The 57,671-nt window shown below is 69.9% G+C and carries 45 protein-coding genes and 5 pseudogenes (2 of these 50 cut by a window edge); 23 read left to right on the plus strand and 27 right to left on the minus strand.

Features of this window, described 5'->3' with window-relative positions:
• The 4 genes and pseudogenes from WJ438_RS11785 to WJ438_RS11800 form a co-directional block, all read right to left on the minus strand.
• Positions 1-1,120 carry the 5' portion of a ribonuclease J gene (locus tag WJ438_RS11785; RefSeq protein WP_406725195.1) on the minus strand. The gene continues 566 nt to the left of window position 1, outside the view, so the window shows 1,120 of its 1,686 coding nt (coding positions 1-1,120); the start codon lies at positions 1,118-1,120; its stop codon lies beyond the left edge, outside the window.
• Positions 1,121-1,277: 157 nt separating this feature from the next.
• Entirely contained in the window at positions 1,278-2,177 is a 900-nt protein-coding gene (gene dapA / locus WJ438_RS11790; RefSeq protein WP_406725196.1) for a 4-hydroxy-tetrahydrodipicolinate synthase, read from the minus strand.
• 260 nt (positions 2,178-2,437) lie between these two features.
• A complete protein-coding gene (thyX, locus tag WJ438_RS11795; RefSeq protein WP_406729656.1) occupies positions 2,438-3,667 on the minus strand; it encodes an FAD-dependent thymidylate synthase in 1,230 nt (409 codons plus the stop codon).
• Positions 3,665-3,967, minus strand: a pseudogene (locus tag WJ438_RS11800) (FAD-dependent thymidylate synthase); the annotation flags it as partial. The gene thyX and the pseudogene WJ438_RS11800, both read right to left, overlap by 3 nt.
• A 161-nt stretch (positions 3,968-4,128) precedes the next feature.
• Between WJ438_RS11800 and WJ438_RS11805 the strand changes: the two are divergent.
• Both WJ438_RS11805 and WJ438_RS11810 read left to right on the plus strand, forming a co-directional pair.
• Entirely contained in the window at positions 4,129-4,368 is a 240-nt protein-coding gene (locus WJ438_RS11805; RefSeq protein ID WP_406725197.1) for a hypothetical protein, read from the plus strand.
• Between the two features lie 187 nt (positions 4,369-4,555).
• A complete protein-coding gene (locus tag WJ438_RS11810) occupies positions 4,556-5,110 on the plus strand; it encodes a hypothetical protein (protein ID WP_406725198.1) in 555 nt (184 codons plus the stop codon).
• An 86-nt stretch (positions 5,111-5,196) separates the two neighbouring features.
• Here the strand turns inward: WJ438_RS11810 and WJ438_RS11815 are convergent, their stop codons facing one another.
• From WJ438_RS11815 to rpsO, 5 genes are all read right to left on the minus strand, one after another.
• Positions 5,197-5,640, minus strand: coding sequence for a hypothetical protein (locus tag WJ438_RS11815; protein WP_406725199.1), 444 nt, complete (start codon positions 5,638-5,640; stop codon positions 5,197-5,199).
• A gap of 16 nt (positions 5,641-5,656) precedes the next feature.
• Positions 5,657-6,409 carry a 4-hydroxy-tetrahydrodipicolinate reductase gene (gene dapB / locus WJ438_RS11820; protein WP_406725200.1) on the minus strand — a complete coding sequence of 251 codons (753 nt, stop codon included), beginning with the start codon at positions 6,407-6,409 and terminating at the stop codon, positions 5,657-5,659.
• Between the two features lie 87 nt (positions 6,410-6,496).
• A complete protein-coding gene (locus WJ438_RS11825; protein ID WP_406725201.1) occupies positions 6,497-7,876 on the minus strand; it encodes a M16 family metallopeptidase in 1,380 nt (459 codons plus the stop codon).
• Positions 7,873-10,086 (minus strand): polyribonucleotide nucleotidyltransferase, encoded by a 2,214-nt coding sequence (locus WJ438_RS11830; RefSeq protein WP_406725202.1) that lies wholly within the window; start codon positions 10,084-10,086, stop codon positions 7,873-7,875. Before WJ438_RS11830 ends, WJ438_RS11825 begins: the two co-directional genes overlap by 4 nt.
• A 364-nt stretch (positions 10,087-10,450) precedes the next feature.
• Positions 10,451-10,738 (minus strand): 30S ribosomal protein S15, encoded by a 288-nt coding sequence (rpsO, locus tag WJ438_RS11835; protein ID WP_406725203.1) that lies wholly within the window; start codon positions 10,736-10,738, stop codon positions 10,451-10,453.
• A 294-nt stretch (positions 10,739-11,032) separates the two neighbouring features.
• Here rpsO and WJ438_RS11840 point away from each other — a divergent pair, with 294 nt between their 5' ends.
• Positions 11,033-11,314 carry a DUF397 domain-containing protein gene (locus tag WJ438_RS11840; RefSeq protein WP_406725204.1) on the plus strand — a complete coding sequence of 94 codons (282 nt, stop codon included), beginning with the start codon at positions 11,033-11,035 and terminating at the stop codon, positions 11,312-11,314.
• A gap of 57 nt (positions 11,315-11,371) precedes the next feature.
• Here the strand turns inward: WJ438_RS11840 and eccD are convergent, their stop codons facing one another.
• A complete protein-coding gene (gene eccD, locus WJ438_RS11845) occupies positions 11,372-12,877 on the minus strand; it encodes a type VII secretion integral membrane protein EccD (RefSeq protein WP_406729657.1) in 1,506 nt (501 codons plus the stop codon).
• Positions 12,878-13,201: 324 nt separating this feature from the next.
• On the opposite strand from eccD, the gene eccCa reads away from it, so the two are divergent.
• From eccCa to WJ438_RS11875, 6 genes are all read left to right on the plus strand, one after another.
• Positions 13,202-17,179 (plus strand): type VII secretion protein EccCa, encoded by a 3,978-nt coding sequence (gene eccCa / locus WJ438_RS11850; protein ID WP_406725205.1) that lies wholly within the window; start codon positions 13,202-13,204, stop codon positions 17,177-17,179.
• Positions 17,180-17,329: 150 nt separating this feature from the next.
• Complete coding sequence (locus WJ438_RS11855; protein ID WP_406725206.1) at positions 17,330-17,806, plus strand: hypothetical protein; 477 nt, start codon at positions 17,330-17,332, stop codon at positions 17,804-17,806.
• Between the two features lie 18 nt (positions 17,807-17,824).
• Positions 17,825-18,163 (plus strand): hypothetical protein, encoded by a 339-nt coding sequence (locus WJ438_RS11860; RefSeq protein WP_406725207.1) that lies wholly within the window; start codon positions 17,825-17,827, stop codon positions 18,161-18,163.
• A gap of 94 nt (positions 18,164-18,257) precedes the next feature.
• Positions 18,258-19,532 (plus strand): ISL3 family transposase, encoded by a 1,275-nt coding sequence (locus tag WJ438_RS11865; RefSeq protein WP_406723578.1) that lies wholly within the window; start codon positions 18,258-18,260, stop codon positions 19,530-19,532.
• 63 nt (positions 19,533-19,595) lie between these two features.
• On the plus strand, positions 19,596-21,584 hold the full coding sequence (locus tag WJ438_RS11870; RefSeq protein WP_406725208.1) for a hypothetical protein: 1,989 nt from the start codon (positions 19,596-19,598) through the stop codon (positions 21,582-21,584).
• Positions 21,585-21,655: 71 nt separating this feature from the next.
• Positions 21,656-22,180: a hypothetical protein gene (locus WJ438_RS11875; RefSeq protein ID WP_406725209.1), complete on the plus strand. Its 525-nt coding sequence runs from the start codon at positions 21,656-21,658 to the stop codon at positions 22,178-22,180.
• On the opposite strand, the gene WJ438_RS11880 is transcribed toward WJ438_RS11875, so the two are convergent.
• Together WJ438_RS11880 and WJ438_RS11885 are read right to left on the minus strand one after the other, a co-directional pair.
• A complete protein-coding gene (locus WJ438_RS11880) occupies positions 22,136-22,651 on the minus strand; it encodes an ATP-binding protein (protein ID WP_406725210.1) in 516 nt (171 codons plus the stop codon). The genes WJ438_RS11875 and WJ438_RS11880 overlap by 45 nt on opposite strands.
• A 161-nt stretch (positions 22,652-22,812) precedes the next feature.
• Positions 22,813-23,064 carry a hypothetical protein gene (locus WJ438_RS11885; RefSeq protein ID WP_406725211.1) on the minus strand — a complete coding sequence of 84 codons (252 nt, stop codon included), beginning with the start codon at positions 23,062-23,064 and terminating at the stop codon, positions 22,813-22,815.
• A 201-nt stretch (positions 23,065-23,265) separates the two neighbouring features.
• On the opposite strand from WJ438_RS11885, the gene WJ438_RS11890 reads away from it, so the two are divergent.
• The 6 genes from WJ438_RS11890 to WJ438_RS11915 all read left to right on the plus strand — a co-directional run bounded on the left by WJ438_RS11890 (position 23,266) and on the right by WJ438_RS11915 (position 27,443).
• Complete coding sequence (locus WJ438_RS11890) at positions 23,266-23,361, plus strand: DUF397 domain-containing protein (protein ID WP_406725212.1); 96 nt, start codon at positions 23,266-23,268, stop codon at positions 23,359-23,361.
• Between the two features lie 186 nt (positions 23,362-23,547).
• Positions 23,548-24,000 carry a hypothetical protein gene (locus WJ438_RS11895; RefSeq protein WP_406725213.1) on the plus strand — a complete coding sequence of 151 codons (453 nt, stop codon included), beginning with the start codon at positions 23,548-23,550 and terminating at the stop codon, positions 23,998-24,000.
• A 51-nt stretch (positions 24,001-24,051) separates the two neighbouring features.
• Complete coding sequence (locus WJ438_RS11900) at positions 24,052-24,882, plus strand: hypothetical protein (protein WP_406725214.1); 831 nt, start codon at positions 24,052-24,054, stop codon at positions 24,880-24,882.
• 176 nt (positions 24,883-25,058) lie between these two features.
• On the plus strand, positions 25,059-25,778 hold the full coding sequence (locus tag WJ438_RS11905) for a DUF6571 family protein (protein WP_406729658.1): 720 nt from the start codon (positions 25,059-25,061) through the stop codon (positions 25,776-25,778).
• Positions 25,779-25,783: 5 nt separating this feature from the next.
• Entirely contained in the window at positions 25,784-26,323 is a 540-nt protein-coding gene (locus WJ438_RS11910; RefSeq protein ID WP_406725215.1) for a hypothetical protein, read from the plus strand.
• Between the two features lie 313 nt (positions 26,324-26,636).
• Positions 26,637-27,443 (plus strand): hypothetical protein, encoded by an 807-nt coding sequence (locus WJ438_RS11915; protein ID WP_406725216.1) that lies wholly within the window; start codon positions 26,637-26,639, stop codon positions 27,441-27,443.
• 80 nt (positions 27,444-27,523) lie between these two features.
• Here WJ438_RS11915 and WJ438_RS11920 read toward each other — a convergent pair whose 3' ends face one another.
• From WJ438_RS11920 to eccB, 7 genes are all read right to left on the minus strand, one after another.
• Positions 27,524-27,826 (minus strand): WXG100 family type VII secretion target, encoded by a 303-nt coding sequence (locus WJ438_RS11920; RefSeq protein ID WP_406725217.1) that lies wholly within the window; start codon positions 27,824-27,826, stop codon positions 27,524-27,526.
• A 49-nt stretch (positions 27,827-27,875) separates the two neighbouring features.
• Positions 27,876-28,217 (minus strand): WXG100 family type VII secretion target, encoded by a 342-nt coding sequence (locus WJ438_RS11925; protein WP_406725218.1) that lies wholly within the window; start codon positions 28,215-28,217, stop codon positions 27,876-27,878.
• A gap of 101 nt (positions 28,218-28,318) precedes the next feature.
• Positions 28,319-29,509, minus strand: a complete 1,191-nt coding sequence (locus WJ438_RS11930; protein ID WP_406725219.1) for a S8 family serine peptidase — start codon at positions 29,507-29,509, stop codon at positions 28,319-28,321.
• 122 nt (positions 29,510-29,631) lie between these two features.
• Positions 29,632-31,392: a hypothetical protein gene (locus WJ438_RS11935; protein WP_406725220.1), complete on the minus strand. Its 1,761-nt coding sequence runs from the start codon at positions 31,390-31,392 to the stop codon at positions 29,632-29,634.
• Entirely contained in the window at positions 31,389-31,826 is a 438-nt protein-coding gene (locus tag WJ438_RS11940) for a hypothetical protein (protein WP_406725221.1), read from the minus strand. Before WJ438_RS11940 ends, WJ438_RS11935 begins: the two co-directional genes overlap by 4 nt.
• Before the next feature lie 244 nt (positions 31,827-32,070).
• Positions 32,071-33,348: a type VII secretion-associated serine protease mycosin gene (gene mycP / locus WJ438_RS11945; RefSeq protein ID WP_406729659.1), complete on the minus strand. Its 1,278-nt coding sequence runs from the start codon at positions 33,346-33,348 to the stop codon at positions 32,071-32,073.
• 27 nt (positions 33,349-33,375) lie between these two features.
• A complete protein-coding gene (gene eccB / locus WJ438_RS11950; RefSeq protein WP_406725222.1) occupies positions 33,376-34,911 on the minus strand; it encodes a type VII secretion protein EccB in 1,536 nt (511 codons plus the stop codon).
• Between the two features lie 225 nt (positions 34,912-35,136).
• On the opposite strand from eccB, the gene eccE reads away from it, so the two are divergent.
• The 8 genes and pseudogenes from eccE to WJ438_RS11990 all read left to right on the plus strand — a co-directional run bounded on the left by eccE (position 35,137) and on the right by WJ438_RS11990 (position 47,113).
• A complete protein-coding gene (gene eccE, locus WJ438_RS11955) occupies positions 35,137-36,453 on the plus strand; it encodes a type VII secretion protein EccE (protein ID WP_406725223.1) in 1,317 nt (438 codons plus the stop codon).
• Positions 36,450-37,262, plus strand: coding sequence for a hypothetical protein (locus WJ438_RS11960; RefSeq protein ID WP_406725224.1), 813 nt, complete (start codon positions 36,450-36,452; stop codon positions 37,260-37,262). Before eccE ends, WJ438_RS11960 begins: the two co-directional genes overlap by 4 nt.
• A 383-nt stretch (positions 37,263-37,645) precedes the next feature.
• Positions 37,646-40,682, plus strand: a pseudogene (locus WJ438_RS11965) (SCO5717 family growth-regulating ATPase).
• Between the two features lie 294 nt (positions 40,683-40,976).
• Complete coding sequence (locus tag WJ438_RS11970; protein ID WP_406725225.1) at positions 40,977-42,890, plus strand: ABC transporter substrate-binding protein; 1,914 nt, start codon at positions 40,977-40,979, stop codon at positions 42,888-42,890.
• Between the two features lie 18 nt (positions 42,891-42,908).
• Positions 42,909-43,982, plus strand: coding sequence for an ABC transporter permease (locus WJ438_RS11975; protein ID WP_406725226.1), 1,074 nt, complete (start codon positions 42,909-42,911; stop codon positions 43,980-43,982).
• Positions 43,979-44,989: an ABC transporter permease gene (locus WJ438_RS11980; RefSeq protein WP_406725227.1), complete on the plus strand. Its 1,011-nt coding sequence runs from the start codon at positions 43,979-43,981 to the stop codon at positions 44,987-44,989. Before WJ438_RS11975 ends, WJ438_RS11980 begins: the two co-directional genes overlap by 4 nt.
• Positions 44,986-46,082, plus strand: a pseudogene (locus WJ438_RS11985) (oligopeptide/dipeptide ABC transporter ATP-binding protein). Before WJ438_RS11980 ends, WJ438_RS11985 begins: the two are co-directional and overlap by 4 nt.
• Positions 46,079-47,113 (plus strand): ABC transporter ATP-binding protein, encoded by a 1,035-nt coding sequence (locus tag WJ438_RS11990; RefSeq protein WP_406725228.1) that lies wholly within the window; start codon positions 46,079-46,081, stop codon positions 47,111-47,113. The pseudogene WJ438_RS11985 and the gene WJ438_RS11990 overlap by 4 nt, the downstream one beginning before the upstream one ends.
• A 24-nt stretch (positions 47,114-47,137) precedes the next feature.
• Here the strand turns inward: WJ438_RS11990 and WJ438_RS11995 are convergent.
• From WJ438_RS11995 to nusA, 8 genes and pseudogenes are all read right to left on the minus strand, one after another.
• Positions 47,138-48,090, minus strand: a pseudogene (locus tag WJ438_RS11995) (bifunctional riboflavin kinase/FAD synthetase).
• Positions 48,091-48,225: 135 nt separating this feature from the next.
• A complete protein-coding gene (locus tag WJ438_RS12000; protein ID WP_406725229.1) occupies positions 48,226-51,675 on the minus strand; it encodes a serine protease in 3,450 nt (1,149 codons plus the stop codon).
• 278 nt (positions 51,676-51,953) lie between these two features.
• Complete coding sequence (gene truB / locus WJ438_RS12005; protein WP_406725230.1) at positions 51,954-52,859, minus strand: tRNA pseudouridine(55) synthase TruB; 906 nt, start codon at positions 52,857-52,859, stop codon at positions 51,954-51,956.
• The gene (gene rbfA / locus WJ438_RS12010; RefSeq protein WP_406725231.1) at positions 52,856-53,314 is read right to left on the minus strand and encodes a 30S ribosome-binding factor RbfA; all 459 of its coding nucleotides are present in this window, start codon (positions 53,312-53,314) and stop codon (positions 52,856-52,858) included. Before rbfA ends, truB begins: the two co-directional genes overlap by 4 nt.
• Before the next feature lie 65 nt (positions 53,315-53,379).
• Positions 53,380-53,673: a DUF503 domain-containing protein gene (locus WJ438_RS12015; protein WP_406725232.1), complete on the minus strand. Its 294-nt coding sequence runs from the start codon at positions 53,671-53,673 to the stop codon at positions 53,380-53,382.
• A gap of 188 nt (positions 53,674-53,861) precedes the next feature.
• Positions 53,862-56,941 (minus strand): annotated as a pseudogene (gene infB / locus WJ438_RS12020) (translation initiation factor IF-2).
• Between the two features lie 150 nt (positions 56,942-57,091).
• Complete coding sequence (locus WJ438_RS12025) at positions 57,092-57,385, minus strand: YlxR family protein (protein ID WP_406725233.1); 294 nt, start codon at positions 57,383-57,385, stop codon at positions 57,092-57,094.
• A 102-nt stretch (positions 57,386-57,487) separates the two neighbouring features.
• Positions 57,488-57,671, minus strand: the final stretch of a protein-coding gene (nusA, locus tag WJ438_RS12030; protein ID WP_406725234.1) for a transcription termination factor NusA. 803 nt of this gene lie beyond the right edge of the window; 184 of the gene's 987 nt are visible here — the last part of the coding sequence; its start codon lies off the right edge, out of view — the gene reads right to left on this strand; the stop codon is at positions 57,488-57,490.

The following is a 57,671-nucleotide window of genomic DNA, read 5'->3' on the forward strand; positions in this document are numbered from 1 at the left end:
CGTGCACCTTGGCGTTGCCCTTGTGGACGACGTTTGCGCCCCAGCGGGTCAGGCCGTTGATGACGCGGTAGACCGCGTTCTCGTTGCCGGGGATGAGCGACGACGCGAGGATCACCGTGTCGCCCTGGACGATACGGATCTGGTGGTCGCGGTTGGCCATCCGGGACAGGGCGGCCATGGGTTCGCCCTGCGAGCCCGTGCACACCAGGACCACTTCGCTGTCCGGCAGGTCGTCCAGCGTCTTGACGTCGACGACCAGACCCGGCGGAACCTTCAGGTAGCCGAGGTCGCGCGCGATGCCCATGTTGCGGACCATGGAGCGGCCGACGAAGGCCACCCGGCGACCGTACTCGTGCGCCGCGTCCAGGATCTGCTGGATGCGGTGGACGTGGCTGGCGAAGCTGGCCACGATGATCCGCTTGCGGGCGCCGGCGAAGACCTGCCGAAGAACGTTGGAGATGTCGCGCTCGGGCGGGACGAAGCCCGGGACCTCGGCGTTCGTCGAGTCGGAGAGGAGGAGGTCGATGCCCTCCTCACTGAGCCGGGCGAAGGCGTGGAGGTCCGTGAGGCGGTTGTCCAGCGGAAGCTGGTCCATCTTGAAGTCGCCGGTGTGGACCACCATGCCGGCGGGGGTGCGGATGGCCACGGCGAGCGCGTCGGGGATCGAGTGGTTGACCGCGACGAACTCGCAGTCGAACGGGCCGATGCGCTCGCGGTGCCCCTCGGCGACCTCCAGGGTGTAGGGGCGGATGCGGTGCTCCTGGAGCTTCGCCTCGATGAGGGCGAGGGTCAGCTTGGAGCCGATCAGCGGGATGTCCGGCTTCTCACGGAGAAGGAACGGAACACCGCCGATGTGGTCCTCGTGCCCATGGGTGAGGACGATGCCCTCGATGTCGTCGAGGCGGTCACGGATGGACGTGAAGTCCGGCAGGATCAGGTCGATTCCGGGCTGCTCCTCCTCGGGGAAGAGCACTCCGCAGTCGACGATGAGCAGACGGCCGTCGTACTCGAAGACCGTCATGTTGCGGCCGATCTCGCCGAGACCGCCGAGCGGGGTGACGCGCAGCCCGCTCGCGGGAAGCGGCGGGGGCGAACCGAGTTCAGGATGCGGGTGACTCAAAAGACTCTCCTCACCACACGCGCCACGTACCGGGGGGCACGTGGCGCGCATGACGTTCGTGCAGAAGCAGTTGTCGTTGTGATGCGCGGGCACCGGTGGCCCGCCGCCTATTCAGTTGTGGAGTCAGGTTGCGCGAGCGGTCGCGCGAAGTCTGTTGTCAGAGCTGTACCCCGCCGGCGGCAAGATCGATCTTGAGCTGCTCGATCTCTTCCGGCGTGCACTCGGCCATGGGGGCGCGCAGGGGCCCGGCGGGCAGGCCCCGCAGGGTGAGCGCCGCCTTGGTGGTCATCACGCCCTGGGTGCGGAACATGCCGGTGTAGACGGGGAGCAGCTTCTGGTGGATCTCGGTGGCCTTCTGGACGTCTCCCGAGGTGTACGCCTCCACCAGGGCGCGCAGCTCGGGGGTGACGAGGTGGCCGACGACCGAGACGAAGCCGACCGCGCCCACGGAGAGCAGCGGCAGGTTCAGCATGTCGTCGCCGGAGTACCAGGCGAGGCGCGAGCGGGCGATGGCCCAGCTGGCGCGGCCGAGGTCCCCCTTGGCGTCCTTGTTGGCGACGATCCGCGGGTGCTCGGCCAGGCGGACGAGCGTCTCCGTGTTGATCGGGACGCCGCTGCGGCCGGGGATGTCGTAGAGCATGACCGGCAGCTCGGTGGCATCGGCGATGGCCGTGAAGTGCCGGTAGAGGCCCTCCTGCGGGGGCTTGTTGTAGTACGGGGTGACGACCAGTAGGCCGTGTGCGCCGATGTGCTCCGCGGTGCGGGCCAGTTCGATGCTGTGGCGGGTGTCGTTGGTGCCGACCCCGGCCACCACGTGGGCGCGGTCTCCTACCGCCTCCAGGACCGCCCGTACGAGATCCGCTTTCTCCGCGTCGCTGGTGGTGGGGGACTCGCCGGTGGTGCCGTTGACGATCAGGCCGTCGTTGCCTGCGTCCACCAGGTGGGTGGCGAGCCGCTGTGCGCCGTCGAGGTCGAGTGCGCCGTCCGCCGTGAAGGGCGTGACCATGGCGGTGAGGACCCGCCCGAAGGGGGTCTGCGGAGTGGAGGTCGGAGCCATGGGTTACACGCTACTCGCTGCTTGGGGCGGGGTCTGCCCTCGGGGGAGGCGACAAGGTGGGACAAAGGTGGAGCCCGGCACTGTCTGCTCGGGGGTTCAGGCAGCGCCGGGTCCGTTCGATCAGGCTAGATGAATTACCTTAAATAGCGCAATACGGGCACCTCGCAGGGCTGACAGCACATGCGTGCCCAGCCTGCGAGGAAGGCCCGCTACCGGCGGACACGAGGAGCTGCGGGAGCTACGCGGGCTGGACGGGCTACCTACGGCGCCACGCGCCCGTTGGCGTTGAAGGCGGCGTGGGTGAGCGGCATGAGCCGGGCCCACTCGGCCTCCATCTTCTCGCCGACCATCTCGATCTCCCGCTGCGGGAAGGACGGCACCTTCGCCATCTCGTGCTGGGTGCGCAGGCCGAGGAAATGCATCAGGGAGCGGGCGTTGCACGTGGCGTACATCGAGGAGAAGAGACCGACCGGGAGGGTGGCGCGGGCAACCTCGCGGGCGACGCCGGCCGCCAGCATCTCCTGGTAGGCAGCGTACGACTGCCGGTAGGACTCCTCCATGGCGTCGGTGACAGCCTTGTACTGCTCGGGGGTGCCGTCGACGAACTCGTACTTGCCGGGGCGGCCCTGCTGGACCAGCTTGCGGTCCTCGCCGGGGACGTAGAAGACCGGCTGGAGCTCGCGGTAGCGCCCGGACTCCTCGTTGTACGAATTGTGTACGACAAAGCCGTTCGCGATGAAGTTGTGGTGCGGCGGCGGCATGGAGATGTCGTAGGTCATCTCCTCCCCGTCGGGGGCGACGGAGACGACCTCCTCCCAGCGCACACCGTTCTGGAGGGCGCGGCGGCGCACTCCCATCGGCACGCCTTCGCCGTTGGTCTTCCGCTGGTGACACGACTTGCAGGCCGGTCGCAGGTTCGAGACGTCGAGCGACTTGGCCAGGTCGGCGTCCACGGGGATGACGTGGGCCAGCTCCAGGTCCTTCGCCTCGAACTTCTCCTCGCAGAGGTAGCAGAGGTCCATGGGCGCGATGAGATCGGCTCGCTGCTCGGTGGTCCAGATCTGGATCCCCTCGCGCAGGCGCTTCGGGATTCCGCCCCGCTCGCCGGCCCCCACCCGGCCGAGCCGCCCGACCCGGTCGCCGACGCGCAGGTCGCCGGCGCGGACCCAGCCTTCCGGCGTCCATACACGGTGGTCCGCGGTGCAACGCAGAACCTTGCCGTTGGTTGTCGAGACCTTGAGGATCGGCTTCACGCCGGACTCGAAGACGTCGACCATGCGCGCCTTCTCCGCCAGCCCGGTCTCCAGGTCGATGGTGTCGGCCAGGAGGTTCTGGCAGGACTTCAGTCTGCGCGTGCGCCCCATCGAGTCGGGCACACCGATCTTCCAGTCCCGATGGATGTCCGCGATGCGCTTGGTCTTGCCGTTCTTGCTGGTGCCGACGCGGATCCTCGCGTCACCCGGCAGGCACCAGCCGACCCGGTGGCGCATGAACTCGCGGAACACGAAGATCGGCGCGCTGATGAAGAACGTCAGCGAGTTGTGCTCGAACGGGCTCCCGTGCCGATCCCGCATCAGGTAGTTGATCAGACCCTTGGAGCGCTCCGGGTCCTTCTGCAGTTCCCCGATGGACTGCTCACCGAGGGTCGATACGCGGGCGGCGAACAGGACGTCCGAGTCCGAGGCACTGGACTTCACCAGTTCGACGGTGACGTCACTCCGCAAGGTGACGCCATCGGGTGTTGACGGCTGGAGGTCGTCGGCGGAGGTCAAGAGAGCACTTCCCGTCACATCGCATCTGCAGGTCAGCGCCCACTCTACGGGGCACCCGCCATGGCGGAGAGATGGAGCGTGCCGCGAGGAATTTCCTCATCTGGGCACCTTTTGACTGTGTCGCTCGTTTGTGTTGATGAGAGTGATTCGTTCGAGGTTCGATGGGAGAAGCACCACTGATGTTCGGTCGACGGGAATCCGTGCCGTTCGCCTTCATTGCCAATGCCGACAGGTTCCGCAGCAATGTCACGCCCCCGCCGCGCGAGCGGGCTTCCGCAGGCGAGCTGGCCGGGCGCTGGCTGCTGGGCCTCTGCATCGTCGCCGGGCTGGTGGGGTCCCTGGTCATCGGGATGCCCGCGCTGTCCACCGACCAGTCGGCCACGGGGACCGAACAGTCACAGGCGTCCGACGGACGCTGAACCGGACGCCGAACCGGACGCTGTACCGAGCGCCGAACCGGACAACAACCCCGCACCGAATCGGGCGCGGTGAACCACCCGGGGTGGGGGCTCCGGCTCCAACCGGACCCCCGAGGGTGGTGAGGGGTGGCACAGATCGGTAGCCTCACCGGGCACAGCCCACGTATGGATCAAGTGAGGACCAGCCGTGCCCCTGCCCTTCCTGACGGCCGACCGCGCTTTCGACACGGCGGACGATGTCGCGCTGCCGTACGACGACCGTGACCGCTGGCGGCGTCCGTACCGTCCGGGGCCGTGGCGGGTGGGGGCGGCGGCCATACTGCTGCTGCTCGCCTCGTTCGTGCTGTTCGCGGCGGTGATCATCGCCGCGACGGCCTCGGTGTCCTCGGCCGGTGTGGTCTTCGCCCTCGCACTCGTCGCCATCGCCTGGGCGCTGCGGCTGCTGCGCATGGGCGCGTGGGTGAATGCCCACGGACTGCGGCAGGTGAGTCTGTTCAGCACCCGTACAACGCCGTGGGCCCAGGTGGTCACGGTGCGCACGGTGCAGCAGCCGGTGCGCTGGCTGGGGTTGCCGCGGACGGTGCAGGGGCAGGCGCTGCTGCTGGTCCGGCGGGGGCGTGCGGCGGAGGCCCTGCCGCCGCTGCTGACCTCGCACAACGCGGACTTCCTGGGGCGGGGCCCGGCCTTCGACCGGGCGGCCGACTCGGTGGAGGTCTGGGCCGACGAGTACCGGAGGGACTGACCCTGCCCTTTGGGCCGGTCTGCATGTCGTCATGAGCCGGGGCCGGTCCGCACGCGCGGACCGGCCCCGGCTCTTTTGTCGCGGCGTCAGGGGGTGGTCTTGCGCAGGGCGATCGCCCGTTGCATCGCCTTGCGGGCGCGCGCGGTGTCGCGGGCGTCGTGGTAGGCGACGGCGAGCCGGAACCAACTGCGCCAGTCGTCGGGGGCGTCCTCCGTCTCGGCCTTGCGCCGGGCGAAGACCTCGTCGGCCGAGTCCCGGTCCACACGGCCGCTGGGCAGGCGCTTCAGCTCGTCCGCGGGCAGTCCGCCCTGGGCGTCGAGTTCGGCGGCGAGCCGGTTGGCGTTGCGGACGAACTCGGTGTTCTTCCACAGGAACCACACGCCGATGACCGGCAGGATGAGCACCGCCACGCCGAAGGTGACGGTGAGGGGCGTACCGGCCTGGATGAGCAGCACGCCGCGGCTGCCGACCAGGACGAAGTAGACGACCAGGACGGCGGCCGTGACGGCGTAGGAGATCTTCGCGCGCATGGGGTCGGGCTCGTGCTCAGTTCAGGTCGAGGAAGTGTTCCAGGCCGAAGGTCAGGCCGGGAGTGGTCACCACACGGCGGGTGCCGAGCAGGATGCCCGGCATGAAGCTGCTGTGGTGCAGGGAGTCGTGGCGGACGGTGAGGGTCTCCCCCTCACCGCCGAGCAGGACCTCCTGGTGGGCCAGCAGGCCGCGCAGCCGGACGGCATGCACCGGGACCCCGTCCACATCGGCGCCGCGGGCGCCGTCCAGGGCGGTGACCGTGGCGTCCGGGGCGGGGGCGCTGCCGGCCTTGCGGCGGGCCTCGGCGATGAGCTGGGCGGTGCGGGTGGCGGTGCCGCTGGGGGCGTCCACCTTGTTGGGATGGTGCAGTTCGACGACCTCGACGGACTCGAAGTACGGGGCGGCGATCTGCGCGAACTTCATGGTCAGCACGGCGCCGATGGAGAAGTTCGGTGCGATGAGCACGCCCGTCTCCGGGAACTGCTCGAGCCAGCCCGTCAGCTGTGCGAGGCGGTCGTCGGTCCAACCGGTGGTGCCGACGACCGCGTGAATGCCGTGGCGTACGCAGAAGTCCAGGTTGCCCATGACCGAGGCCGGGGTGGTCAGTTCGACGGCGACCTGGGCCCCGGTCTCGGCGAGGGTCTCCAGCCGGTCGCCCCGGCCGAGTGCGGCCACCAGTTCCATGTCGTCGGCGGCCTCGACGGCCCGTACCGCCTCGGACCCGATCCGGCCCTTGGCGCCGAGGACCGCCACGCGCAGCTTGCTCATTTCCTTGCTTCCTTACCGGGGAGGGTCGGGAGGACCGGGGACCGTGGAGGGTTGGGGTCGTCGGGGCCTGGAGCCTGGGCTGGGCCGCTAGGCGACGGTGTCGTGCAGCCGGGAGGCCTGCTTGTCCTTGAGTGGGCCGATGACCGACAGCGAGGGCCGCTGACCCAGGATGTCGCGGGCGACCGCGCGGACGTCGTCCGGTGTGACCGAGGCTATCCGGTCCAGCATGTCATCGACCGACATCTGCTCACCCCAGCACATTTCGCTCTTGCCGATACGGTTCATCAGCGCGCCGGTGTCCTCCAGGCCGAGGACGGTGGAGCCCTGGAGCTGGCCGACGGCGTGCCGTATCTCGTCGTCGGCCAGGCTGTGCCGGGCGACCTGGTCGAGTTCGTCGCGGCAGATCTTCAGCACGTCGTGCACCTGGGACGGCCTGCACCCGGCGTACACGCCGAACAGGCCGCAGTCGGCGAAGCCGGAGGTGTACGAGTACACGCTGTAGGCCAGGCCGCGCTTTTCCCGGACCTCCTGGAACAGGCGGGAGGACATGCTGCCGCCGAGGGCGGTGTTGAGCACGCCGAGGGCCCACCGGCGCTCGTCGGTACGGGACAAACCCGGCATGCCGAGGATGACGTGCGCCTGCTCGGTGCTGCGGTCGATCAGTTCGACACGGCCGGCGGTGCGCAGCGCGCGCCGTCCGCCGCGCGGGGCGATCGGCTGGGCGTCGAGGTCCTTGACGGCGCCGGCCTCCTCGAACGCGGTGCGGACCTGGCGTACGACCTGGTCGTGGTCGATGTTGCCGGCGCAGGCGACCACGAGGTGGGTCGGGTCGTAGTGCTTCTTGTAGAAGCGGCGGATGCGGTCGGCGGTGAGGGCGTTGACCGTGTCGACCGTGCCGAGGATCGGACGGCCCAGCGGGTTGTCGCCGAACATGGTGTGCGCGAACAGGTCGTGCACGCAGTCGGCGGGGTCGTCCTCGGTCATCGCGATCTCTTCGAGGATCGCACCGCGCTCGATGTCGACGTCCTCCTCGAGGATGCGCGAGCCGGTCAGCATGTCGCAGACCACGTCGATGGCGAGCGGCAGGTCGGTGTCGAGCACGCGCGCGTAGTAGCACGTGTACTCCTTGGCCGTGAAGGCGTTCATCTCACCGCCGACGGCGTCGATGGCGGAGGAGATGTCCAGGGCGGACCTGCGGTGCGTGCCCTTGAAGAGCAGGTGCTCCAGGTAGTGGGTGGCGCCGTTCAGGGCCGGGGTCTCGTCGCGGGAGCCGACGTGGGCCCAGATGCCGAAAGTCGCCGAGCGGACCGAGGGAAGGGTCTCGGTGACGATGCGCAGGCCCCCGGGGAGGGTGGTCCTACGGACGGTGCCGATGCCGTTCTCGCCCTGGATGAGGGTTTGGGTACGGGCGACGGCCCGCGCCTCCGGGGAGGTGCGGGCCGTCGCCTTGGAGCCGTGGGACGTCACTGGTCGGCGTCGGCCTTCTTCTCGTCGTCCTCGCCCTCGATCACGGGGATGAGGGAGAGCTTGCCGCGGGAGTCGATCTCGGCGATCTCGACCTGGACCTTGGCGCCCACGCCGAGCACGTCCTCGACGTTCTCCACGCGCTTGCCGCCGGCCAGCTTGCGGATCTGCGAGATGTGCAGCAGACCGTCCTTGCCGGGCAGCAGGGAGACGAACGCGCCGAAGGTGGTCGTCTTCACGACCGTGCCCAGGTAGCGCTCGCCGACCTCGGGCATCGTCGGGTTGGCGATGCCGTTGATCGTGGTGCGGGCGGCCTCGGCGGCCGGGCCGTCGGCGGCACCGATGTAGATGGTGCCGTCGTCCTCGATGGTGATCTCGGCGCCGGTGTCCTCCTGGATCTGGTTGATCATCTTGCCCTTGGGACCGATGACCTCACCGATCTTGTCGACCGGGATCTTCACGGTGATGATCCGCGGCGCGTTCGGGGACATCTCGTCCGGCGTGTCGATCGCTTCCATCATCACGTCGAGGATGTGGAGGCGGGCGTCACGGGCCTGCTTGAGAGCGGCGGCCAGGACGGAGGCCGGGATGCCGTCCAGCTTGGTGTCGAGCTGGAGGGCGGTCACGAACTCCTTGGTGCCGGCGACCTTGAAGTCCATGTCGCCGAAGGCGTCCTCCGCACCGAGGATGTCGGTGAGGGCGACGTAGTGCGTCTCGCCGTTGATCTCCTGGGAGATCAGGCCCATGGCGATACCGGCGACGGGGGCCTTGAGCGGCACACCGGCGTTCAGCAGCGACATGGTGGAGGCGCAGACCGAGCCCATGGACGTCGAGCCGTTGGAGCCGAGGGCCTCGGACACCTGACGGATCGCGTACGGGAACTCCTCGCGCGTCGGCAGCACCGGCACGATGGCGCGCTCGGCGAGGGCGCCGTGGCCGATCTCGCGGCGCTTGGGGGAGCCGACGCGGCCGGTCTCGCCGACGGAGTACGGCGGGAAGTTGTAGTTGTGCATGTAGCGCTTGCGGGTCACCGGGGAGAGGGTGTCCAACTGCTGCTCCATACGGAGCATGTTGAGGGTGGTGACGCCCAGGATCTGGGTCTCGCCACGCTCGAACAGCGCGGAACCGTGCACCCGCGGGATGGCCTCGACCTCGGCGGCCAGGGTGCGGATGTCGGTGACTCCGCGGCCGTCGATGCGCTTCTTCTCCTTGATGACGCGCTCACGGACCAGGGACTTGGTCAGCGAGCGGTACGCGGCGGAGATCTCCTTCTCGCGGCCCTCGAACTCCGGCAGGAGCTTCTCGGCGGCGAGCTGCTTGACGCGGTCCAGCTCGGCCTCGCGCTCCTGCTTGCCGGCGATGGTGAGCGCCTGGGCGAGCTCGGGGCGGACGGCGCCGGTCAGCGCCTCCAGGACGTCGTCCTGGTAGTCCAGGAAGATCGGGAACTCACCGGTCGGCTTGGCGGCCTTCGCGGCGAGGTCGGCCTGCGCCTTGCAGAGGACCTTGATGAAGGGCTTCGCGGCGTCCAGACCGGCGGCGACGATCTCCTCGGTGGGGGCCTCGGCACCGCCCTCGACCAGCTTGACGGTCTGCTCGGTGGCCTCGGCCTCGACCATCATGATCGCGACGTCGCCGTCCTCCAGGGCGCGGCCCGCGACGACCATGTCGAAGACGGCGTCCTCGAGCTCGGTGTGCGTCGGGAAGGCCACCCACTGGCCGCGGATCAGCGCGACGCGGACGCCGCCGATCGGGCCGGAGAAGGGCAGACCGGCCAGCTGCGTGGACGCGGAGGCGGCGTTGATCGCCACGACGTCGTACAGGTGGTCGGGGTTGAGCGCCATGACGGTGGCGACGACCTGGATCTCGTTGCGCAGGCCCTTCTTGAAGGACGGGCGCAGCGGGCGGTCGATGAGACGGCAGGTGAGGATCGCGTCCTCGGAGGGCCGGCCCTCCCGGCGGAAGAAGGAGCCGGGGATCTTGCCGGCCGCGTACATCCGCTCCTCGACGTCCACCGTCAGGGGGAAGAAGTCGAGCTGGTCCTTGGGGTTCTTGGAGGCGGTGGTGGCCGACAGCACCATGGTGTCGTCGTCCAGGTACGCCACGGCGGAACCTGCGGCCTGCCGGGCGAGGCGGCCCGTCTCGAAGCGGACGGTGCGGGTGCCGAAGGAGCCGTTGTCGATGACGGCCTCGGCGTAGTGGGTCTCGTTCTCCACCAGTGTTCTCTCCGTTACTTGTCGTCTTTCGTCCCTCCTCGCCCGTGTGGCGGGGGGACGATGGCGGAGAAGCGCGCCGTCTGGTGCGGGCCGGTCTTCGATCGAAGCCCCCGGGTTCACTCTCCCGGGGGCCACTACCGAGGACCGGCGGCGGCGAGGTGCGCTTCTCCTCGTACGTCATGACGTCTGAGGAGACGTCGGGGGTGGTGCCTGTGACGGCGGTGACCTGGTGCGGTACCGGTCGTCACAGCGATTCGGTGCTCTTGTGTTGTGCTACCACACTACAAAGAGGTGGTGACACTCCGCACGTACAGCAAAGGGAGCGGTCCCCTTTCCCCAGGGGCACCGCTCCCGTCACGGCGTCCTACTTGGCGCCCGCCGCACCACGACGGATGCCGAGGCGGTCGACCAGCGCACGGAAGCGCTGGATGTCCTTCTTGGCGAGGTACTGCAGCAGCCGGCGCCGCTGGCCGACCAGGATGAGCAGACCACGACGGGAGTGGTGGTCGTGCTTGTGGGTCTTGAGGTGCTCCGTCAGGTCGGAGATCCGACGCGACAGGAGGGCGACCTGGACCTCGGGGGAGCCGGTGTCACCTTCCTTGGTGCGGAAGTCGGAGATGATCTGGTTCTTCGTAGCGGCGTCGAGCGACACGCGTACTCCTCATGGTCTGTGAATGGCCACCGAGCGCCCCCGGTCTTCACCTCGGGGGATCTTCCATGACTCGGAAGGCGGGATCCGCTGGGCGCGGCCTTTGGAGCGGGGCTCCGAGGCGCGCACACAGCACACATACGTCCGTCACTCAGGGTACCAGCCGGTGCCGGGCCCTTTTACCACGGTCCGCGGAACCGCCCAGGTGGGACGTGGGGGGCTACTAGGGTGAGCGCTCGTACCGGTCGTCGAACCGGTCATCGGACCATCCACACGTCGGGAAGGGGTCGCTGCGACATGGCGGAGACGGCTGAGGAGATCAAGGCACGCAAGGAGCGGGAGAAGGACGAGCTCTACGCCCTCGACATCTCCGGCGTCGAATGGCACAGCGCGCCGGGTACGGAGGAGCACGAGGAGCGGGTCGAGATCGCCTACCTGCCCGACGGCGCGGTGGCCATGCGGTCCTCCCTCGACCCGGACACCGTGCTCCGGTACACGGAGGCGGAGTGGCGGGCGTTCGTGCTGGGCGCGCGGGACGGGGAGTTCGACCTGGAGCCGGCGGGTCCCGAGGCGGAGTGACCGCCGTACGCGTCCGGGAGCGCGCACGCGCGTGTGCGCCCTCCCGGACGTCGCGCGTCAGCCGGTCATCGACCGAACTGACGCGTACACGTCGAAGACGGCGAGCGTCAGCGGCACCAGTGTGAGCAGTACGAAGCCCTCGGCGATCTCCAGGAAGCGGCCCCAGAAGGGCGTGAGCCCGCTGCGTGAGGCCACCAGGCCGATCGCGGTGATCAGCGCTGATGCCGCCGCGATGGCCGCGACCAGCCAGATCGTACGGACGTCGAGGGCGGTCCGGTCCCCCGTCAACGCCTCACGGATCAGGGCGTCCGGCGGGTTGAGCGCCAGGCCGAGACCGAGCGCGACCAGGGAGCCGAGCCCCGCGGCCAGCAGGGTGGCGACCTGCGCGGTGTAGCGGAACAACTGCGCGCGCATGAGCAGCGCGATTCCGGTGGCCAGGGCCAGCAGCCGCGCCCAGAGGTCGTCGGAGAAGCTGAGCACGAGGGCGGAGCCGACCGCGAGCAGCGCGCAGCCGCCGACCAGGCCGACGAGGAGTTCGTGGCCGCGGCGGGCCTGGGCCTCGATGCGTTCGGCGTCCACCGGTCCATGGGGCTCGGGGTCGGTGCCGTAAGCGCGCGAGGTGGTGTGCGGCGCCTCGAAGCCGATGGGCAGACGCGCGAAACGCATGGACATGCCCGGCAGGAAGGCCAGGGCGCCGATGGCGACAGCGGCGCACAGAGCGGCGATCTCGGCCGGCGTCCAGTCCCTCAGGAGCGCCACGAAAGTGGTGACCAGGGCGAGACCCGAGGCGGCCACGAAGGCCACGAACGGGCCGTCACCACGCGGAGAGCACAGGACGAGGATCACCGAGGCCACCAGCACGGCCGCGCAGGCGAGCAGGAACTGGAGCTTCCCGACGCCCTGCCCCTCGGAGAGCGACAGCAGGCCGGAGCCGGCCACCCCCATGTTGGGGAGTGCGCCGAGGCCCAGCGCGACGGCGGTGGCCCGGTCGTCGTAGACGCGGGCGCGGACACAGCCGAGAACGACGAGGAGGAATCCGGCGATGCCCGCGAGGATGCCGGGCAGGCCGTGCATGTCGTGCCGCGGGTCGGCGTTCCAGGCGACGAACGCGAGCAGGGCGGGCAGCACGCCACCGCCGACCAGGCCCGCGGCACGTGTGAGGTCGCCGTGCCACAGGGAGCGGTCCCGGGTCACCGCGGAGGCGACCGCTTCGGAGACGTCGTCGACGACGGCCGGCGGGAGCGACTCGGCGAAGGGACGAAGGGTGAGGAGTTCGCCGTCGAGGACGCGTTGCGCCGCGAAGGACCGGGAACTGTCGAGGACGGTGCCGTCCCGCCGGACCAGGTGGTAGCCGACCGGGGCGCCCTCGGCGGCCGTCTGCCGGGAGAGCCTGAGGATCTCGGGGTAGACGTCGGCCACCGGTACGTCGTCGGGCAGTGCCACGTCGATCCGGCTGTCGGGCGCGACGATGGTGACCCGGCAGAAGCCGAGCCCCGGCAACGCCCCGGACGGGGCCGCCTGGCCGGGTTCGCCCGCGCCGGTGGCCGCCGTGGAGGCCGTCATGCTCACGTGCTGTTCCCCCTCAGTGCTGCTGTGTCTGCGGTGTGAAGGTCCTGCGCCTCTTTCCCGGCGTCCGCCGCAGGACGGGGCTGTACGGGCTGTACGGGGCGGACGGGAACTCCGGGCAGGACCCGGAGTCGCCGTACCGCGCACCCCGCACGGAACGCCCCGTGCATCCGGCGGGTTCGCGTGTCCTCACGGGAACATTCGGCACCCTACCGCCCGCCGGTGTGTGATGAGATCAGTAGGATCGCGCGGCGGCCCTCGTCCGCCCGACACGGGGCGGCGGACGGGAACTCGGCGGGCCGGCAAGGGGATTGGTGAGCAGTGAGCCAGATCGTCGTCAAGCGTCCGCCCAGGGCGCTGCCGCCGGAAGTTCCCACGGGCGAGGTGGTCGTGCAGCCACCGCCCGAACTGCCTCGGGGGCATCAGGAAAGCGTGCTGATGCAGCTGTTGCCGACGCTCGGCATGGGCGGCTCGGTCGTCTTCTTCTTCACGAGCGGGCAGCCGTTCATGCGCATCATGGGCATGGTGATGATCGCGTCGACGATCGCCATGTCGATCGCGATGGTGGTCCGCTTCCGTCGCGGTTCCCAGGGTCAGCTCGCCGATCTGCGCCGTGACTACCTGAGTTACCTGTCGCGGACCCGCCGGACCACCCTGGAGACGGCGAAGGCGCAGCGTGACGCCCAGTACTACCTCCACCCCTCCCCGGAGCAGCTGTGGGCTCTGGTCGCCGAGGGCAGCCGGGTGTGGGAACGGCGGCCGGGCGACGAGGACTTCGCGCAGGTCCGCATCGGCCTCGGTCCGCAGTCCCTGTCCACCCCGCTGGTCGCCCCCGAGACGGGCCCGGTCGATCAGCTGGAGCCGCTGACAGCCGGCGCGATGCAGCGATTCGTCGCGGTCCACAGCACCTTGGACGACCTGCCGATGGCGGTCTCCCTGCGCGCCTTCTACCACGTCGTGCTCGGTGGCGAACCGGATTCCGTACGGTCCTCCGCCCGTGCTCTGACCGGTTCGCTCGCCTCGCTGCACTCCCCCGAGGACCTGATCGTCGCGGTCGCGGCGGGCAGGGAGGCAATACGGCACTGGGAATGGGCCAAGTGGCTGCCGCACGCGCAGCTGGCCGGTGTCGCGGACGGCGCCGGCTCCCGCCGTCTGATCAGCGGCGATCCCCACGAGCTCGAGGTCCTCCTGGCTTCACGACTGAGCGGTCGTCCCCGCTTCCACCCGAACGGCGCACCCCTGCCGGACACCCCGCACCTCGTCGTCGTCCTCGACGGCGTGTCCCTCCCGCCGGACTCCATGCTGGCGAACCCCGAGGGTCTGCAGGGCGTGACGGTCGTCGAGCTGGTCGAGGGCGAGCCGGCCGGCACCCACGGTGACCTCTCCGTCCTCGTACGGCCGCGTTCGCTGCGCCTGGAGTCGGCGCACGGTGTCGTCTACGAGGGGACGCCCGACGACCTGTCGTACGAGTCCGCGGAGGCGCTGGCCCGGCAGTTGGCGCCGCTGCGCATGCTCTCGGGCGGGGACGACGACGAACCGTTGCTGGCGAACCTGGAGTTCACGGATCTGCTGAACCTGGGCGACGCCGCCTCCGTCGACACCCGGCGCACCTGGCGGCCGCGGTCCCAGGCGGAACGGCTGCGGGTGCCGATCGGCGTCGGCGAGGACGGCCGTCCGGTGATGCTCGACATCAAGGAGGCGGCCCAGGAGGGCATGGGCCCGCACGGCCTGTGCGTGGGCGCCACGGGTTCCGGCAAGTCGGAACTGCTGCGCACGCTGGTGCTGGGGCTCGCGGTCACCCACTCCTCCGAGACCCTGAACTTCGTCCTCGCGGACTTCAAGGGCGGCGCGACCTTCGCGGGTATGGCACAGATGCCGCACGTGGCGGCCGTGATCACCAACCTGGCGGACGACCTCACCCTCGTCGACCGCATGGGCGACTCCATCCGCGGCGAACTCAACCGCCGCCAGGAGATGCTGCGCGACGCGGGCAACTACGCCAACATCCACGACTACGAGAAGGCGCGCGCGGCGGGCGCGCCGCTCCAGCCCATCCCCTCGCTGCTGCTGGTCATCGACGAGTTCAGCGAACTGCTGACGGCGAAGCCGGACTTCATCGACATGTTCGTGCAGATCGGCCGCATCGGCCGGTCGCTGGGGGTGCATCTGCTGCTGGCCTCGCAGCGGCTGGAGGAGGGCCGGCTGCGCGGCCTGGAGACGTACCTCTCGTACCGCATCGGCCTGCGCACCTTCTCCACTGCCGAGTCGCGGGCGGCGCTGGGCGTGCCGGACGCGTACGAACTGCCGAACGTGCCCGGGTCCGGCTTCCTGAAGTTCGGCACCGACGAGATGGTCCGCTTCAAGGCGGCGTACGTCTCCGGCGTCTACCGTTCCGGCTCGCAGCGGACCGGGGCCGCGGACGGCCCGCTGCCGCTGGACCGGCGGCCGGTGCTGTTCACGGCGGCCGAGGTCCCGGTGCGGTACGCGCCGGTGCCGCGGCAGGGCGCGGACTCGGCGGACGGCGCCGACGAGGTGGACGACGCGCTGGCGGACACCGTCCTGGACGTCGTCGTACGCCGGCTGGAGGCCCAGGGTCCGGCGGCCCACCAGGTGTGGCTGCCGCCGCTGGACAGCCCGCCGTCGCTGGACGCGCTGCTGCCCGGCCTCACCACCGTGGAGGGCCGGGGTCTCACCCAACCCGGCTACGAGGGTGCCGGACGGCTGGTGGTCCCCGTCGGCCTCGTCGACAAGCCGTACGAGCAGCGTCGTGACCCGCTGTGGGTGGACTTCTCGGGCGCCGCGGGCCACATGCAGGTCCTGGGCGGTCCGCAGTCCGGCAAGTCGACGCTGCTGCGCTCGCTGATCTGCTCCTTCGCGCTCACCCACACGCCCCACGAAGTGCAGTTCTACGGGCTGGACTTCGGCGGTGGCGGCATGGCCGCGGTGGCCGGGCTGCCGCACGTCGGCGGCATCGCCTCGCGACTGGACCCGGAGAAGGTACGGCGTACGGTGGCGGAGGTCTACGGCATCCTGACCCGCCGCGAGGAGTACTTCCGGGCCTCGGGCATCTCCTCCATCGCCGAGTTCCGGACCCGGCGTGCCCGCGGCGACATCTCGGTCACCGACCAGCCGTGGGGCGACGTCTTCCTGGTCGTCGACGGCTGGGCCAACTTCCGCACCGAGTACGAGGCGCTCGACCAGGTGATCCTCGACATCGCCGCCCGCGGCCTCGGCTACGGCGTCCACCTGGTCCTGTCGGCCTCCCGCTCGATGGAGGTGCGGTCCGCGCTCAAGGACAGTCTGCTGAACCGGCTGGAGCTGCGGCTCGGCGACACGATGGACTCCGAACTGGACCGCAAGGTGGCCGCGAACGTCCCCACCGGGGTGCCCGGCCGCGGACAGGCACCGCAGAAGCTGCACTTCATGGCGGCGGTGCCGCGCATCGACGGCCTGACGTCCGACACGGACCTGGCGGACGCCACCGCCGCGCTGTCGGCCGAGGTGTCCCGGCACTGGCAGGCGCCGGGCGCGCCCGAGGTCCGTCTCCTGCCGCGCGAGTTCCCGGTGGAGCAGCTGCCTCCGGGCAACCGTTTCCCGAGGCGCGGCATCGCCTTCGCGCTCGACGAGAACAACCTGGAACCCGTCTTCGTCGACTTCGACCAGGACCCGTTCTTCCTCGTCTTCGGCGAGAGCGAATCCGGCAAGTCGAACCTGCTCCGACTGCTGATCAAGCAGCTGACGACGCGTTACTCCGGCGACGAGTGCAAGCTGTTCGTCGTGGACAACCGGCGTTCCCTGCTGGGCGTCACACCGGCCTCCCACCTCGCCGAGTACATTCCGATGTCCAACGCCATGGAGCACCACATGGCGGCTCTGGCCGATCTGATGAAGCGCCGCACTCCCACCGCCGACGTGACCGCACAGCAGCTCCGGGAGCGCAGCTGGTGGCAGGGGCCGACGGTGTACGTGGTCATCGACGACTTCGACCTCGTCGCCACGTCGAGCGGCAACCCGCTCAGCGGCCTGACGGAACTGCTGCCGTTCGCCCGGGACGTGGGCGTGCGCTTCATCATCGCGCGCTCGACGGCCGGCGCGAGTCGCGCCTCGTACGAGGCCTTCATGCAGCGCATCAAGGAGCTGGGAGCCCAGGGCGTTGTGCTGGCGGGCGACCCGGCCGAGGGCGACGTCCTGGGCGGGGTCCGGCCGCGGCCGATGCCCGCGGGGCGGGGCGTGTTCGTGTCCCGACGGCGGGGAAGGCCGTTGGTGCAGACGGGACTCGTGGCGGAGGAGGTCCTCTGACGGTCACCGGTATCGGTTCTTCCGGACCGGTGGGGTCGGGGGCGGACGCCGAGGGGTCCGTCGCGGCTCTTCTCCGAGGCGCCGCGCGGCAGAGAACCGATGCGACCAGTACGACCATGTCTGACTGACTGCGACGAGGGAGCGGAACCCATGTCATGGGACGAGTGGGAACAGTTGAAGGCTCAGGCTGCCGACCGGCAGTCGACGCGGACGCAGCTGAACCAGGTGCCCGCTCAAGGACCGGGCCCCGGCGGCAAGCCGGACCTGGTCGTACGGCAGGACGACCTCGGCGCCGTGGGGCACGACGCTTTCGTCCTGCACGGTGACCTCGTGAAGAAGGTGGACATCGCCAGCGCCGGCATGAACTCCGACCACGCCGGTTCCACCCACCAGGCGGCGTCCGCGTTGTCCCGGGCCGGCTTCGCCATGGGCGACGAACTCATGACGACGCTGACCGTCTGGGAGAGCCAGGTGAAGGCGGTCCGTCAGGCTTGTGCCCACATCTCGAACCACCTGGACTTCAGCAAGAAGCTGCACGCCAACGACGACGCCGGGATCGCCGCCGTGATCATGCGGAGAGACGGCTCCGGGATGCCCGTTTCGGAACTCGACAAATACTTCGAGTAGCACGGGGGAAGCTCAGGCATGCCCATCACCTACGAGGACCTCATGCAGGTGGAGTTCGGCAAGTTGGGCACCTCGGTGTCGGACTGGAAGAAGGTGGTCGCCCACCTGGAACAGCTCGAGACCGATGCCCGTGACGGCCTCAAGAAGAAGTCCGACCGCGCACGCTGGGAAGGCGTGAACGCCGGTGTCACACGGGAGTTCGTGGACAAGACCGCCAAGGAGTTAGCCGATCTCCACACGGAGGCCGACAGCATCTTCCAGGTCCTCGACGACGCTCACCACGAACTCGAAGCGCTGCAGAAGAGCGTCAGGACGCTCACCGGCGAGGCCGGGGAAAGGGGCTCTCCTGCCGTATGAGTGGGTGTCCTGACCTGCTCTGATACGTGAAACACGCCGTCCCCTGTGACCCTTGAGGTGTTGAGGCTCAAGTTGGATCAAGCAGGAAAACGGCGTGTCTGTCTTCAGGATATGGAAGCGGACGCTGACGGTCGACCACACGGTGATCGAAGGTGTCCGGATCGATGAGAGCGAGCGGTGCGTGATCGTGTCGGTACGGCCCGACGCGCGGCGGCGGGGGCGGTGCGGGGTGTGCCGCCGGCGGGCCCCGGGCTATGACGCGGGACGGGGCCGGCGCCGGTGGCGGGACCTCGACCACGGGGCGATGCGCGTGTTCCTGGAGGCCGCCGCACCCCGGGTGGCCTGCCGGACCCACGGGATCGTGACCGGTGCGGTGCCCTGGGCCCGCCACGACGCCGGACACACCCGTGCCTTCGACCAGCAGACCGCGTGGCTGGCCGCCGAGTGCTCCAAGTCCGCGACCGCGCAGCTGATGCGGACCTCCTGGCGCACGGTCGGCGGCATCGTGGCGCGCGTGGTCGCCGACCGCGACCGGACCGTCGACCGACTCACGGGGCTGGTCCGGATCGGGATCGACGAGATCAGCTACCGCAAGGGGCAGAAGTACATGACCGTGGTCGTGGACCACGACACCGGCCGGGTCGTCTGGATGGCCGACGGGCACGGCAAGACCGTCCTCGCCCGTTTCTTCGACAACCTCGGCGAGACGCGGGCCGCCCGCCTCACCCACATCAGCGCCGACGGCGCGCTCTGGATCGCCGAGACACTGGCCGAACGGGCCCCGGCCGCCCTGCGTGTGATGGACCCCTTTCATGTGGTGGCCTGGGCCACCGACGCCCTGGACGTCGAGCGCCGGGCCTCCTGGAACCGGGCCCGCCACCAGGCCGCCGACACCGACGGCCGCGAGCGTGCCCGGGCGCTGAAGGACTCCCGGTTCGCCCTGTGGAAGAACGAAGCCGACCTCACCGACCGCCAGGCCGCGAAGCTCGCCTGGATCGCGGCCACCGACCCCCGCCTGCACCGCGCCTGGCGCCTCAAGGAAGCTCTGCGGGCCGTGTTCTTGCTGGCCAAGACCCGTCCCACCGCCGCGTTGCAGGCCCTGGACCGGTGGATCGGCTGGGCCCGTCGCTGCCGCATCGACGCCTTCGTCGACCTCCAACGCCGCATCCGCCGCCATGACGACGCCATCCGCGCCGCCTTGACCACCGGCATGAGCAACGGGCTGATCGAGTCCACGAACACCAAGACCCGCCTCATCATCCGCCGCGGCTTCGGCTTCCACAGCGCGGACGCGATCATCGCGCTCGTGATGCTCACCCTCGCCGGCGACAAGCCCGCCCTCCCCGGCCGCCAACCCGCCACGGAGTGACCCACTCATACAGCAGGAGAGCCGGAAAAGGGCTACACCGTTCAGGACAACGGTGACGGAACGGTGAGTGTGGGGGTTCGGCCCAGGTCGGGCGCCGACCCGAAGGACAGCAAGGACGGCAAGGACGCCACGGAGGAGGAGCGGCAGCGCTACGCCGACTCCCTCACGCGGAAAGTCGCCCGTGCCAACGACATCGACCTCTCCACCAAGCTGGCCCTCAAGCGGGCGCACGGGAACGACCCGTACAACGCCGGTCACGCGAAGTACGAGTCCCTCAACGACGCACAGGTCGAACGCGCTCTGGAACTCGCCAAGAAGCGCGAGGACATGACCGACCGGGAACTGGCGGAACTGAACCGGCTGCTGCGCCACAACGGACGTGAGAAGGACGGAGAGTTCGCGACCGAGTTCTTCGAGGGCCTGGGCGGACCGAGGCAGACGCTCGAGTTCTACGCCGCCCTGTCGATCGACGGCACCGGTGAGGACGCCTCGAAGACCCGCCTGGCCGGCGTACAGGACCTGCAGAAGTACATGGGTCACGCCCTGGCCAACGCGACCGACCCCTACACCCCGCAGAGCGGTCGAGGGGACCGGCAGCACCTGCCCTCGTCGTGGGGCGCGGAGTTCCGCAAGCTGGGCACTCAGCAGATCGAGTGGGAACGCGGCATGTGGAACAAGCCCTACGGATACCAGGTCCTGGGCGGTCTGCTCCGCTACGGGAACTACGATCCGGCGTTCCTGACTCCCATCGCGGAGCACGTCACCCAACTCCACCAGGAGGATCCTCACCGCTTCCTGTCCAACAAGCCCGCCGGCAGCGACGACCGCTACGGGTTCAACCCCTCCGGGAAACTCGGCAGCGGTAACGACCCGTTGAACAGCGTCCTGGAGGCGCTGGGGCACAGTCCCGAGGCAGCCGAGCGGTTCTTCACGGAGAAGCCCACGGCGTACAACGAGGACGGCACGATCAAGTCCGGGGGCAAGACGGACTTCAAGTCCTACCTCGATCTCTTCACGGACAAGGACTTCGAGTGGACGATCGACAGGAACACCACCAACGTCCTGGCGGATGAGGAGGCGACGAGCACGGCTCTCGCCTTCGGCCCGAACGCTCTGGGCCACGCCCTCGAGGCCGCCGCGACAGGGCACCCGTACGACAGTGACACGATCGACCCGTCGGTCAAGCACAGCACGGCACAGGCGGAGCTGGTCCACGACATCGTGGAGAAGTTCGCCAAGAACCCGGACCTGCTGACGCACAACATGAACGGCGACCTGGAGGACGAGGAGACCGGCCCTCTCTACGCCCTGCGCGACAGCCTGGGCAACATCGCGGCGGATTACATCGGCGATTTCCAGCGGTCGATGTACCTGGAGGATTCCGACAGCAAAACCTTCCCGGTCAACGGCACGGCTGCCGAGCTCGGGTACGGGGACGCGCAGAGGTTCCTGGGCCTGGTGGGGCAGGACCCCGACGCGTACAGCGCCATCACCTCCGCCCAGCAGGCTTACACCGCGAACGTGGTGCAGGAGTTCTTGAAGGCGGAGGGCAAGGACCTCACTTCGGAGGACGGCGGGCGCGTCGGGGATCTGGTAGCGCCGGGGGCTGCCATTGCGGGAATCATGAGCAACTCGCGGGCGGACGCGATCTACGACTACCACACGGCCTCGAACGCGGAATACAACGAGGCGGCAGCAGACAACGCCAAGTGGGTCAACCGGATCCTGGGCCTCGGCACGGGAGCCATTCCCGCTCCCTTCTCCGTCGTGGCGGAACCGGTCAACTGGCTGGCGGAGGACGTAACCGAAAGCGTCGTGAAGAGCGTCGAGAAGGACACCACGAGTGAGGCCGAACTCAGCGCGGGTGAGGAGTATTCGAGGGGGAGGGAGGGAGCAATGGAAGCATCCGAGAAAGCTGTCACCAGTTACTTTACTTACCACGAAGGAGTCAATGAAGAAACTAGGAATGCAATCAATCGAGCGGTTCGCACTCAAGCAGGAGTGAGCCATTCCGATGGCGCTCAGTGGAATTCCTCGGGAGATGGAACGTGAGACACCCTTGAACTTCAATCCTCCGCCCATTTGACCACTCCCTGACATCCGAGAATAGACATAGAAGGCTGGTGCCACTCTTGCCAAGGAAAGCACTGCTTACTACCGTTCTCCTTTCACTGGCACTTACCGCCTGCAACTCGTCGAAGGAGGGACTCTCCTATCCCGCCCCGGACAACATTTGCGGAATCCCAGCAGAAAAGGAAGTTCTTGAATCTCTGCTCGACGACGGCGAAGAACTGAAACAAGACACCGGATACTTCAGCCTTACGGAGGGCCAGTTCTGCCACATGTACGTGGACGGAAACGAATCCGTGATCAGCGATGCCAGTTGGCGCGGAAAGGGATACTCATTGCGTGATCTTTTCCAAGACCGAAAGAAAAAAGGCATACGCTATCTCGAGGGCGGAAAATACGCTTCTTGGGAATCTGGGGTGGCCACAGTCATTTCATGTCCCGGAGTCAGCGAGGAAGGGGATGTGGTGTCCGTGGAAGTGAACGACATGAACTGGACCGAAAAGTCACAAGCCCTGCTGGAGAAGCTCGTCCCTTCATACTTCGACGCCTACAAGAGAAAGCTCGGCTGTCAACCTTGAGCGGCACTCGGGCCGGAGAGGTGTGGAGCGGTGCAGGGAATGACGGCCCACACGGTCTTGCCCGGGCCCCAACCGTTCGGTGACACCCCATTCCCCGGCCAGCGCCTCGACGAGAGTCAGCCCACGCCCACCGTCCATGTCGGGCCGTTCGCCCCGCGCCCTCACCGGCCGTCGTTCCCCACGCGCGTCGCTCACCTCGACCCGTACGAGCCTGCCGCAGGGTTCGACCGTCAGCCGCAGCTCGGCGTCCCGGCCGGGGACCCGGCCGTGGGTGACGGCGTTCCTGGCCAGCTCCGCGACGACCAGCTCGACGGAGTCGTGGGCCGGGCTGCCGTAAGACCACCCCAGGTATCCATCCGCTGGGAGGCGAGGCGTCGGGCGAGCCGGGCACCGCGTGGGGTGGCGGAGAAGCGGAGGGTGAAGACCCTCCGCTCGGCGAAGAGGAGGGCGGAAGCGGCCTTTCGCTGCCACCGGGGGAATTCGTCATGCCCCCGAAGATCCCGTGGCAGCAGCCCGTTCACCAGGTTCGACGCCCCCACGGCAGTGCTCTGTAGGGACGTCGGGCGAGGGCGCCGGACGGTGTCGGGGCGGCTGCCCGCCGCCCGCGCTCGCGCGCCCCGTACCAGGGCCGTCTAGGCCGGCAGCGGACGCACCCCGTTTTCGTCCGTCACCTCGTACACGTCGATGCGCAGCAGCGCACGGACCTGGACCGGAACGCGTTCGACGGCTTTCACGGACGAGGACGGCACGATGAGTGCGTACCGTATCCGGGAGTCCTGGCTCGTCATCCGGCGCAACAGCTGCCCGTAGGCGATGTCGGCGTCGATGCCCTTCTCGCTGGTGCGGCCCTTGGCCTCGCAGATCAGCCGCTCGGCGCCGCGCACGGCTTCGACGTCGGTCCAGCGGTCGGTGGGTTCGACCGGCGTCCAGCCCGCGGCGAGCAGCCAGGTGCGGAAGGCGTCGATGACCCGGTCCTCGTCGCTGTCCCGGGCCAGGATCGTCCGCAGCGCCGCGAGGTCGGCCTCCTGGTTGCGCCGCAGCCGGCCGCGGCCGTCCGCGTCGAGGTCGCGGACGCTGGTACGGCCGTGCTGGTCCGTGACTCCAAGCGGCCTGGCGATGCGGTCCTGACTGTCGGCGCCGACCAGTGGGCGGCGTTCGTACGGATGACAGCACACGGCTGATCCGAAGAGGGAGGGGCGGTCAGAAGCCAGGACTTGGCCTCCGACCGTCCCTGCTCTGTGCGCGAAGGCGTCAATCCTGTGTCGCACGGTCGGGATTCGGTCTGCCCCGTCCCTTGAACAACGCAAGTCGGCCTGGTTGTTAGCCTGTCGGGCGCACGCCAATCGAGTGGACGGGGGCAGGAAGGCATGACGGAGCCTGTCACGGAGCAGTACGGCAGCGTCGGTGGGACCGGGCAGCCGGTCGGTATGCGGCTGAATCAGCACCCGGCGGACCCGGGAGGCCCGCAGGGGCCTGTGAGCGGCGGCCGGAAGGACCTGGCGTCCAGCCCCGCTCGGAAGAAGGCCGCGGCCAAGGCCATCGAGGAGAACATCGAGCCCGACACCCGCAAGGCTGGCGACTGGGCGAACGAGGAGACCAACGCCGCGGTCAAGGCCTTCGCCGCGAAGGACGGCCACGGGTGGGTCACCTCAGGAGCGCTGAAGAAGGCGCACAAGACCTGGGACGAGCAGGTGCAGAACCTGATGTCCCGTCTGAGTTCTGAAAAGGAAGCCCTGCGCAGCACCAACATCCTTTTTCAGAACACCGACTTCGGCGTCGGACAGGGCGTACGCCAGTCGTCCAACCTGGACGCCTACTGAGCCGCCCGCTCCCGCCACCGACCGTTCACGCCGACGCGCACCACGGAGACCATGCCGACGTATCACGAGATCATGACGACCGACCTGGCCACGCTCACCACAGCAGCCGACGGCTGGGATGACATGGCCAAGGAGTTCAACAAGCAGGAGAAGGCCTACAAGCGGGACGTGCACGGCATATCCATGGGCCAGACCTGGCTGGGGCTGAGCGCGGACGCCGCCAACCGCCGCTTCGACACCACGCTGACGGAATACCAAAACGCCCAGACCGAGGCAAAGGCCATTGCCTCCCTCCTGCGCGACGCCCACACCCAGTTCGTCGACCTCCGCGGCAAGCTCAGGACCGCCCGCCAAGATGCCATCGACGCCGACATGAAGGTGTCCGACCAGGGCGTCGTCTCCTACGACACCCAACGGCTCAGCGAGAGCACACGTACCGCCTACCGCCACGACCCCGATTTCCAGGAAAGCGTCCGCAAGAGCGTCCGCTCCTGGCAGGACCGCATCGACCAACTCGTCAAGGATGTCACCGACGCCGACAAGGGCGTCGAGATCGCCTTCAACGCCGTCGTCTTCGACACCGACCCCCAGGACGGCACGTTCAACGGTTTCAACGGCCAGGGAAGGGCGACATCGAGAAGTACGAGGCCGAGAACGCCGAGGACATCGCCACGAGGATCGCGGGAGGCGAGAAGGTCACCGCCGCGCAACTCGCCGAATTGGACCGCGCGTTCCGAGACAACGCCAAGAGCAAAGAGTTCACACAAACTCTCCTCAGCGGTCTGGGTGCTTCGGGGACCATTGAGCTCACCAACCGGCTCAGCACGCTCAGCCACGGCGGCAAGGACCGGGGAACGTTTGCGGGTCTTCAGGAGGGCTTAGCCAACTCCCTGACGACAGCGACGAAGAACTCTGACTCCGCTTTCTACAAGAAGTTCCGCACCGACATGCAGAGGGTCGGTGTCCAGAAGTTCGACCTCGACGTCGCCACCCAGAAGATTTCGGTCGGTGTCGGACACGGTCAGCAAGTGCGTGGCTACCAGAGCCTGGTCACTCTGATGCAAGCGGGCGACGGATACTCCGGGCAGTTCCTCAAGGACCTGGCCACCGACATTCGAGCCGTCGAAGACAAGAAACAGGGCGGGGACCCGGATGTATGGGACCTCAGTGGCCGCTTCAGCGGAAAGGACGACGGCTGGTTCGCCAATGATCCGCTCGACGGTGTGCTGGGCATCATGGCCAAGGACCCGGGTACGGCCACCAGTTATCTCGACCCAGGCCCCGACGGAAAGAACGACAACCTCACGTACCTGCTCACGGAGCGGGATTGGAACCATGTCGACACCACTCGCTGGCAGGGCAAGGTCCAGGTGACGGGTGAGGACACTTTCGACCAGGATGTACGAGCAGGACTGGGGCTCGCGCTGGCCGCAGGTGCCACGGGCAACGTGGCGGGAGCCGATGGAACCGAGTTCGGTCGCCACACGGCCGCGCAAGCCCGTGTCATGCACGACACGGTCAACCTCCTGGACTACGGACACGCTGACGGCACGTTCGGTGAGGACAAGAAGGAGCCCCGCGCACCGGGAAGGCCGACGAGCTGCTGGCCGGTGACGAGTACGCCGCCTTGCGCGCGCCCCTCTCTCAGGCACTTGCCGACTACTCACCGGATGTTGTGGAGACCATCAACGGCGACGCTCCGGGCGGCCGCGCCGGCAAGGCGGACGTCTACGAGAATGGCGACGACTCCCAGGTTCAGAACAGCCGCAGCAGCTTGATACGCATGATGCGTGGCGTATCGGAAGCAGACGACATCCAGAACTTCGAGCGCATTTATCATGCGCAACAGGGTTATATGTCCGAGCAACTGATGGACAAGGATTTCCCGAACGCTACCGCCGCCCTGAACGAGGCCCGCAAGTATGGCGAAGTCACCGGTGCCCTTAACGCCGTCGGCGGTGACGTAAAGATGGACGTACACGACGACAAGATTTCCGATGCGACCGATACACGGTTCTACGGCTACCACATCGGTGGCGGCATGATCACCAACATTCCGATAGTAGGAGACATGTCCCAACGCCTGGTGGACATCTCTCTCAATAACTGGCTGGCGGGAGTACAAGCAGAAGAGGGTTCCTTGGCCAAGGAGGAGTTGAACCGGAGCAACGACGTAGCGCAAGACAGCATCGACCGCTACTTCGACAGGTGGGGCGAGGAACGAAGCCTGGCCCCAGAGATCGCTGAGGACGCCGCTGGTGAGGCCCAGCAGAGCTATATTTCCGGACGGCAGACCGCGTACGAAGCTCTGCGGTCCCACTGAGCCCACGCCCGAGACAAGGAATCGATACACACATGTCCCCCAGTCCACACAGGAAGAAGTCACTGCTCATCACTGTGGGAACGCTGGTTGCCGTCAGTGCTCTTGTCTCGGTGCACATGTGGCAGAACACGAATGTGCTGGGGTCGGCATCATTCTGCGACCAGCGGGTGGAGTCCGCGGACGCACAGGGTGCCCTAAATTCCTCGGGCCGGGTCTCGGAAGGGCGCGTGCAAAGCTCCCCGGCAAGCCGGAATTCACGTGTGTGATCGAGCGCACCAGTCGCTTCCTCGGGGACACGGACCAGCAAGTCACCTTGAAGACCGCGAACGAGCACGGGCCCTTCCCCTACACCACCCATGTGTGGAAGAATCCCGGCGCACGTTCCTACTTCAAGGGCGAGACGAACGGGGCCGTGACCCCCACCGGGGGGTATGTCGTCCTGCCGAAGTCGTGCTGGAGCAAGGTGGGCGACGTACAGGGAGCCCTCATCGTCTCGCCCGACGACGACAGCGTGTCCGCCGTCGAAGCCACCGTGACGAAGGGCCGGGCCGACCCGGAAGGGCTGGCCCACCTTCTGGCCCGCGTGGCGCGGAAAGTCGCCGCGGACGCCGGATGCGCCACCCCGGCGCTGGAGGAGTCACCGGAACTCGCCGCGCCTGACGGCGTGCGCACAACGGACGTCGGGAAGGTGTGCGGACTGCCAGGCTTCTCCTTGCCCGACGACGCCGTGATCACCGGTGTCGCCGAACCCGATCAGGAGCAGATCAGCAAGGGCGCGAAGGAGGTGTGGGCGTGCGATCTGATCCTGGACGGCAGTGCCGGGGCCGCCGTCTCCTTCGCCGCGACCTCGGACCGGGACATGGTCGACGCGGCCCTTCAGGACACTTACGGTTTCCGCGAACTGCCCGACGGTCACGGCATCGCCGCCGTCGGCCAAGCCGTTCTGCACTGCGCCGAAGGCGACGTGTACTTCGCCGCTCACTGGAACCGCGAGTACGCCGGCGCCCTTTCGGACAAGCAGGATCGGGTCTCGAAGGTCCGCGGGAACACGTTCGACGCCTTCGTCGCCTCTGCGGCCGACCTGTATTCCTGCCCTGACGTCACGCTTACGGAAAGCTGAGAAGACGGGATTGTGGATAGAGGACAGGGTGGACACCTCCCGCGCGTGTCCACCCTGTTCGCTTTCTTGGTGCCGGCCTGCTACATGAAGTAGCTGGCGCCCCTCAGGTCGCCGCCGCGGTAGTCACCGCCAGCGGTGCCGACGCGCTGGCCGATGCTGACCAGTGCCTGGTGGATGCCGGAGGCGTGGCGGTCCCACTCCTTGGTCTTCTTGGTGAATTCCTCGTAGGCCTCGCCTCCCCAGCCCGCGGCCGCGTCCAGCACGGCCTTCTTGAGGGCCTCGAGGTCCTCCTCGAGCTTCTTGGCCTGGTCGCCGAGTTCGGTGGCGAGCGCGTCCATGGTGCCGTAGGTGACGGCGAGTTCGCTGTAGTGGGGTGCGGACATGTCTTCCTCGTTTCTTCGGGAGCCGGCAGATCCTCTTCGAGGACTCGCGTCAGTACTGGCTGAGTGCCGAGGTCTTTCCACCGAGGTCGTCCACCGAGATCTTGGCGACGTCGGCCTCGATCTGGTCCTCGAGCTTGCGCTTGTCGGCCTTGTTCAGCTGGATGCCCTCGAGGAAGTCGTCGAGCATACGGCCGATCGAGGCCATGTGGCTGTTGATCTCCGTCTGCTTCTTGTCGAAGGCGATGGCGCCCTGGCCGGTCCAGTGCTTCTCGATCATGTCGATCGTTGCCTGGAGTCGGGTGAGAGACTGCCTGATCGAGTCGTATCGGTCGACGACGTTCGTCTGGAGCTTCTCTACTTGGGCCTCGTAAAGCTTGCGGCCTTCAGCCATGTCGGCAGTCCCTTTCGTGAGAGCGGTGGTGCGGTGCGGTGCGGCACCGCGTGGTGGTGGGTGGTCGATTGCGCCGGGGCCGGCTGGTGTGTGCGCCTTTCCTATGCGCCTCGTCGTGAGCGGATCACGGCGAAGGCGCCGCCCCCGATCACCAGGACCGCCGCTGCGGCTCCGAGGGTCACCCAGAGGGTGGTGTTGTCGGAAATCCCCTTGTCAGAGGCGGCTGTTGATGTCTGGTCACCGCCATCCGACGTTTCCGGTTCCTTCGAGGGCTCGGGCGACGGTGAGGCGGAGACGGCCACCGGGTTGCCCGAATCGTCCAGGAGGCCTATGGCGTTCTCCCTGGCGAGCGGGTCGGTGTCAGGCGGGCCGGGCTTGAGGTCCTCGTTCATCAGGACCCTGCGCGGACGGATCAGGCCGTAGCCGAGGTAAACGCTCGGGTCGTCCTTGGCCCAACTGCGGCCTGCGGTGTCGATGAGGCTGGCGAGGACCTGATTGGCGGTCCAGTCGGGGTGGGCGGACCAGATAAGGGCGGCAGAGGCGGAGGTGAGAGCGGTGGCGGCACTCGTTCCCCCTTGATCGCAATACGAGCGGAAGGCCGCATCGCACCAGCCAGGCATGTCCAGCCCAGGAGCTGCCAAGTCGACGTAGTTTCCGTACTCCGAGAACTTCGCGACTTTCCCGGACTCATCCGATGCGGCAACACCGACTACATAGGGATAGGCGGCCGGGTAACCAATGAGGTTCTTCTTTTTCGCGTCATTTCCCACGGAGGCGAACATCAGCTTACCCTTGGATTGAGCATACTTTACGGCAGCCTCTGTTTTGGAGTCGCCACCGCCACCAAACGACATACTGATGATTTTGGCATCGCTGTCAGCAGCGGCTCTGATCGCCTCGGCCGGGCTCGGAGTCTTGCTTATCTCCGCCTTGTTCTTCAGAACATCGGTGAAAACAATCCGGTAAGGTACGATTCTGACTCCGGGAGCAAGCCCCTTTATGCCTCCGCCCGCACCGGTACCGGCAATCAGTTCCGCCATGGTTGTGCCATGACCATCGTAATCATCAGTGGCCCCATAAGCGACAGCTTGTGGCACTTCGTTCGCGAGTACCTGCCCTTTCAGGGAAGGAGTTTCAGGGTTGACACCAGAGTCGATGACCGCAACCTTGACTCCCTTTCCGGTGCTCACTTTCCACATCTCATCGGCTTTCATCGCCGACAGGTACCACTGCTGCGACTGGACGTCTGCAGCTGCCGCACCGGACGTCAGACCTGCCGAGAGGATGACCACAGCCCCAAGTACTGAGCAGACGCCAGCACCCCATCTTCTGTGACGCCTCCAGGAGGGCGCGCTCTGCCTAACCCGTCGGCTGAACCTTGACACCATGCCTCTGTCGTCCTTCTTCAGTCCGGTCAGTCGGTCGCCGAGGTGTCGCCGCGTCGCTCATCACGACGTGAACGATCTGCACCGGAGCCGCGGTTACCTGTGGCACCACGTTGAGCCCCGGAGCCCTCAGAGGTGCGTCCGCTGTTCCTTGTGCCGGAAACCCTTCCATTGGGCATTCCGACGACACCGTCAGAGCTGCCGGCGGAACGACGGGACGCCCGTCCTGTGTTCGACGTCGTAGGAGGTGTTCCGATCACCCCGTGTTGACCGGGCCTTTGTCCGGTCACGCGCGGGCCAGATGCGCCTTCACCACCGATGACCGTGCCGCGCGGCAGCTTGGAGCCTTTTCCGCCAGGCGCAGCACCCATGACAGGCCGTCCGCCGACAACACCATCGCTACTGCGCCCGGGGCCGCTGCGGCTGGCCGGTGAGGCTCCCATGGCGCTCACAGGGCCGCGGGGGACACCGCCAACCTGTCCGGGCACCGGTCCTGCGGGCTTCGGTACCCCACCGACGACGCCACGTCCCACGGGACCAGTTCCGTGGCTCCCTGCCTGCCCCGGCATGGCGGTACGCCCCACTTGCCCCAGCGGGCCATTCCCACGGCTTCCCACCGGCCCCGGCATGGCGGCACGTGGGTTCTGGCCCACGGGACCAGGTCCCGTACGAGCTGCCGGGCCATTGCCTGCCGCGCCTCCGGCTCGGCCCTGCGCCGGAGGGGGACTCTTGGCCGCGGGCACGCCGCTGGGTCCCGTGGTGCGCCCGGCGGTCCCGTGAAAGGCTGGTGGGACCGCTCTGGTGGCGACGGGAGGAATCGATCCCTGCTGACCAACGGGACCAGCTGTTGCCAGCGGTGTGGCCGTGGCCGGTTTCATGGCTTCCTGCGGCGGCAACACACCGACGCTGTTGATCTCCGTGCCGACTCGCTGGTCTGGACGTACAACGGGATCGACGGTTTCCTTGGCGACGGGTGCTGGACCCCCTGTTGACTGGGACCGCCCGGCAGGGGAATCAACCGGCTCTCGGTCCACGGCTGCCGAGTCACCGATCCCTGGGAGCCCCGGGACCTCCCGCTCCCGAGGAGGATCTACTCGGTTACCGCCCGACGGCGGCGGGACCCCCGCATCCGGCATCTTCGGGAACACCGGTTCCTCGGCCTTCGCCATCGTCCCCGCCGACACCGTGTAGAACGACGCCAGCCGGTACATCTGGTTGATGGCTTCCTGGCGGTGGTCCTCTGCCTTCACCGCTGCCGTGTACTCGTCGTTGCTCTCGACCTGCTTGGCCTCGGGGATCTCCTCGACCGGTTTGGGGTCGGTGCGGTTGTCGCGCGGGGGCATGGACTTGCGGACGGAGGCGAGGCCGGAGCCGGCGGCCATGACCTGGGTGCCGACGACGTCGGCGTAGCCGGCGATGCCTTCGGCGGTCTTGACGAGGCTGGTGGCCCATTTGGTGAAGGCGGTCTGGGACTCGCCCTTCCAGTTGATGTCGCCAAGGAGATTGTCCTTGAGTTCGTCGGCGGCCTTCTGGATGGCGTCACGGGCGTCGACGAGGGCGGTGCCGGCGGACTCCAGGAGCTCCGGGTTGGCGGACTCGACGATGTCGATCATCTGGTTGAGGCCGTAGTTCTCGAAGCTCGTGGAACCGAAGTGGAAGCCCCGGACCGAACCCAATGGGCTGACGACGAGGCTGGTCATGTTCGTGACGGCGTCGAGCATGTCGTTCTGTGCCAGCGCCTCCTGCCGCTCCTCCTGGTGCAGGTCCGGCTTGTTCTCCTCGCCACTCATCGGTACCCCGCATCGGTCTGGTCGGCGCGGTTGTCCCGCTTGTTGTGCTGGTTGAGCATCTCTTCCCGCGCCTGGTTGACCTCGAGCCGGATGTCGTGGAACCGCCGACGCTGTTCCTCTTCGAGGTTGTCGAAGGTGACGTCCACGCCGTGTACGGCGATCCGCATGGCCTCCAGTTGGAGTCCCAGCGACTTGGAGAGGGCGGTGATGCGCTCGTGGACGCGCTCGTACTCCAGGTGGAGCATCTTGCCCTCCGGGAAGGCGCCGCTGCCGAAGGCGGTCTCCGGCAGGCTGTGGGCCCGGACCTTCGACGGTCCGCCCGGCGATTCCTCGAAGGTGGAAAGCAGGTCGTCCACCCGCTTCTTGAACGTCGACAACGCCATCACACCGCGGCGCAGATCCGCCGCGCCTCCGCCCCCGTCTGCAAAAAGCACTCCGCTTTCCTCCCCGTTCTCCCCGTGCTGTGGCCGGATCCGCGCACGTCCCCTGACGGTTCGCGCTCTTGCGGCGATCACGACCGCAACCACAACGGAACCACTCTAGTGATCCGCACCGACAGTCCCAACTGCCATATCCAGTCGTGGTACTGGCACTCGGTAGGCCCCCACCCGTCGTTCACCGGACAATACGGTTCCCACTTCGGTCGCGGGCACCCCGACCGTGATCCAGCGGTCTTTCTCACATTGCAGAGTGGTCCCTGCGAACGTCCGCCGTCCGGGGCCGTCGGCGTGCGTCCCGGATCGCCACCGCCGTTCCGCCCAGCCCCGCCACCAGGACCGCCGCGCCGACGGCGACGTAGGTCGCGAGGCGGACGTTCCGTTCGTCGGCGGTCTCGCCGAGCGGGAGCTTCGCCGCGGCAGGTGCCTCGGCCGAGGTCAAGCCTTCGTCGGGCCTGGGAGACTCGATCGGCCGGTCGTCCTCCGCCAGCGCGCGGACCGGGTCCACCACTCCCCAGCCGACCAGGCGGTCGTGACCGGCGATGGTGCGTTCCGCGGTCTGTTCGATCTGGGCGACGATCTGGCGCTGGGTCCAGGTGGGGTGCTCGGCCTTGATGAGCGCCGCGATGCCCGCGACGTACGGCGCGGAGAAGCTGGTGCCGTTGTCGGAGCAGTGGCCTCCGCGGGGAACGGTGGAGATCATGTCGACGCCCGGGGCCGCCACGTCGACGAAGTCGCCGGACTGGGAGAAGGACGCGCGTTCGTTGTTGCGGTCGGAGGCGGCGACGGCGAGGACGCCCTCGTAGGAGGCGGGGTAGGTCTTCTTGATGTTGCCGCCGAGTCCGTCGTTGCCCGCCGATGCGACGACGACGATCTCCTGGGCGAGGGCCTCCTTGACCGCCGCTTCCAGCTTCGGGTCCGGTTCGACGGCGCCCGCGGTGTCCTGGGAGATGTTGATGACGTCCGCACCGGCCTGGACGGCGTAGCTGATCGAGTCGGCGAGGGTGTCGGTGTCGCCGTGGCCCTCCGCGTCGTTCTGCTGGATCGGGATGATGGTCGCTTCGGGGGCCAGGCCCACGAAGCCGGTCCCGTCGTCGGGCCGGGCGGCGATGATGCCGGCGACCTTGGTGCCGTGGCCGACGGTGTCGGTGGTGCCGTTCTCGTTGCCCCGGTCGATGGGGTCGCCGTTCTCGTCCTTGAGGCCCTTGGGCAGGAAGTTGCGGCCGCTCTTCACGTCCACCGCGTTCTTCAGCTGTGGGTTCTTCACGTCGACGCCGGTGTCGATGACGGCGACCCGTACGCCCTTGCCCTTGGACTCGCTCCACAGCTCGTCGAGTTGGACGCGCTGGAGGGACCAAGGGCGGCCCGGGTAGGTGGCGTTGGGGTATTCGCACTGGCCGGAGAAGGAGTCCTCTGCGGCGGCCGGGGGTGCGATGGACAGGACGGACAGGCAGGCCCCCGTCAGCAGGGTCGCGGCGGCTGCCGTCGGGAGAGGGAGAGGCAGGGGGCGGAGGCGCATGCGTCGCATGAGGGGTGGCGTCCTCCGCTACGAACCCTGCGGCTGGCGTGCCGCAGCCGTGGACAGGCGGGGGCCCGTGGGGAGGAACGCGGACCAGGCGGCGGGGATCGGCGCGGGGTCCACGTCGGAGTAGCCCAGGCGTGTCTGGGCCTGCTGGGCCTCCTGTTCCAACTCCTTCTTCTCCTCCGCCGACATGCCGATCCCGGCGTCGTCGGTGGCGCTGTCCGCGTTGGACTGCAGGACGTAGCGGAGGCCGGTGTCGGTGACCAGGAAGACGGGGCCCGCCTTCGTCTCCGCGCCCTTGAACTGGCGGTAGAGCTGACCGGAGCCGGGTGTGACGTAGGCGCTGGAGGAACCGGCGGGGAGATCGGCCGGGAAGTCGATGCCCGCCCAGGTGCTGAGGGTGGTGGCACCCTTGTCGCCGACGCCGCGCAGAACGTTGCAGACCGTGTTGCGGCTGCCCTTGGTGTTCGACGCCGAGTTGACCGCCTCGGGGGTGCCGGTCGGCCAGTCGTGCTCGGTGCCGAAGGGCTCGCCCGGGACGATCGCCCCAGGGCTCATGTCCAGTGCCTGACCGGCCTGCCCGACCTGAGCCAGGTCCTTGCTGAACAGCAGGAGTTGGGCGACGAAGGCGGACACCGGCGCGACCCGACCGGGCAGTACGACGTAGTACTGCTCCTTGTTGTTGTCGAACGCCTTGAGCACCGTGCCGACCTTGTCTGCCGACTCGCCGAGCCGGCCGGGGGCGTTCGCGGGTGTGCCGGGCGTCCCCTCGATGTCCGGGAAGGTGATCGGGTCTCCCTGGTGGAGGGTCGCCAACCACTCCCGGGACACCCGCTGGGGCTCGCGCCCGGAGCCGACGACAGTGCGCAGCAGCAACTCCAGGTCGGCACCGGTGTCCACCTCGTCGACCTGGTACGCCGTGCCGCCCGGGTCCACGATGAAACGCTTGCCGTCGGGGTCCACCACGTAGAGCAGTTCGCCGCCGGTCAACTGCTGCTTTCCCTCGGTCAGTTCCTTCTCGCGGTCGGCGAGGACCAGCGCGGCCTTCTGGAGGGACCGGCCGCCCGCGCTCGGACGCTCACAGACCACCCACCGCTTGGCGGCGCCCGCCTCCTTCTCGGAGGGCAGACGGTCGGGGGCGTACGGGATGCCGATGGTGAGGCCGTGCGGGATCCTGCCGCTGTCCAGGAGCGACTCGCTCACGGTGACGACGTCGCCCTTTCCGGGGGCGAGGAGGAGCTTGGCGGACGCCATGTTGAGCACCGGGTGCAGCTGGGCCTCGTCGCCGGTCTTCAGGACGACGTACCGGGTGGTCGACTTGCTGGCGATGATCACCTTTTCGTTCGGGGTGTCCCAGCCCTTGGGCGCGGTGGGCTTGAACATGCCCCAGGCGCCGAACACGGCCATGACGATCACGCCGATGACGAGTCCGGGCACCACGCCCCGCAGGGGGCGCGGCGCACCTTCCTCGGAGCCGTGCGGGAACGACTGGACGTAGGCCGCGAGCAAGCGGCGCTTCGCGAAGGTGTAGGCGTTGAGTTGATCCCGCCGAGATGCCATTGGTGAGTGTCTCCCCCCGTGTCCCGCCCGTGTGCGCCCGTGTCCCGCCCGTGTCACTCGGGCAACGCCGGGGATCGCCGTCCCCCGCCCGCCGATGTCGGACGCGGCCCCTACTATGCCTGGTGTGAGAGGGGAGTTGGGGACCGGGTAGGGTGCCTGGGCCCTCCGGGGCCTGGTGCGGTGCCGGAAATTCAGCGAGTTGTGGGCGAATTGGGGGATGGAGTGATGGCTGCCGGAACGCGGGCCTCGAATCGTGACCGGACAGGGGCACGCGGCTCCGCCGGGCCAGGGGCACGGGCGACGCGGCAGCCGTCCGCGCGAGGCGGTCTCCCTCTCAGGCTGCGTGCGGGGCGGCCGGGGTCGTTCCGGCTGCAACGGATCGTACTGCTGGAGCTCGCGGCCGCCGTCCTCCTCACCGGGTGGGCCCTCGGCACCCTGACACTGGTGCCCGCCGCCGCTGTCGCCGTCGCGCTGGTCCTGCCGGCCTTCGTCCGTCGCCGGGGCCGCTCCCTGCCCGAATGGGTCGCCACGGCACGGGCTCTGCGCGCCCGGCAGAAGCGCGCACCGGAGCTGGTGATAGCGCCCGGCACCGAGCCGGGACTTGCCCCGGCCCTGGAGTGCGATCCGAGCCTGCGCACGTACGCGTACGGCGGCCGGGAGCGGCGGCCCGTCGGCATCATCGGGGACGGGACCTTCGTCACCGCGGTGGTGCAGGTGGAGGGGGACGCCACCGCCCTACGCGCCGAGCGGAGCCGGCGACCGCTGCCGCTGGCCTTGGTGCGGGACGCACTCGAGGTGGACGGAATCCTCTTGGAATCGGCGCAGATCGTGCTGCACACGCAGCCCGCGCCCGCGCTGCACCTGCCGCGTCAGTCCGTGGCCGTCAGCAATTACGCACCGTTGCAGGAGCAGACCGGCGCTCCCGCGGTACGGATCACCTGGATCGCGCTGAAGGTCGCCCCGGAGCTGTGTCCGGAGGCCGTGGCGGCCCGTGGCGGCGGCTTGGCCGGCGCGCAGAAGTGCGTCGTACGGGTCGCCGACCACCTCGTCAGCCGGCTGACCGGCGCCGGGTTCCGCGCCACGGTGCTCGACGAGGAGGAGCTGACGTCGGCCATCGCCACGTCGGCCTGCGCCAACCCTCTGGTGACGGCCGAAGCGGGACGGGCGAACCGGCATGAGAGACGCACCGAGGAGTCCAGCCGGAGCTGGCGCTGCGACAACCGCAGGCACACCACGTACTGGATCCGCAGGTGGCCTCAGCTGGGCGGCGACCGCGGGGTCTCCCTGCCCCAGTTCGTCGCGCGGGTCACGGCGGTTCCCGCACTCGCCACCACGGTCAGCCTCACCCTCGCGCGCGCGAACCGGCGGGAGATGTCGCTGCGGGGCCATCTGCGGATCACCGGGCGCAGCGCCGAGGAACTGACCGAAGCACGGCGTGCGTTGGAGAACGCCGCACGGGAGGCGGGCGCGGCGCTGACGCGGCTCGACCGGGAGCAACTGCCGGGTGTACTCGCCACTCTGCCCCTCGGAGGTGTTCGGTGACCGCCATGACGACACGGACCGCTGACGGGCCGGACGGGTACGGCGCGCCGGGAGCCGCGGACGTACCGGGCGGTGCACAGCCGCAGGCCGCCCGGCGGGCGCGCGGCCTGCGGCACGCCGGTTTCGGCCTGCTCGGCCCACGCCACGGCCGCCACACCCTGTCCGCGGAGGACTTGGACGCGCTGTCACTGCCCATCGGGGACGACGGCGTCGTCATCGGGGTGGACGCCGAGGGACAGTCGGCGGTGCTGGGGCTGAACCGGCCCACGCCGTACGAGGTCGTGCTCATCGGCGGTCTGTGGACGGCCCAGGTGTTCGCGCTGCGGGCCGCGGCGACCGGCGCGCGGGTGGCCGTGGAGACCGGGCGTGCGCAGGCGTGGACGCAGATGGTCCATGCCATGGGCGGCGGTCAGAACGGGCTCGCGGTCTACGACGTGGGACGGGTACCGCCGCTGGGTGCCTCGGCCGGCACGCCGGTGCTGGTGGTGCGCGACTGCGGCATGCGGCCGCCACGGGGACGCGTGGTCTCCGGGCCCTGGAAGTCGGTGCTGACGCTTCTGCCCTATCTCAGCCCCGTCGCGCCCCGGCTGATCCGGCAGGCGCGTCTCGTGGGCGTGCAGCGGATATCGCCGGACGAGGCGCGGGAGTTGGGCCGCTCTATGGCCTTGCCCAGGGGTGACGTGGACGCGTTGCCGACCCTCGCGGACGGTGTCACTCTCTGGTGCGCGGACCGCGATCGGCAGTACGTGATGACTCAACCGACGGACGCCGAGGTCGGGCTGCTGGGTACGCCGCGACGGATGGACTGAAGGCACGGCCACTCGGCGGCACGTGGGGGAAGTATTCCGATTCGTCCCTTCTTCGGCACGGAACGTGCCGTGGTGTGGTGTGCGACGCGTTGTCCGGTGCCCCCGCGGGCATGGCGGTGCCGCCGACCAGGCCGTGACGGAACGGGCGTGTACCGAGCGACGGACGGGCCTGCCGGTGTGCCGACATCGGCGATTAGGCTGGGACCGGGCGCGACGCCAGAACCCGTGGACCGGGCGTCGGCGTCCCGGGGGAGCCGGTGGGTCGGACGACCGTGAATCGGACGAACTCGCAGCGGCCCTCGAACGGCCTCGAAAAAGTCCGGATGACGAGAAATGGTCGCCTCAGCACGGCGTGAGGGTGCTCGACCACACCAGGAGGAACTGTGAGCAGCGATCGGGACGGGACGCGCGGGGGCTGGGCGACACCCGGCGATGACCAGCCCGACGCGGAGTCCGCCGTCGAGGCGACGGGCGAGTTCACCATCGACTACGCGCCGCCGGCCTGGTACACGCAGAACACTTCGGAGGGTTCGGGGTCGGGGAACTCCGGGACGGGGGCCGTCACTTCGTCGCCTTCCTCTCCGCTTTCCCCGCCCTCTCCGGTCTCCCCTGCTTCCCCGCCCTCTCCTTCGTCTGCTCCCGCTTCGGGTTCCGGCGGGCCCGTTCCGCCGTTGCCCGGGTTGACTCCCCCGCCGCACGCGGTGGGTGCCGGGGAGCCTTCGCCGACTCCGGCGCCCGCTCCGGGTGCGCCTTTCCCCCGCCCGCTCCGCCGTCCGGGGGGCCGGGCGCCGTGCCCAGGCTGCCGGTGGGGAGCGGATTCGAGCCGCAGCAGCCTCCGGAAGGTGACGAGCGGGGCGAGGCACCTGTGCCCGCGCCCCGGTCTGTGCCTGAGCCGGAACCGGACTCCGGTAACGGCGATCTCGAGAGCGGTGCCACCATCCGGTTCTCCGCCGCCTCCCTGAAGCGGGAGATCCGGGAGCGCGAGACCGAGGCGGAGACGGCGCCGAAGCCGGACACGCGGCTGGAGTCGGCCGACGATCAGGACGGGACCGACGACGTCGCGGACGTCGCGGACGTCGAGGCTGCCGACAGCGCCGAGGCCGAGGACATCGCCGTCGCCGACCCCTCCGAACCCTCCGCGGAGGACGGCCAGGACGACGGGCGCGACGCGTACGGCACGAACGACGCCGAAGACCCCGAAGACGCTGTCGACGCCCCGGTCGTCGCGGCCGAGGTCGAGGCAGACGCGCCCGAACCCGACGGCACGGCCCCCTCCGGCGTGGAGCCGACCGACGTGCCATGGGGCAGTGGGGGCGGTTCCGACGGTGCGGATGACGCCACGAGGACCCCGGACGGCGCAGACAGCGCACCTCAGGATGCCGTCCCGGCTCCCTCCGACCCCCCGGCCTCGTCCGCCTGGACTCCCCCGGCGCCCCCGGTGGCGCCGCCTCCGTCGTACCCCGCTACCCCGGCGCCCGCGAGTCAGTGGCCCGCACAGCCGCCGCAGGCCCCCGCGGCGGCACCGGCACAGCCGGCTGCTGCGCAGGTACCCGCGCAGCAGCCGGCGTTCCAGCCGCAGGCGCCGCAACCGGCACCCGCCGCCTGGAACGCGCCGGACGGGCCGCCGCCACCGCACCAGGCACCGGCTCCGCCCTCCCAGCAACCGGTACCGCAACCGGCACCACAGCCTGGACAGCCGCCCGCTCCGCAGGCCGGATACGGCTTCCCCCAGCCGGGCGTTCCCGCTCCCACTCCCACCCCCTCCCCCGGCGCCCCCGCCGGTTACGGGTTCCCGCCCGCCGGTCCCGTGCCGGCCGCCCCGACTCCCCCGGTGCAGCCGGGCGGTTACGGCTTCCCGCAGCAACCGCCGGCACAACAGGCGTCCCCCAGCAGCCCGTACCCCCGCAGGCACCGCCCCAGCAGCCCGTACCCCCGCAGCCGCAGCAACCGCAGGCCGCCCCGCAGGGATTCCCCCTCCAGCAGCCCCAGCCCCAGCCCCCGCACGCCGGTCAGCCGCCGCAGTCGCCCGTCGATCCCCGCGCCGGGGCCGCCTGGCCGCAGCCGATCCAGCACGACCAGCGGCAGCAGACCAACCCCGGTGCCGCGCCGCTCGGTTACACGGCGGCCGTGGAACTGTCGTCGGACCGGCTGCTCAACAAGAAGCAGAAAGCGAAGAGCAGCCGCCCCGCCGCGGGCGGGTCGCGTTTCAAGCTGGGCGGCAAGAAGGAGGAGGCCGAGCGGCAGCGGAAGCTGGAGCTGATCCGTACGCCGGTGCTGTCCTGCTACCGGATCGCCGTGATCAGCCTCAAGGGCGGTGTCGGCAAGACGACCACGACCACCGCGCTCGGCGCCACCCTCGCCAGTGAGCGGCAGGACAAGATCCTCGCGATCGACGCCAACCCCGACGCCGGCACGCTCGGCCGCCGGGTGCGGCGGGAGACCGGGGCCACCATCCGTGACCTGGTGCAGGCGATCCCCCACCTCAACTCGTACATGGACATCCGGCGGTTCACCTCCCAGGCCCCCTCGGGCCTGGAGATCATCGCCAACGACGTCGACCCGGCCGTCTCGACGACCTTCAACGACGAGGACTACCGGCGGGCCATCAACGTTCTGGGCAAGCAGTACCCGGTCATCCTCACCGACTCCGGTACGGGTCTGCTCTACAGCGCCATGCGCGGGGTCCTGGACCTGGCCGATCAGCTCATCATCATCTCGACGCCGTCCGTGGACGGCGCGAGCAGCGCCAGTACGACACTGGACTGGCTGTCGGCCCATGGGTACGCGGATCTCGTCTCGCGGTCGCTCACGGTCATCTCGGGTGTGCGGGAGACCGGCAAGATGATCAAGGTCGATGACATCGTGTCGCACTTCCAGACCCGTTGCCGCGGCGTGATCGTCGTACCGTTCGACGAGCATCTGGCCGCCGGTGCGGAGGTCGACCTCGACATGATGCGGCCGAAGGTGCGGGAGGCGTATTTCAACCTCGCGTCGATGGTGGCCGAGGACTTCGTCCGGCACCAGCAGTCGCACGGCCTGTGGACCTTCGACGGCAACCCGCCGCCGGTCGCCGCCCCGCCGCTGCCGGGGCAGCACATCCCGGGTCAGCCGTACCCCGGACAGCCGGGCCCGTACCCCCAGCAGCCGCAGCCCGGCCAGCCGTACGCCCCTCCCGGACAGCCGGGGCAGCCCTACCCGCAGCAAGGTCAGAGCCACCCCCAGCCCCCCACACCGCCCGGCCCGGCATACCCGCAGGCCACCCCCGGCCAGCCGTACCCCCAGCCCGGCTACGGTTATCCGTACCCGAGCCCGCCCGGCCACCCGGATCAGCACGGTGGGCACGGCGGAGGGCAGGCACCTCCCCCGCAGGCGCCGCCTCCGCAGGCACCTCCCCCGCAGGCTCCGCCTCCGCAGCAGTAGGGAATACCACCCGATCGGCCCCTTTCGAGGGGCCGGTCCCGTTTCCGGCCCGCACCGTACTCACACGGATGCGGGCCCTCCCGTTTTCGGGGTGCGGCACAGCGCCAGGCGCTGGCCAGGAGCGCTTCAGTGGTCTCGACCAATGGACACAAGATGCTCGTCAATTCGTTATTTCCGCAGGCCACATGGGGTGTGCACGCCGTTGACGCCCGCAGATACCGCTGATAGACACTCACCACTCACCTGATCAACCAGTCCTACCCGTGCGAGTGATGACGCGAGGTCAGCGACCCTATGGACACGAACGATCAGTACGGCGGTCAACACGAGAACAGGCGTCCGGGCACCGGGCCACGGTCCAGACCACGGACAGGAGGCGGCGTTGCGCGCCGCGTCCGGCTCGCCACGGCGGCCGGTGCGGCCGCGCTCGCCCTCACCGCCGGGCTCGCGACCCCGCTCGACCCGGCGCCGCGGCAGGCCCAGGCGGCCGACGACGGGAAGCAGACGCTGACCGTCGCGGTGGCGCAGAGCGTCGACTCGCTCAGCCCGTTCCTCGCGGTGCGGCTGCTCAGTACGAGCATTCACCGACTTATGTACGACTATCTGACCAACTACGACCCCGAGGACAACCACGTCATCCCGGGTCTGGCCACCGAGTGGAAGTCGTCCCCGGACAAGTTGACGTGGACGTACACCATCCGCTCCGACTCCAAGTGGTCGGACGGGCAGCAGGCCACCGCCGAGGACGCGGCGTGGACGTTCAACACGATGATGACCGACGAGGCCGCGGCCACGGCCAACGGCAGCTTCGTCGCCAACTTCGAGAAGGTCACCGCGCCGAGCCCGACCGAGCTGGTCATCCGGCTGAAGAAGCCGCAGGCCACCATGACGGCGCTGGACGTGCCGATCGTGCCCAAACACGTGTGGGAGAAGGTCGACGACTTCTCGAAGTTCAACAACGACAAGGACTTCCCGATCGTCGGCAACGGGCCGTTCGTCCTCACCGACTACAAGCCCGACAGCTATGTGCGGCTGGAGCCCAACAAGGACTTCTGGCGCGGGGCCCCGAAGTTCGACGAGTTGCTCTTCCGGTACTACAAGGACCAGGACGCGGCGGTGTCCGCGCTGCGCAAGGGTGAGGTGTCGTTCGTCGCCGGGTCGCCGTCCCTGACGCCGGCGCAGGCGGCCTCACTCCGGAACGAGAAGAACATCAAGGTCAACAACGCGCCGGGCCGCCGCTTCTACGCCCTCGCCACCAATCCGGGCGCGAAGGCCAAGAACGGCGAGAAGATGGGGGACGGGCACCCCTCGCTGCTGGACCAGCGGGTCCGCAACGCGCTGTTCAGGGCGGTGGACCGGAAGACCATCATCGACAAGGTGTTCCAGGGCCACGCGGAGATGGGCGCGGGCTACATCCCGCCGCGATACGAGCAGTACTTCTGGGAGCCGTCGGCCGACCAGGAGCTGGCGTACGACCCGGCGGAGGCGGCCCGACTGCTCGATCAGGCGGGCTACAGGAAGAACGGTGACGGCAAGCGCGTCGGCAAGGACGGCAAGCCGCTGAACTACCGGATCCTGTGCCACGCCACCGACCCGAACGACAAGGCCATCGGCAAGTACCTCGAGGAGTGGTGGGGCGACCTCGGCATCGGGATCACGCTCAGCTGCCTGGACAACGTGACCGATCCATGGCTCGCCGGCGAGTACGACCTGGCCTTCGACGGCTGGTCGGTCAACCCCGACCCCGACTTCGTTCTGTCGATCCACACCTGCGGGGCGCTTCCGGCGACCCCGAAGGACACCGGCGCGACCGACAACTTCATCTGCGACAAGAAGTACGACGAGCTGTACGCACAGCAGTTGGTCGAGTACGACCCCGCCGAACGGGCGAACATCGTCAAACAGATGGAGTCACGGCTGTACGACCTCGGGTACATGAACGTCATGGCGTATCCGAACGCGGTCGAGGCGTACCGCACCGACCAGATCGAGTCGATCACCACGATGCCGAAGAAGGCGGGCAACCTCTACGGCCAGGATGGTTACTGGAGTTGGTGGTCCGCGGTGCCGGCGAGCTCCGGTGAGGCATCCGACGACGGATCGTCGACGGGTGTGACCGTCGGGATCGCCGCGGGTGCCGTCGTTCTCGTCGGGCTGGGGGTGTTCGTGGCGATGCGGCGGCGGGCCACCGCCGAGGACCGTGAGTAGGGCGGGCGACGGGTACTCATGACCGCCGACGCGACATCCGCTCCGGTCGAGGGCACGCAGACCGCCGGTCCGGCGAAGGACGGACCGGCGGCCCGCGGGCCGCGCGCCCGCACCACCACCGCGTATCTGCGGTACGTGGCGGGCAAGGTGGCCGGCGCGGCCGTATCCCTCCTGGCCGTCCTCGTCACCAGTTTCTTCCTCTTCCGGCTGATCCCGGGCGACCCGGTGAAGTTCATGACCGGCGGCCGTCAGGTGTCGGCCGAACAACTGGCCGCCTATCGAAGGGAGTTCGGACTGGACCTGCCGTTGTGGCAGCAGTTCACCGACTACTGCGGCAAGGCGCTCACCGGCGACCTGGGAACGTCGTACCAGTTCAACTCACCGGTGATCGACAAGATCACCGAGGCGTTGCCGAACACGCTGCTGCTCACCGGTACCGCGTTCGCCCTCTACACGGTGCTCGGCATCGTGCTCGGCACCCGGTCGGCGTGGCGGCACGGACGGCTCGGGGACCGGCTCCACACGGGGCTGGCTCTGACGCTGTACTCCATCCCGTCCTTCTGGCTCGGGCTGCTGCTGATCATCACGCTGTCGGTGGGCATCGGCCCGATTCCGGGGCTGTTCCCCACCGGTGGCATGGAGTCGGGCGGCGAGGAGGGCTTCGCCCAAGTCCTGGACGTGGCACACCATCTGGTGCTGCCCGTGCTGACGCTGGTCGCGGTGGAGTACGGGCAGACGCTGCTGGTGACCCGGTCGGCGCTGCTGGACGAGATGGGCAGCGACTATCTGACCACCGCGCGTGCCAAGGGGCTGCGCGACGACCTCGTACGGCGCAGGCACGCGGTGCCCAACGCGCTGCTGCCGACGGTGACGCTGATCTTCATCAACCTCGGCCGGACGGTGGCCGGTGTGATCCTGGTGGAGACGGTGTTCTCCTGGCCGGGGCTCGGCGGGCTGTTCTACCAGGCGCTGAGCGTGCCCGATCTGCCGCTGGTGCAGGGGCTGTTCTTCGTGTTCGCCGCCGCGGTGATCGTGATGAACACGCTGGCCGATCTGATCTATCCGCTGCTCGACCCCCGGGTGGGCCGATGACGACCGACAACGGCACGACAGGGAAACCGGCCGCCAAAAGCACCACGGCCGATGACGGGACGCCCCCGGACACGCTCGCGGTCACCACGGCCGCCGCGGGGAAGGGACCGGCGGCCACGGGTCCGCGCGCGCTCGTGTGGCGGCGGCGCCGGGACTCGGCCTCGCGCTTCTGGCGGCAGTACCGCACCCACCGGGCCGGCGTCTTCGGCCTGGCGGCGCTCCTGCTCTTCGCACTGCTCGCGCTGGCCGCTCCCCTGCTGGTCGGCTCCGACGTGGACAACGTGACGGACGCTCCGGGCAGCCCGCTGGAGAGCCCGAGCACGGAGTTCCCCTTCGGCACCGACCAGTTCGGGCGGAACCTGCTCGGTCTGGTGATCTGGGGTGCGCGGGTGTCACTGCTGGTGGGGCTGCTCGCCGCCGTGCTGTCGGTGGCGATCGGCACCCTGATCGGCGTGACGGCGGGGCATTTCCGAGGCTGGTACGCGACGGTGATGATGCGCGTCACCGACTGGTTCCTGGTGATGCCCACCCTGGTGCTGGCGATCGCGCTGGCCACCGTGATGTCCCGCTCGCTCGTCACCATCGTCGTGGCGATCGGGGTGACGACCTGGCCGACGACGGCCCGGCTGGTGCGCGCGCAGACCCTGGCGGTGGAGACCCGGCCGTACATCGAACGCGCGCGGGCGCTGGGCGGTGGCCACTGGCACGTGATGTCGCGCCATGTGCTGCCCAATGTGATGCCTCTGGTGCTGGCCCAGACGACCCTGATCATCTCCGCGGCGATCCTCGCCGAGGCGACCCTGGCGTTCCTGGGGCTCGGTGATCCGACGGTGGTGTCGTGGGGCGGGCTGCTGCAGGACGCGCGGGAGGCGGGCGCGGTCAGCGCCGGCCGCTGGTGGTACCTGGTGCCGCCGGGCGTCGCCATCGCCGTGGTGGCGCTGGCGTTCACACTCTGCGGGCGAGCCGTGGAGTCCGTCCTCAACCCCAGGCTGGGGGTGTCCCGTTGAGCCTGCTCGACGTCAGGGACCTGACGGTGACGTATGCGGGCGGGGCCGCCGCGGTGCGCGGGGTGGACCTGCGCCTGGAGGCCGGCCAGAAGCTGGGCATCGCCGGGGAGTCGGGCTGCGGCAAGTCCACGCTCGCGCTCGCGCTGCTGCGACTACTGCCGGCCGGGACGCGGACAGGGGGGAGATTCTGCTGGACGGCGAGGACGTCCTGGCCATGAAGTGGGGCCGGGTACGGGCGGTCCGCTGGGCCGGGGCCTCGATCGTGTTCCAGGGCGCGATGCACTCCCTCAACCCCGTCCACCGCATCGGCGACCAGATCGCCGAGCCGATCCTGCTGCACCGGAAAGCGACCCCGGCCGGGGCGCGGAAGAAGGCCGGTGAGCTGCTGGAGCACGTCGGTCTCCCGGCCGCCCGCGCGACGGACTACCCGCACGAGCTGTCCGGCGGGCAACGCCAGCGCGTCATGATCGCGATGGCGCTGGCCTGCGATCCGCGGCTGATCGTCGCGGACGAGCCGACCACCGCGCTCGACGTGATGATCCAGGCGCAGATCCTGCGGCTCATCGAGCAGCTGGTCGCGGACCAGGACGTGGGGCTGATCATGATCAGCCATGATCTGGCGGTCCTCGCCGACACCTGCGACCGGCTCGCGGTGATGTACGCGGGCCGGGTGGTGGAAGAGGGCCCGGCCGGGCAGGTGTACGAGGCCGCCCGGCACCCCTACGCCCATGCGCTGTCGGCGGCGTTCCCCCGTATCGGCGACCCGGTGTCCCGCTTCGCGCCGCGGGGGCTGGCGGGTGACCCGCCGGACCCGTCGGCGCTGCCGACCGGCTGCACCTTCCATCCGCGCTGCCCGGTGGCCCTGGAGTCCTGCGCGGTCGAGGACCAGGCGCTGCGGCCGGCGGGGCCTCAGCGGCAGGCGGCCTGTGTGCGGGTCGCGGAGGACACACCCGAGAACCCACGGGACCACGAACCCGAACGGCACGAACCCGAACCGCAGGAGCCCGAGGCTCAAACGTCCGAACCGCAGGAATCCGGTCCGCAGGAACCCGGTCCGCGGTCCCTGGAGGAAGTGAGGCGTACCACCCCATGACGGCCTCCCCCGCTGTTGTCCCCGGCTCCTCCGGCTTCACCGGCACGCCACCCCTGCTGAGCGCCCAGGGCCTCCACGTCGTCTTCCCCGGCCGGCGCGGCGCCCCGCCCGCTCGCGCGGTGGACGGCGTCGATCTCGACATCCGGCCCGGTGAGATCGTCGCTCTGGTGGGTGAGTCGGGCTGCGGCAAGACGACCCTGGCCCGTTCCCTGCTGGGCCTGGTCGAGCCGACCGCGGGGCGCGTCGCCTTCGGCGGGCGGCCGCTGGACTACTCCGGCCGTTCCCTCAAGGCGTACCGCAAGCGGGTCCAGTTGGTTCTGCAGGACCCGAGCGGTTCGCTCAATCCCCGGCACACGGTGTACGACGCGGTGGCCGAGGGACTGCGCATCCACGGTTACGGCGGCGACGAGCGGGCGGCGGTCGCGGGGGCCCTGTCCCGAGCCGGGCTGCGGCCACCGGAGCGCTTCTTCCTGCGGTACCCGCACGAGCTGTCCGGCGGGCAGCGCCAGCGGGTGGTGATCGCGGGTGCGCTGGTCCTGGAGCCCGAACTCCTCGTCGCCGACGAACCGGTGGCCTCCCTGGACGCCTCCGTACGCGGCGAGATCCTGGCGCTGCTGCTCCGGCTGCGCACCGAACTGGGCCTGTCCGCACTGGTGGTCACGCACGACCTGGGGCTGGCCTGGAACATCGCCGACCGGGTCGCGGTGATGTATCTCGGCCAAATCGTGGAGACCGGGGCGGTGGAGCAGGTGCTGACCGCGCCCCGGCATCCCTATACCCAGGCCCTGTTGTCGGTGCTCCCGGAGGCGCCGGGCGACCCGGTTGTCCTCACGGGCGAGCCCCCGGACCCGGCCCGTGTCCCCGGGGGCTGCCGGTTCCACGCGCGCTGCCAGGTCCTGCTCGGCGGCGAGGCGGACCGGGCGGGCGTGGCGGACGCGTGCCGGACCCAGGACCTGGAGATCCTCGACGGCGGAGGCGGCGGCGCGGGCGGCCAGGTGGCATGCCACTGGGCCCGCGCGGGCGAAGCCTGACCGCGGCAGGCGCTGCTTGAGGGGCTACGCCTTGCCGGCGGCGGCCACCAGATGCGCGCAGCGTCTGACGTCCGCGGCCATCTGCTCCATCAGGGCCTCCAGGGTGTCGAACCTGGCCTGGCCGCGGACGAAGGCGAGGAAGTCGACGGCGACGTGGAGGCCGTAGAGGTCCAGGCCGACGCGGTCGATGGCGTAGGCCTCGACCGTGCGCTCGGTGCCGTCGAACTGCGGGTTGGTGCCGACGGAGATCGCGGCCGGCATGGCCTCGCCCTGGGCGTGCAGCCAGCCCGCGTAGACGCCGTCGGCGGGGATCGCGGTGTGCGGGAGCGTCTCGACGTTGGCCGTGGGGAAGCCCAGTGCGCGACCGCGCTGGGCACCGCGGACGACCACGCCCTCCACCCGGTGCGGGCGGCCCAGGATCTCGGCGGCGCCCTCGACGTTGCCCTCGGCGATCAGGCGGCGGGTGAGCGTGGAGGAGAACGGCTCGCCGCCGCCCGCCTCTCCGGTGACGTACAGGTCGACGACCTCGACCTCGAAGTCGTAGACCTTGCCCTGCTCGGCGAGGAACTCCACGGTGCCCGCGGCCCGGTGCCCGAAGCGGAAGTTGGGGCCCTCGACGACCGCTTTGGCGTGCAGCCTGTCGACCAGGACCTTCCCCACGAATTCGGCCGGCGACAGCTTCGAGAACTCCGTGGTGAACGGGAGGATCAGGACCGCGTCCACCCCCAGCTCGGTCATGAGCTCGGCACGGCGGTGGTGCGGGGAGAGCAGCGGCGGGTGGCTGCCGGGGCGGACGACCTCGCTGGGGTGCGGATCGAAGGTGACGACGACCGCGGGGACGCCCAGCTCCCGGGCGCGGTCCACGGCATGCCGGATGATCAACTGGTGTCCGCGATGGACTCCGTCATAGGAGCCGATGGTGACGACGCTGCGCCCCCAGTCCTGGGGATGTCCTCCAAGCCACGCCAGCGCTGCACTGTGCCTGCTCCTTGTCGAAACCTTGTCGAGCCGAGTCCGTGGACTTCTCCTGCGCAGGTCTAAGGGTGCCATGCCGACCGCCGTCGGCCCGCATCGGCATGGGTGCTGTGACGGGGCTCGCGGCCGACCGCGGCTCAGGCGGGGACGCCCACGTCCGCCAGGTTCTCGATCATCCGGCGGGTGCCGGGGCCCACCACGGCGGCCCACTCCTGGGGCGCGTCCGCCAGCCAGTGGGCCAGGGCGGCGGCGAAGCCCGGCACCCGCCGCCCAAGGTCGACCAGGCCGCTGTCGAAGCGGGCGGCGCCGTCGGGGGTGCGGACGAGGAGCAGACCGGTGTGGTGCACGAGCTCACGCGCGGCGGAGCCGGAGCAGCGGGCGGCGGCGGCCAGCACCGCGGCCAGGACGGCGGGGTCGTGTGCGCGAGTGAGGAGCGGATCCAGCAGTTCGCGGCGCAAGGGTCGGGAAGCGGGGGTGCCGGGTTCCGCGAGGACACCGGCGAGGGCGGCCCGCAACGGCTGCGGGCCGCCCTCCAGCAGGCCGGTGAGCAGCGGCAGGAGTACGTCGTGGTCGGCCGGCTCCTGGTCCAGGCGCCGGTCCGCGTACGCGGCCAGCTCTCTCGCGAGGTCCGGCCGCTGTTCCACCGCCGCCCGCAGGAGCGCGGCGACGCGAGGGGCCAGGGCGGGCGTGGTGGCCTCGGCGAGGGTGTGCAGGGGCTCGCGCGCGTCCGCGTGTGCGAGCCTGGCGCGGAAGGCCTCGAGGACGGGCTCCGGATGGGTGGCGAGGGCACCGGTCAGCGCGCTCGGCGGGAGGTGCGGGTCGCCGGCCGCGAAGTGTTCCAGGGCCCGCGGGAGGTGGCGGTCCCTGCTGCTCGGGTCCTGGACGAGGAGGGCGAGCGCGCCGCCGTGCAGGGTGCGGTCGGCGGTGTGCACCAGCAGGGCGAGGGCCGCGTACCGCAGCAGGGTGCGGTCGGTCGCGTCACGGACGTGCGGTGCGGCCCGCAGTCCGTACGCCACGGCTGCCGCGCGGCGTGCGGGCCGCTCGTCGCGCGCCCACCGGTCGACGGCCCGGCACACCGCCGGGGGGTCCTCCTCGGCCAGCGCGGCGAGCAATTGTCCGGCCCGCCGGTGCGCGCTGTCGGCGAGCACCTCGGTGAGTGTGTCCGGGGCGCGGTGCCGATGGGTGTGCAGCAGCGCCTGCGCCGCCGTGGCGACGGTCGCGTGCGGAGTGGCGGGCAGCGGCCGCTCGTCCTCGAACCACCGCACGAGGTGCGGGAGCACGGCGACGGGGTCGGCGGTGAACAGACGGGCGGCGGCGTCCAGGAAGCGGGGACCGGTCTCGCACGGGGGGCCGTCGGCGTGGACGAGGCGGCGCAGCAGCTCGAAGCCGGTCTCCAGGGGAAGCGGGAGAGCCGTCCAGAAGGCCGGTCCCAGCTCCCTCGGCACCCTCCGCCGCTGCTGCCGCCAGGCCACGACCCGGTCGGCCAGCAGCCGCAGTACCTCGGTGCAGGGCGTCGCGTCGGGCACGCGCGCGAGGGTCTCGGTGAGCAGCCGTGCGGCCCACCAGGAGCCGGGGTCGGCGTCGAGGGCGTGCACCAGGTCCGCCAGCCGGGAGGCGAGCGGGCCGGTGCCGTGCTGACGGGCGAGCAGCAGCATGGCCTGGACGACGGGGCCGACTCGGTGGTGCGGGACGGGGGCGCGGTCGGTGCCGGGGCGGGTGTCGTGACCGTGGTCGTGGACCAGGACGCGCAGGGCCGCGTCCAGGTCGAGGTGGGTGCCGTGGAGCCAGTCGGCGAGTTCCTCGTGGGCGAAGCGGTAGCCCGTCCCGGCCGGGACGAGGATGCCCTCGGCGAGCACGGCGGAGGCCCAGCCGGTGCCACCGCCGAGCCGGGCCGGGGCGGGCCCCCACGGGAACACCGCCTCGAACGCCTCCCGGTCCAGCTCGCCCTGCCCGGGGCCGAGACTGCGCCGGGCGGCCTCGTGCACCTGCCCGGAGACCCTGGCGGCCAGCCGGCGTACGGCGGTGCCGCGCAGCCCGCTCTCGGCGGCGAGGCGCACGGCCACGCGCAGACACATCAGGTCCAGGTGGGCGGAGAGGACGTCGTGGCGGTCGGCGCGGGCGTCCGGAGCCTGAGGGGCGTCGGCGAGGGCGGCCCGGACCTCCGAGAGCAGCCGGAGCGTCAGCGGGTGCCGGGAGTCGGCCGGGGAGCCCTCCGGAATGCCGTAGCGGGCACGCGCGTGGATGGCCTCCTCGGCGGTCAGGTCACCGAGGCGCACGCACGCGGGGAGGCCATCGGCGGCTTCGTCCTGACGTCCGCCCCCGTGCAACAGGTCCGCGGGGAGGAGTGCGCCCGCGCTCTCCCAGTACTCCGCGCGGCACCCCACCACCAGCCGCGCGCCCGTCCGCCGCAGCCATCGCGCCGTCCCGTCGGTCCACTGGGCGAGGCGGTCGGCCAGGGCGGGCGGCATCTCCTCCGGTCCGTCGAGCAGAACCAGCAGAGGGCGGCCGGCGGTGCCGGCCAGCGCGGCGAGGCGCCCCGGGCCGGTGTCGCCGAGGCCTTCGGGGCCGCCCGGGAACGGGGTGCGCGAGGCGGCCACGATGCGGGCGGCCCGGTCGAGTGCCCGGTGGGCCGCGTTCGCGACGGAGAGGTCGTCGTTCCGCAGATCGGCGCCGCGCAGCCACAGCGTGGGCAGTCCGGCGCGGTGGCGGCGGGCGGCGAGCGCCGCCAGTTCCGTCGTACGGCCGCTGCCGGGCTGTCCGACGAGGCCGAGCACCGCGGCCCGGCCGCGCTCGAACGCGGCGAACTCCGCGGTCGTGGCCGCCCGCTCCACCGGCACCACGCCTCCGGGGGCGAGGGCGCCCGACGGGCCGTCCTGCCCGACCGAGGTGGCGGTGAGTTCCAGGACGCCGGCGACATTGAGGTCGGTGCCGTACGCCGGGACCGTCGCCGCGTTCTCCGCGAGCAGTTCGGCGAGCGGGCCCCGGGCGGGGCGGAGCGGCACGGCGAAGCCGACGTCGCGGCTGCCGGAACGGAGGGCCGTGCCGAGGACGCCGAGCACGGCGCCGGTGGCGGCGTCGAGCACGGGGCCGCCGGCCGCTCCGCCGCCGAGGCGCAGGGCGTCGCGGCCGGTGGTGCCGATGGCGAGTTCCAGCGCGTCATCGAGGATGTGGCAACGGTCGGTGGCCGTGTACGTCACGGTGGCCGCGCCCAGTACGCGTGCCTCGCGCCAGCATCCGGCGGCGATCCGCACATAGGTGCCGTTCTCGACGCGGTTCCGCACGGTGACGGGCAGGGGAGCGGCGCCGAGCCCCTCACCGCGGACGAGGGCGAGGCCCAGTTCGGGCAGCGGGGTGACGGCGTCGGCGCTCACCACGCGGTGGCGGTCGCCGGGGGCGTGCAGGACGAGGCGGGGCAGACCGTCGACGACCTCGTGACTGGTGATCAGGGTGCCGCGGTGGTCGGCGGGGAAACCGAGACCGCGCGGGCGGCCGGCGAGGTCGTGGATGCGGATGAGGACGTCGCCGGGTGAGTGCTCCCCCGCCGTCCGGACGGGCTCCCGCCCCACCGGACCGTTGCGCGACGTCATCGTCGAGCCTCCCCGCCGTGCCTTCGTGCCGTGCCCTCGCCCTGCCTTGTCCTCGACAATAAGGCCGGAATGATCAGCGGGGCAGCTCACTCGGCGAACGCGCCCCCTTCCACTCCCCCGGTTCACTCCGAGCGCCCGCACTTACGGGTGAATGAACGGGCCCGGATGGATAGACCTTTGGGGTGGGGGAACCGAGGGGGACCGTGGAGCGGCGGCATGTCCATCCCCGTGACGCCGCTCCACGGGCGGAACACACCGTCAGCCGCCCGTGCCAGGCCTCAGGTGAAGACGGCCAGGCTCTTGGCCTTGCCCCTGTGCTGCTCGACGAGGGCGAGGAACCGGCCCTCGGGACCGAAGACGGCCACCGGACCGGCCCCCGCGTACTCCTCGGGCATCTCCAGCCGCACACCGTTGGTGAGCAGCCGGGCGCGCCGGACGTCGACGTCCCAGCGCGGGAAGGCCACAGCCGCGGCCTCGGCGATCGGCAGCACGGTCAGCTCCTGCTGGTGCTGTTCGAGGGTGCGGGCCGTGTCCAGCTTGTACGGACCGACCCGGGTGCGGCGCAGCACCGTGAGGTGGCCGCCCACGCCCAGGCCGGCGCCCAGGTCACGGGCGAGGGCGCGGATGTACGTACCGGAGGAGCAGACGACGGAGACCACCAGGTCGAGCACCGGGGTGCCGTCCTCTGCGACGGCCGGCCTGACGTCGTGCACGGCGAACGAGGAGACGGTGACCGGCCGGGCGGGGATGTCGAACTCCTCGCCTTCCCGGGCCCGTTTGTAGGAACGCACGCCGTCGATCTTGATGGCGCTGACCTTGGACGGCACCTGCATGAGGGCGCCGGTCAGCTTGGCGACGCCGGCGTCTACTGCCTCGCGGGTGACCCCGGATGCGTCGGCGGACGAGGTGATCTCGCCCTCGGCGTCGTCCGTGAGGGTGTTCTGCCCGAGCCGGACGGTGCCCAGGTACTCCTTCTCGGTCAGCGCGAGGTGGCCGAGGAGTTTGGTCGCCTTCTCGACGCCGAGGACGAGGACGCCCGTCGCCATCGGGTCGAGGGTTCCGGCGTGGCCGACGCGCCGGGTGCGGGCGATGCCGCGCATCTTGGCGACCACGTCGTGCGAGGTGAAGCCCGACGGCTTGTCGACGATGACGAGGCCGTCGGGCGTGGTGTGCTTCCGGGTCATTCGGCGGTGTCGTCCGTCTCTGCGTCCGCGGGGTCCTCGGGTTTGCGGTACGGGTCGGCCCCGCCCGCGTAGGTGGCGCCAGCGGACGCCTCGCGCACCTTGGCGTCGGACTGGCGCGCCTTGTCGAGGAGGTCCTCGATGTTGCGCGCGGTGTCCGGGAGCGCGTCCATGACGAACGCCAGGGTCGGCGTGAACTTCACGCCCGCCGCCCGGCCCACCTCGGAGCGCAGGATGCCCTTGGCGCTCTCCAGGCCGGCCGCCGCGGCGGTGCGCTCCTCTTCGTCCCCGTACACCGTGTAGAAGACGGTCGCCTCCCGCAGGTCACCCGTGACCCGGGTGTCCGTGATGGTGACGTGTGTGCCGAGCCGCGGGTCCTTGATCCCGCGCTGCAGCTTCTGGGCCACCACCTCTCGGATGAGGTCCGCCAGCCTTTTCGCCCGCGCGTTGTCGGCCACTGGTCCGTCTCCCGTTCTTTCCTGTCTGAGTGGTCGGAACTCCGGGTTCCCGGAGCCTGGATTCGTCAGTCGTCCTCGCCGTGGAAGCGCCGCCTGACGGACAGCAGCTCCACCTCGGGGCGCCCGGCGACCAGCCGTTCGCACCGGTCCAGTACGTCGGTCAGGTGCGCCGCGTCGCCGGACACCACCGCCAGGCCGATGATCGCCCTGCGATAGAGGTCCATGTGATCCACCTCGGCCGCGCTCACCGCGTACTTCCGCTGGAGCTCGGCGACGATCGGGCGGACGACGGAGCGCTTCTCCTTCAGCGAGCGAACGTCGCCGAGGAGGAGGTCGAAGGACAGCGTCCCCACATACATGCACAACCGGTTCACCCGCCGGCACGGGATCGACGTCCCCACCGCCCGTGGTGGGCGGAGGACATCAGAACCGTACAACGAAGGGGCGAGCCCGATCGACGGATATTACGCTCCGTGGCTCCCGGCCCTGGACACACGGACCGGCCGGCGGGACCGCTGTCCCGCCGGCCGGTACACACCGTGGGGTGTTACGCCCGCGGCTTCTCGCGCATCTCGTACGTCGCGATGACGTCGTCGACCTTGATGTCGTTGAAGTTCCCGAGGTTGATACCGCCCTCGAAGCCTTCGCGGATCTCGGTGACGTCGTCCTTGAAGCGACGCAGACCGTCGATGTTGAGGTTCTCCGCGATGACCTTGCCGTCGCGGATGAGGCGCGCCTTGGTGTTGCGCTTGACCTCGCCGGAGCGGATGAGAACACCCGCGATGTTGCCCAGCTTGGACGAGCGGAAGACCTCGCGGATCTCCGCCGTGCCGAGCTCGACCTCTTCGTACTCCGGCTTGAGCATGCCCTTGAGGGCCGCCTCGATCTCCTCGATCGCCTGGTAGATGACCGAGTAGTAGCGGACGTCCACGCCCTCGCGCTCGGCCATCTGCTGTGCCCGCCCGGCGGCGCGCACGTTGAAGCCGATCACGATGGCGTCCGAGCCCATCGCCAGGTCGATGTCGGACTCCGTGACCGCACCGACGCCGCGGTGCAGGACGCGGATGTCGACCTCTTCGCCGACGTCCAGCTGGAGCAGCGAGGACTCGAGGGCCTCGACCGATCCGGACGCGTCACCCTTGATGATCAGGTTCAGCTGCTGGACCTCGCCGGCCTTGAGCACCTTGTCCAGGTCCTCCAGCGACACGCGGCGCGTGCGCTTGGCGAACGCGGCGTTGCGCTCACGGGCGGCGCGCTTCTCGGCGATCTGACGGGCCGTACGGTCCTCGTCGACGACGATGAAGTTGTCGCCCGCACCCGGGACGTTGGTCAGGCCCAGGACCTGAACCGGCGTCGACGGGCCGGCCTCGGCGACGTTGTTGCCGTTGTCGTCGAGCATGGCGCGCACGCGGCCGTAGGCGTCGCCCACCACCATCGTGTCGCCGACCCGCAGGGTGCCTCGCTGGACGAGGACGGTCGCCACGGCACCGCGGCCGCGGTCGAGCCGGGACTCGATCGAGATGCCCTGCGCGTCCTGCGCCGGGTTGGCCCGCAGGTCGAGCGAGGCGTCGGCGGTGAGGACGACGGCCTCCAGGAGGCTGTCGATGTGCAGACCCTGCTTGGCGGAGATGTCGACGAACATGGTGTCGCCGCCGTACTCCTCGGCCACCAGGCCGTACTCGGTCAGCTGACCGCGCACCTTGGTCGGGTCCGCGCCCTCGACGTCGATCTTGTTGACCGCGACGACGATCGGGACGTCGGCCGCCTTGGCGTGGTTGAGCGCCTCGACCGTCTGCGGCATGACGCCGTCGTTGGCCGCGACGACCAGGATCGCGATGTCGGTCGACTTCGCACCACGGGCACGCATGGCGGTGAACGCCTCGTGACCCGGGGTGTCGATGAAGGTGATCCTGCGATCCTCTTCGTTGACCTCGGTCGTGACCTGGTAGGCACCGATGTGCTGCGTGATGCCGCCGGCCTCGCCCGAGGCGACGTTCGTCTTGCGGATGGCGTCGAGCAGGCGGGTCTTGCCGTGGTCGACGTGACCCATGACGGTGACCACCGGCGGACGGACGACCAGGTCCTCCTCGGAGCCCTCGTCCTCGCCGAACTCCAGGTCGAAGGACTCGAGCAGCTCGCGGTCCTCCTCCTCCGGGCTGACGATCTGAACCGTGTAGTTCATCTCGCCGGCGAGGAGCTGGAGCGTCTCGTCGGAGACGGACTGGGTCGCGGTGACCATCTCGCCGAGGTTCATCATGACCGCGACGAGCGACGCCGGGTTGGCGTTGATCTTCTCCGCGAAGTCGGTGAGCGACGCACCGCGCGACAGGCGAATGCTCTCGCCGTTGCCGCGAGGCAGCATCACGCCGCCGACCGACGGGGCCTGCATGGCCTCGTACTCCTGACGCCTCTGCCGCTTCGACTTGCGGCCACGACGGGCCGGACCGCCGGGACGGCCGAAGGCGCCCTGCGTGCCACCGCGGCCACCGGGGCCGCCAGGACGGCCGGCGAAGCCGGGACGGCCACCGCCGCCACCGAAGCCGCCGCCACCGGGACGACCGGCGAAGCCGCCGCCGCCACCGGGACGACCGGCGCCACCGCCGCCGCCCGGACGGCCGGCGAAGCCGCCGCCGCCACCGGGACGACCGGCAGCGGGACGACCGGCACCGGCCGGACCACGGCCACCGCCGGGGCCGCCACCGGGACGGGGACCGGCAGCCGGACGCTGCGGCATCATGCCGGGGTTCGGACGCGGGCCGCCGGGGCCGCCACCGGGACGGGGACCGCCCTGCGGACGCGGCATGGAGCCCGGGGTGGGACGCTGCCCGCCCGGAGCCTGCGGACGCGGACCGCCGGCCTGGCCACCGGGGGCCTGGGGACGGGGCCGGCGCCGGGAGCACCGGGACCGCCGGGACGCGCGCCCTGCGGGCGGGGCGCCTGCGGGCGGGCCATGCCGGTGGAACCACCGGAGGTGAAGGGGTTGTTACCCGGACGCGGACCGGCCGGGCGTCCACCCGGACGCTGACCGCCGCCACCGGGGCGCTGACCCTGACCGGCCGGACGTCCGCCCTGACCACCCTGGCCGCCCTGACCCTGGCCGCCGGGGCGACCGCCGGGCTTGGGGGCACCAGGACGCGCGCCGGGCTTCGGCCCGGACGGAGCCGGGGAGGGAGCCTGCGCGGCCGGCGGGGCCTGGAACTCCGGAGCCGCCGGTGCCGGACGCGGCGCGGGCCGCGGGCCCGGCGTCGGACGGGGACCGGGGGTGGCCGGAGAGGGCGCCGACGGAGCCGCCGGCGGCTGGGCCGCGGCGGGCTTGGGTGCGGTCGGCGGCTTCGGGGCAGCAGGACGCTCCCCCGCTGCCTTGGCGGCCTGGGAGGTTCCCGCGGCCTGCGCCGGCGAGGGCGCGGCGGGCCTGGGGGCTGCCTTCCGAGGGGCGCCGGGCTTCGCGGCGGACTTGCCGTTGCCCCCGCCCTGCTGGAAGGCGTCGGTCAGCTTGCGTACTACGGGCGCTTCGATCGTGGAAGACGCCGAACGGACGAATTCACCGAGCTCCTGGAGCTTGGCCATGACGGCCTTGCTCTCCACACCGAACTCCTTGGCGAGTTCGTAGACCCGGACCTTAGCCACTTCGCTCCTTTGAGGTCCGGGTTGCGTCCGGACCGTCGCTAGTTCATGGGCGTACTCATCGCGTACTCATCGAGTGCTCATCGCAATCTCGACCTGCTTTCGACTCGCGAGGTACCAGACCGTACGGGGGGTTCCGCACGGCATGTCTTCTTACGGGTTGCTGTCACAACCCTGTGCCTGCTCGACGTGGTGGCGCAACGCCTTTACGTCGAGCGGTCCCGGGACGCGGAGCGCCCGCGGAAACGCCCTTCGGCGCACCGCCTGGTCAAGACAGACCGGGACGGGGTGTACATAAACACCCCGGCCGGGCAGCGTACCGCGTGGATCCGGGACGCACGCGTCCTCGATCGCCACGATCCGCAGCAGTTCGTTCTTGACCGCTCGCTCCCGGCAGCCCACGCAGGTTCGCTCGGGGCGTGCGCGGGTAGATGTCCGGCCAGACACGTCTCAGTCTACCTCCCCGGGCCGACCTCACCCCTTTGGGGCAAGAATCGAACAGATGCCGCCCGCCAGACTGTCGTAATCTCAGCGGGCGGCGGCTTGGATCTATTCCCCGGGCTGTTCGGTGTCCGGCCGGATGTCGATCCGCCAGCCGGTCAGGCGAGCGGCCAGGCGGGCGTTCTGCCCCTCCTTGCCGATCGCCAGCGACAGCTGGTAGTCCGGCACGGTCACCCGGGCCGAGCGGGCGGCCAGGTCCACGATCTCGACCTTGGAGACCCGCGCCGGCGAC

The organism is Streptomyces sp. GD-15H, from assembly GCF_045291515.1.
Taxonomy (GTDB): domain Bacteria; phylum Actinomycetota; class Actinomycetes; order Streptomycetales; family Streptomycetaceae; genus Streptomyces.

Excerpts from the sequence above, each read along its gene's own strand:
- dapA (WP_406725196.1), bottom strand. The coding sequence starts at position 2,177 with ATGGCTCCGACCTCCACTCCGCAGACCCCCTTCGGGCGGGTCCTCACC.
- thyX (WP_406729656.1), bottom strand. The coding sequence starts at position 3,667 with ATGCGCCACCGGGTCGGCTGGTGCCTGCCGGGTGACGCGAGGATCCGC.
- WJ438_RS11805 (WP_406725197.1), top strand. The coding sequence starts at position 4,129 with ATGTTCGGTCGACGGGAATCCGTGCCGTTCGCCTTCATTGCCAATGCC.
- WJ438_RS11815 (WP_406725199.1), bottom strand. The coding sequence starts at position 5,640 with ATGCGCGCGAAGATCTCCTACGCCGTCACGGCCGCCGTCCTGGTCGTC.
- dapB (WP_406725200.1), bottom strand. The coding sequence starts at position 6,409 with ATGAGCAAGCTGCGCGTGGCGGTCCTCGGCGCCAAGGGCCGGATCGGG.
- WJ438_RS11840 (WP_406725204.1), top strand. The coding sequence starts at position 11,033 with ATGGCGGAGACGGCTGAGGAGATCAAGGCACGCAAGGAGCGGGAGAAG.
- eccD (WP_406729657.1), bottom strand. The coding sequence starts at position 12,877 with ATGACGGCCTCCACGGCGGCCACCGGCGCGGGCGAACCCGGCCAGGCG.
- WJ438_RS11855 (WP_406725206.1), top strand. The coding sequence starts at position 17,330 with ATGTCATGGGACGAGTGGGAACAGTTGAAGGCTCAGGCTGCCGACCGG.
- WJ438_RS11860 (WP_406725207.1), top strand. The coding sequence starts at position 17,825 with ATGCCCATCACCTACGAGGACCTCATGCAGGTGGAGTTCGGCAAGTTG.
- WJ438_RS11895 (WP_406725213.1), top strand. The coding sequence starts at position 23,548 with ATGACGGAGCCTGTCACGGAGCAGTACGGCAGCGTCGGTGGGACCGGG.
- WJ438_RS11900 (WP_406725214.1), top strand. The coding sequence starts at position 24,052 with ATGCCGACGTATCACGAGATCATGACGACCGACCTGGCCACGCTCACC.
- WJ438_RS11905 (WP_406729658.1), top strand. The coding sequence starts at position 25,059 with ATGCAAGCGGGCGACGGATACTCCGGGCAGTTCCTCAAGGACCTGGCC.
- WJ438_RS11910 (WP_406725215.1), top strand. The coding sequence starts at position 25,784 with ATGATGCGTGGCGTATCGGAAGCAGACGACATCCAGAACTTCGAGCGC.
- WJ438_RS11920 (WP_406725217.1), bottom strand. The coding sequence starts at position 27,826 with ATGTCCGCACCCCACTACAGCGAACTCGCCGTCACCTACGGCACCATG.
- WJ438_RS11925 (WP_406725218.1), bottom strand. The coding sequence starts at position 28,217 with ATGGCTGAAGGCCGCAAGCTTTACGAGGCCCAAGTAGAGAAGCTCCAG.
- WJ438_RS11935 (WP_406725220.1), bottom strand. The coding sequence starts at position 31,392 with ATGAGTGGCGAGGAGAACAAGCCGGACCTGCACCAGGAGGAGCGGCAG.
- mycP (WP_406729659.1), bottom strand. The coding sequence starts at position 33,348 with ATGCGCCTCCGCCCCCTGCCTCTCCCTCTCCCGACGGCAGCCGCCGCG.
- eccB (WP_406725222.1), bottom strand. The coding sequence starts at position 34,911 with ATGGCATCTCGGCGGGATCAACTCAACGCCTACACCTTCGCGAAGCGC.
- eccE (WP_406725223.1), top strand. The coding sequence starts at position 35,137 with ATGGCTGCCGGAACGCGGGCCTCGAATCGTGACCGGACAGGGGCACGC.
- WJ438_RS11970 (WP_406725225.1), top strand. The coding sequence starts at position 40,977 with ATGGACACGAACGATCAGTACGGCGGTCAACACGAGAACAGGCGTCCG.
- WJ438_RS11975 (WP_406725226.1), top strand. The coding sequence starts at position 42,909 with ATGACCGCCGACGCGACATCCGCTCCGGTCGAGGGCACGCAGACCGCC.
- WJ438_RS11980 (WP_406725227.1), top strand. The coding sequence starts at position 43,979 with ATGACGACCGACAACGGCACGACAGGGAAACCGGCCGCCAAAAGCACC.
- WJ438_RS11990 (WP_406725228.1), top strand. The coding sequence starts at position 46,079 with ATGACGGCCTCCCCCGCTGTTGTCCCCGGCTCCTCCGGCTTCACCGGC.
- WJ438_RS12000 (WP_406725229.1), bottom strand. The coding sequence starts at position 51,675 with ATGACGTCGCGCAACGGTCCGGTGGGGCGGGAGCCCGTCCGGACGGCG.
- truB (WP_406725230.1), bottom strand. The coding sequence starts at position 52,859 with ATGACCCGGAAGCACACCACGCCCGACGGCCTCGTCATCGTCGACAAG.
- WJ438_RS12015 (WP_406725232.1), bottom strand. The coding sequence starts at position 53,673 with ATGTATGTGGGGACGCTGTCCTTCGACCTCCTCCTCGGCGACGTTCGC.